General features: G+C 35.3%; 36 protein-coding genes and 1 pseudogene. 11 read left to right on the top strand and 26 right to left on the bottom strand.

Going from position 1 to position 53,316, the window contains the following annotated elements; genetic code table 11:
- Together BMW37_RS09830 and BMW37_RS09835 are read right to left on the bottom strand one after the other, a co-directional pair.
- The coding region (locus tag BMW37_RS09830) for a transposase (protein ID WP_483887621.1) at positions 1-479 on the bottom strand (479 nt) is incomplete at its 3' end.
- A 324-nt stretch (positions 480-803) separates the two neighbouring features.
- Complete coding sequence (locus BMW37_RS09835) at positions 804-1,550, bottom strand: HIRAN domain-containing protein (protein WP_093320393.1); 747 nt, start codon at positions 1,548-1,550, stop codon at positions 804-806.
- Positions 1,551-2,035: 485 nt separating this feature from the next.
- On the opposite strand from BMW37_RS09835, the gene BMW37_RS15765 reads away from it, so the two are divergent.
- The 3 genes from BMW37_RS15765 to BMW37_RS09850 all read left to right on the top strand — a co-directional run bounded on the left by BMW37_RS15765 (position 2,036) and on the right by BMW37_RS09850 (position 3,446).
- Positions 2,036-2,164, top strand: a complete 129-nt coding sequence (locus BMW37_RS15765; RefSeq protein ID WP_281241271.1) for a hypothetical protein — start codon at positions 2,036-2,038, stop codon at positions 2,162-2,164.
- Positions 2,165-2,295: 131 nt separating this feature from the next.
- On the top strand, positions 2,296-2,493 hold the full coding sequence (locus BMW37_RS14945; protein ID WP_143047630.1) for a hypothetical protein: 198 nt from the start codon (positions 2,296-2,298) through the stop codon (positions 2,491-2,493).
- 545 nt (positions 2,494-3,038) lie between these two features.
- The gene (locus BMW37_RS09850; protein WP_093320401.1) at positions 3,039-3,446 is read left to right on the top strand and encodes a tyrosine-type recombinase/integrase; all 408 of its coding nucleotides are present in this window, start codon (positions 3,039-3,041) and stop codon (positions 3,444-3,446) included.
- 150 nt (positions 3,447-3,596) lie between these two features.
- Here the strand turns inward: BMW37_RS09850 and icd are convergent, their stop codons facing one another.
- Together icd and glyA are read right to left on the bottom strand one after the other, a co-directional pair.
- Positions 3,597-4,850: an NADP-dependent isocitrate dehydrogenase gene (gene icd / locus BMW37_RS09855; RefSeq protein ID WP_093320404.1), complete on the bottom strand. Its 1,254-nt coding sequence runs from the start codon at positions 4,848-4,850 to the stop codon at positions 3,597-3,599.
- A 135-nt stretch (positions 4,851-4,985) separates the two neighbouring features.
- Positions 4,986-6,254, bottom strand: coding sequence for a serine hydroxymethyltransferase (glyA, locus tag BMW37_RS09860; protein WP_093320407.1), 1,269 nt, complete (start codon positions 6,252-6,254; stop codon positions 4,986-4,988).
- Positions 6,255-6,701: 447 nt separating this feature from the next.
- Between glyA and cobO the strand changes: the two genes are divergently transcribed.
- Complete coding sequence (gene cobO, locus BMW37_RS09865; protein ID WP_093320409.1) at positions 6,702-7,310, top strand: cob(I)yrinic acid a,c-diamide adenosyltransferase; 609 nt, start codon at positions 6,702-6,704, stop codon at positions 7,308-7,310.
- Between the two features lie 53 nt (positions 7,311-7,363).
- On the opposite strand, the gene BMW37_RS09870 is transcribed toward cobO, so the two are convergent.
- From BMW37_RS09870 to mprA, 3 genes are read right to left on the bottom strand one after another with little or no spacing between them, the layout of a single operon-like run.
- Entirely contained in the window at positions 7,364-8,908 is a 1,545-nt protein-coding gene (locus tag BMW37_RS09870; RefSeq protein ID WP_093320412.1) for a DHA2 family efflux MFS transporter permease subunit, read from the bottom strand.
- A 43-nt stretch (positions 8,909-8,951) separates the two neighbouring features.
- Positions 8,952-10,187, bottom strand: a complete 1,236-nt coding sequence (gene emrA, locus BMW37_RS09875; protein WP_093320414.1) for a multidrug efflux MFS transporter periplasmic adaptor subunit EmrA — start codon at positions 10,185-10,187, stop codon at positions 8,952-8,954.
- 52 nt (positions 10,188-10,239) lie between these two features.
- The gene (mprA, locus tag BMW37_RS09880) at positions 10,240-10,755 is read right to left on the bottom strand and encodes a transcriptional repressor MprA (RefSeq protein ID WP_093320417.1); all 516 of its coding nucleotides are present in this window, start codon (positions 10,753-10,755) and stop codon (positions 10,240-10,242) included.
- Positions 10,756-11,452: 697 nt separating this feature from the next.
- Between mprA and mnmE the strand changes: the two genes are divergently transcribed.
- Positions 11,453-12,850 carry a tRNA uridine-5-carboxymethylaminomethyl(34) synthesis GTPase MnmE gene (gene mnmE / locus BMW37_RS09885; RefSeq protein ID WP_093320420.1) on the top strand — a complete coding sequence of 466 codons (1,398 nt, stop codon included), beginning with the start codon at positions 11,453-11,455 and terminating at the stop codon, positions 12,848-12,850.
- A gap of 179 nt (positions 12,851-13,029) precedes the next feature.
- Here mnmE and BMW37_RS09890 read toward each other — a convergent pair whose 3' ends face one another.
- The 3 genes from BMW37_RS09890 to BMW37_RS09900 are packed head-to-tail and all read right to left on the bottom strand — an operon-like array spanning position 13,030 to position 17,658.
- Positions 13,030-14,205: an HlyD family type I secretion periplasmic adaptor subunit gene (locus BMW37_RS09890; protein ID WP_425441787.1), complete on the bottom strand. Its 1,176-nt coding sequence runs from the start codon at positions 14,203-14,205 to the stop codon at positions 13,030-13,032.
- The gene (locus BMW37_RS09895) at positions 14,196-16,334 is read right to left on the bottom strand and encodes a type I secretion system permease/ATPase (protein WP_093320425.1); all 2,139 of its coding nucleotides are present in this window, start codon (positions 16,332-16,334) and stop codon (positions 14,196-14,198) included. The genes BMW37_RS09890 and BMW37_RS09895 overlap by 10 nt, the downstream gene beginning before the upstream one ends.
- 1 nt (position 16,335) lies before the next feature.
- On the bottom strand, positions 16,336-17,658 hold the full coding sequence (locus BMW37_RS09900; protein ID WP_093320427.1) for a TolC family protein: 1,323 nt from the start codon (positions 17,656-17,658) through the stop codon (positions 16,336-16,338).
- Between the two features lie 351 nt (positions 17,659-18,009).
- Here BMW37_RS09900 and BMW37_RS09905 point away from each other — a divergent pair, with 351 nt between their 5' ends.
- A complete protein-coding gene (locus BMW37_RS09905; protein ID WP_093320430.1) occupies positions 18,010-26,967 on the top strand; it encodes an Ig-like domain-containing protein in 8,958 nt (2,985 codons plus the stop codon).
- Between the two features lie 401 nt (positions 26,968-27,368).
- Here BMW37_RS09905 and hxpB read toward each other — a convergent pair whose 3' ends face one another.
- The 6 genes from hxpB to cmoA form a co-directional block, all read right to left on the bottom strand.
- A complete protein-coding gene (hxpB, locus tag BMW37_RS09910) occupies positions 27,369-28,034 on the bottom strand; it encodes a hexitol phosphatase HxpB (RefSeq protein ID WP_093320432.1) in 666 nt (221 codons plus the stop codon).
- Positions 28,035-28,245: 211 nt separating this feature from the next.
- On the bottom strand, positions 28,246-29,313 hold the full coding sequence (gene lpxK, locus BMW37_RS09915) for a tetraacyldisaccharide 4'-kinase (protein ID WP_093320435.1): 1,068 nt from the start codon (positions 29,311-29,313) through the stop codon (positions 28,246-28,248).
- 39 nt (positions 29,314-29,352) lie between these two features.
- Complete coding sequence (msbA, locus tag BMW37_RS09920; RefSeq protein ID WP_093320437.1) at positions 29,353-31,134, bottom strand: lipid A ABC transporter ATP-binding protein/permease MsbA; 1,782 nt, start codon at positions 31,132-31,134, stop codon at positions 29,353-29,355.
- A 213-nt stretch (positions 31,135-31,347) separates the two neighbouring features.
- Positions 31,348-32,754 carry an asparagine--tRNA ligase gene (gene asnS, locus BMW37_RS09925; protein ID WP_425441786.1) on the bottom strand — a complete coding sequence of 469 codons (1,407 nt, stop codon included), beginning with the start codon at positions 32,752-32,754 and terminating at the stop codon, positions 31,348-31,350.
- Between the two features lie 457 nt (positions 32,755-33,211).
- Positions 33,212-34,222 carry a tRNA 5-methoxyuridine(34)/uridine 5-oxyacetic acid(34) synthase CmoB gene (gene cmoB / locus BMW37_RS09930; RefSeq protein WP_093320440.1) on the bottom strand — a complete coding sequence of 337 codons (1,011 nt, stop codon included), beginning with the start codon at positions 34,220-34,222 and terminating at the stop codon, positions 33,212-33,214.
- Between the two features lie 54 nt (positions 34,223-34,276).
- On the bottom strand, positions 34,277-35,095 hold the full coding sequence (cmoA, locus tag BMW37_RS09935) for a carboxy-S-adenosyl-L-methionine synthase CmoA (protein ID WP_093320443.1): 819 nt from the start codon (positions 35,093-35,095) through the stop codon (positions 34,277-34,279).
- Positions 35,096-35,484: 389 nt separating this feature from the next.
- Between cmoA and BMW37_RS09940 the strand changes: the two genes are divergently transcribed.
- The gene (locus BMW37_RS09940; RefSeq protein WP_093320448.1) at positions 35,485-36,543 is read left to right on the top strand and encodes a hypothetical protein; all 1,059 of its coding nucleotides are present in this window, start codon (positions 35,485-35,487) and stop codon (positions 36,541-36,543) included.
- A 69-nt stretch (positions 36,544-36,612) separates the two neighbouring features.
- Here the strand turns inward: BMW37_RS09940 and BMW37_RS09945 are convergent, their stop codons facing one another.
- Positions 36,613-37,017, bottom strand: a complete 405-nt coding sequence (locus tag BMW37_RS09945; protein ID WP_093320451.1) for an MAPEG family protein — start codon at positions 37,015-37,017, stop codon at positions 36,613-36,615.
- Between the two features lie 77 nt (positions 37,018-37,094).
- On the opposite strand from BMW37_RS09945, the gene ald reads away from it, so the two are divergent.
- Positions 37,095-38,210, top strand: a complete 1,116-nt coding sequence (gene ald, locus BMW37_RS09950; RefSeq protein WP_093320455.1) for an alanine dehydrogenase — start codon at positions 37,095-37,097, stop codon at positions 38,208-38,210.
- Positions 38,211-38,703: 493 nt separating this feature from the next.
- Here the strand turns inward: ald and argG are convergent, their stop codons facing one another.
- The 5 genes from argG to BMW37_RS09975 form a co-directional block, all read right to left on the bottom strand.
- Complete coding sequence (argG, locus tag BMW37_RS09955) at positions 38,704-40,029, bottom strand: argininosuccinate synthase (protein ID WP_093320457.1); 1,326 nt, start codon at positions 40,027-40,029, stop codon at positions 38,704-38,706.
- Between the two features lie 534 nt (positions 40,030-40,563).
- A complete protein-coding gene (locus BMW37_RS09960) occupies positions 40,564-41,532 on the bottom strand; it encodes a chemotaxis protein (protein ID WP_093320460.1) in 969 nt (322 codons plus the stop codon).
- Positions 41,533-42,145: 613 nt separating this feature from the next.
- Positions 42,146-42,736 carry a class I SAM-dependent methyltransferase gene (locus BMW37_RS09965; protein ID WP_218139515.1) on the bottom strand — a complete coding sequence of 197 codons (591 nt, stop codon included), beginning with the start codon at positions 42,734-42,736 and terminating at the stop codon, positions 42,146-42,148.
- Positions 42,733-43,761 carry an HNH endonuclease family protein gene (locus tag BMW37_RS09970; protein ID WP_093320464.1) on the bottom strand — a complete coding sequence of 343 codons (1,029 nt, stop codon included), beginning with the start codon at positions 43,759-43,761 and terminating at the stop codon, positions 42,733-42,735. The genes BMW37_RS09965 and BMW37_RS09970 overlap by 4 nt, the downstream gene beginning before the upstream one ends.
- 414 nt (positions 43,762-44,175) lie before the next feature.
- Entirely contained in the window at positions 44,176-45,717 is a 1,542-nt protein-coding gene (locus BMW37_RS09975) for a methyl-accepting chemotaxis protein (RefSeq protein WP_093320467.1), read from the bottom strand.
- Positions 45,718-46,289: 572 nt separating this feature from the next.
- Here BMW37_RS09975 and BMW37_RS15140 point away from each other — a divergent pair.
- Entirely contained in the window at positions 46,290-46,466 is a 177-nt protein-coding gene (locus BMW37_RS15140; protein ID WP_177168640.1) for a hypothetical protein, read from the top strand.
- A 590-nt stretch (positions 46,467-47,056) separates the two neighbouring features.
- On the opposite strand, the pseudogene BMW37_RS15595 reads toward BMW37_RS15140, so the two are convergent.
- Together BMW37_RS15595 and BMW37_RS09995 are read right to left on the bottom strand one after the other, a co-directional pair.
- A pseudogene (locus BMW37_RS15595) lies at positions 47,057-47,874 on the bottom strand (transposase); the annotation flags it as partial.
- Positions 47,875-48,546: 672 nt separating this feature from the next.
- Positions 48,547-50,058 carry a Fic family protein gene (locus tag BMW37_RS09995; RefSeq protein WP_093320473.1) on the bottom strand — a complete coding sequence of 504 codons (1,512 nt, stop codon included), beginning with the start codon at positions 50,056-50,058 and terminating at the stop codon, positions 48,547-48,549.
- Positions 50,059-50,619: 561 nt separating this feature from the next.
- On the opposite strand from BMW37_RS09995, the gene BMW37_RS10000 reads away from it, so the two are divergent.
- Positions 50,620-50,910 (top strand): hypothetical protein, encoded by a 291-nt coding sequence (locus BMW37_RS10000; RefSeq protein ID WP_093320476.1) that lies wholly within the window; start codon positions 50,620-50,622, stop codon positions 50,908-50,910.
- 711 nt (positions 50,911-51,621) lie between these two features.
- Positions 51,622-52,413, top strand: coding sequence for an AAA family ATPase (locus tag BMW37_RS10005; RefSeq protein ID WP_093320478.1), 792 nt, complete (start codon positions 51,622-51,624; stop codon positions 52,411-52,413).
- Here BMW37_RS10005 and BMW37_RS10010 read toward each other — a convergent pair.
- Both BMW37_RS10010 and BMW37_RS10015 read right to left on the bottom strand, forming a co-directional pair.
- Positions 52,335-52,754, bottom strand: coding sequence for an integrase core domain-containing protein (locus BMW37_RS10010; RefSeq protein ID WP_177168641.1), 420 nt, complete (start codon positions 52,752-52,754; stop codon positions 52,335-52,337). The genes BMW37_RS10005 and BMW37_RS10010 overlap by 79 nt on opposite strands.
- Positions 52,755-52,809: 55 nt before the next feature.
- A partial coding sequence (locus BMW37_RS10015; RefSeq protein WP_177168642.1) for a DDE-type integrase/transposase/recombinase occupies positions 52,810-53,316 on the bottom strand: 507 nt, incomplete at its 5' end.

A 53,316-nucleotide genomic window follows, 5' to 3' on the forward strand; every position in this document is an offset into this window, starting at 1 on the left:
GCTACTAAATCAAGTGTAAGATGCATTTCAATTGCTGCGGGTGCAGTTTTAGTAAATCTACCTTGATAGACATCTTTTAATTTTTCATGGAGTGTCAATGAAGAACCATCATGTAAATGAATATGTTTAAATGGATACTCAGCTGGCAAGCTAGATTGAAAAGGCTGAATTAATAGTTCTTTAGTGGCTTGTTCCGTCAGAGATTGAAGTAAGTTCGTAAACTCAGGCTTTTTAATTTGGTTGTGGTAAGGTTTATAATTTAACAGCTCTTGATAGCGTTCATTCAGTACCCTTAAAATATCGGTTAAATTAGCATGGTCTTGGCAGCTTAATGCATGTATCAATGCTCCTATAAGATTTGCAGGGTGTAGTGTTCTGAGTTTCTGAGTGAATTTTACTTTACGTGATAACTTAAGAATATGGCTAGGATTAAAAACTGCTTTAATTGATTGAGTAAATGTGGTAAATTGACTTTCCAAGAGATGCTCCTTTGTTTTAAAATGTTGATTCGTAACCTATATTTGATCACAAATCGAGCATCTCTTCAAGTTTTTAATTTAATATATACGCCAAAAACTGCATAAAAAGCACACAAAAACCACACATCAAAACAAATAAAACCAAATCAATAACTTATAAGATCCTACGAATGTATCGAAAGTAGAATGAGTTGGACTGTTCAATGATTGAAAGCTTATTGAAGCATGAAAAATAAAAAAATGTTAATCGGCCGCCTAATTATGTAATCAAATAAAAAGTAGTTTTGGAGAGTGAATTACTAATTTATCACAATTCTATTCGAGCTAAGGGCGTATAGTCTCAAAATCTCTATGCTTATTAATTAAGTCAATCACTTCAGAAGATATACCTTTACCTGATAGTTTACAGAGTAACTGATAATTTGTTGGAACATCTTTATTTACACACTCAACATTCAGTTCAATTAAATGGGGTGAATTATCCAATAAATACCTGATATCACGTGCCAAATATCGGGGACAATAGCCAATCAACTGAGCAGGGTTTTCCGCTCTTACTGCAACAGCAAGCTTATCATATTGATTTTGAGAATCTTGTAGTAAAAAAAGTTTATCACCTTTGTCCAGGTCTGAAACCCTCTTTTTAGCGGAAGGGTCTAGATATCCAACCCCATGAACAAAAAAGAAATATTCAAAATTTCCTGATTTATCAAAGTTAATCCTCTTAAACATTTGTAGTTGATCTGTATTGCGCAAGCCACCTGTTCTGGCTATTACTTCAATAGGCGTTGCCTCTTGAGCATTTAGTCCTAACCATTGAATGAAATGTGGATATTCAGGTCTGTGCTTTGATAACACTCTATTTTGAAATAGAGGGAAAAGTTCATGAGAATAGTAAGTTTTATTTAATTCCTCCATACCATTAAATGGAACAAAATTATTTTTTTCTAAGGCCCCTTCAGTATAATTAAATACATAACCTGAATCAGTTTGTTGTAAAAGGCCAACAACAAACCAATCGTGTAATATTGGCTCCTGCCAAGCTACGTAAACTGAATTAGTCGTATTCATAAGCCTAATACCCTCTTTTTATTTTTTAAAGTAATTTCAAGTGCGAACTGTTTGACGTTGTGTAAAATGTATTCATCGGGTAAATAATAGAAAATGAGGTTCATTTTATTTCCATTATAATTGGTATGTTATAATTTGTAGTTATCCATTTATAACCGTTTCCAACACTTAATCCTTTACCAGTACATACCTGCATGATCATAAGTTAGGCATAAAAGTTATTCTCGATTTTCATTATTTAGTATAAAAGAAGCTTAAAATCATAAGTAACCGTTTTTAGCTGCGATTATAACTTCTATCGCCCTTATAAGTTTTTAAGGATTTTGCTTATTATATGCAAGTAGTTGTAATCTTTGAAATACATTAAAGAGATATTTTATCTGAATCGGCTTGTTAGTTGTAAAATTATTTTTATAATTAAATCTAATATTAGCAATAAAAGCCTTTTTTGCTGTACAGCTAATAATGAGTTAGAGACTAATATTATGACACTTTATCTAAATTGTTTACGATCAGTATTTGAAAGACAAATTCTTGATGCTTTGATGGATACACTTGCTAAAGCATTTAGTCCCGAAGCCTCAGTGTCCGAAGCTTTAGTTCCAGAAGTATGAATTATAGATATGAGGTTGATGGACTGATTGAGATCAATACTAAGGATATAAAGTTGTTGGTATTTGTCGAAGTAAAAAGAAAAGTATACCCTAGGGATCTAAGGAATCTGGTTCACAAACTCCGAAGGTTCATGAAAGAACACTCTTGTCATCAAGAAGCTATTAGACTACTAGCAGCAGACGTGCTTAGCCCTGGCGCTAAAGAGGAACTTAGGCAGCAGAATATCGCCTCATTCGATTTGGGAGGCAGTCTTTACCTAAGGCACAGAAGTTTATTCATCAATATTGAGAAACCAGTTGTCTGTACAAAAAAACATTCAGGGGATTGATCTTTTTACGGAGAGTCGTGAAAGTGTAATACAAACGCTGTTGATGGATAATCAAGAGTGGTTAACAGAGTGGTTAACATTTTTAAAAATCCAGCTCTACAACAACGTCAGGCTAATAAATATATAGTTGCTTATTATATCAAATATTTCGGTCTTGATAGCAACCTAAGGTCCTAGAGAATAGCCTAGAGGAATTAGCAATTACTATTGGTGACCATGAATATGTTGAATGCTTATAACTTGTTGGGCTATTGGCTATGTAAGGCTTCATTCAAATTTTAATGAAGATAAAGATGAATTTTTGTAAAGCAACCTTAGGTATTTAGATCAGTTCAGAGTTTATTGATAGATTTTAGAAAAGAAATCTTAGAATGAATAATTAGCGCCAAATCACAGATCCTAATACCACCCTAAAGTGATCGGCATGGATGATATTGAATGATCTAAACCATGTTAGAATTAGTGATCTAAGTGGATGAGAATACGCATCACTGGACAACGTGCTGTCGACATTTTAAAAATGAAATAGGAAGACATATAACAATATTCATCTTTTAGTTGAGCAACAAAAAATTGGTTTTAAAGTAACGATACCACTGCAATTAAATGTAATCGATAAATCATTGTTTCAGTTGCTTGCAGAGATTGATGCTCAAGGCGTAAAAAGTGATTATATAATACATTTTTCTCATTCTACAACTTCAGCAGAGAAAGGAAGTTGCGTTTTAGCATCTACATTAAGCATGAATTTCAAAAAGAATATTGATTTGTTAGGGCTTGATTATGGTGAACAAACCCAACCAACATTTCATGAAATAAGATCTTTATCTGAAAGATTATATAGAGAGCAGGGTGTTGATACGAAAATCTTACTGGGCCATAAATCACAACGACAAACTGATCTATACAATGATAATCGCTCAATAGAGTATCAATATTTAATCGATTTTTGATCTATTTTTATACTTAATTGGTATTTTAATTAACCAGTTTTGGAGAAGAGTTTTGGAGGAATTTTGGAGGGATTTTGGAGAAGAAACAATTAGGTAAAAAAATAGGCGCCAATTGGCGCCTTAATTATGCAATCAAATAACTGGATTGAATTACATGTTAGCAATCATAGCGTCGCCAAACTCACTACAACTCAATAGCTTAGCGCCATCCATAAGACGTTCAAAGTCATAAGTTACCGTTTTAGCAGCAATCGCGCCTTCCATTCCTTTGACGATTAAATCAGCTGCTTCAAACCAGCCCATGTGACGCAACATCATCTCAGCCGATAGGATGATTGAACCTGGGTTAACTTTATCTTGCCCTGCATACTTAGGTGCAGTGCCATGGGTTGCTTCAAATAGCGCACATTCGCTGCCAATATTTGCGCCAGGTGCAATACCTATACCACCAACTTGCGCTGCTAATGCATCTGAAATGTAATCACCATTAAGATTCATACAGGCAATAACATCATACTCAGCAGGACGAAGTAGGATTTGTTGTAAAAAAGCGTCTGCAATAGAATCTTTAACAATAATATCTTTGCCAGTATTAGGATTTTTAATTTTCATCCAAGGGCCGCCATCGATTAATTCAGCACCAAATTCTTTAAGTGCAACTTCATATCCCCAATCTTTAAATGCGCCTTCAGTGAATTTCATAATATTGCCTTTATGAACAATAGTGACAGAATCACGGTTATTGGCAATTGCATATTCTATAGCAGCTCTAACTAATCGTTTTGTACCGGCTTCTGAAGCAGGTTTAATTCCGATACCACAATTATCAGGGAAACGAATTTTAGTTACTCCCATTTCTTCTTGTAAGAATTTAATTACTTTTTCTGCATCAGGTGTACCAGCTTTCCATTCGATACCTGCATAGATATCTTCAGAATTTTCACGGAAAATAACCATATCAGTTAATTCAGGTTGCTTAACAGGGCTTGGAGTACCTGTATAATAACGAACAGGGCGTAAACAAATATAAAGATCTAATTCTTGTCTTAATGCAACATTTAAAGAGCGAATACCACCGCCTACAGGCGTAGTTAATGGGCCTTTAATTGCAACGCGGTAGTCACGAATAAAATCTAAAGTCTCTTTTGGCAACCAAACATCTTTGCCATAAAGTTCAGTTGATTTTTCGCCTGTGTAAATTTCCATCCAAGAGATTTTTTTCTGGCCGTTATAAGCTTTCTGAACAGCAGCATCTACAACTTTAATCATGACAGGTGAAACGTCTACACCAATACCATCACCTTCAATGAAAGGAATGATTGGATTATTGGGAACAACTAATTTACCAGTATTATCTTGAGTGATTTTTTGACCTTCAGCAGGAATAGTGACTTTACTTTGCATGACATCTCCTCATTAATTATTATTATATTAAATCTAGTGCGCAAGGCGCATGACTTAATGCAGAAACAATGTTAAATGACACATTGATAGTACAACATTTAAAAAACGACGCAAATGCGTCGTTTATTGTTACAATTATGGATAAACTGGTAATTTCTTACAAATACTCAGTACTTCTGCTTTTACTTTGGAAATTGTTGATTCTAAATTTTCAGGTGATTGATTCATAGCATCAAGTATGTCACAAATCCAACCCGCTAAAGCTTGTACGTCATTTTCTTTAAACCCACGGCGAGTAACGGCAGGTGAACCAATACGAATACCAGAAGTGACAAAAGGACTTTTAGGATCATTTGGTACTGAGTTCTTATTAACGGTAATATTAGCACGTCCTAATGCAGCATCAGCGTCCTTACCCGTAAGATTTTTATCTACTAAATCTAGTAAAAATAAGTGGTTTTCAGTTCCCCCAGAGACAACTTTGTAGCCGCGATTTTTGATGACATCAACCATTGCTTTTGCATTTTTAGCTACTTGCTGTTGATAGGAAATGAATTCAGGTTCCATTGCTTCTTTAAAAGCAACAGCTTTAGCTGCAATTACATGCATTAAAGGGCCGCCTTGAGCACCAGGGAAAACAGATGAGTTTAGCTTCTTATAAAATTCTTCAGAACCGCCATTAGCAAGAATTAGACCTCCGCGTGGACCTGCTAAAGTCTTATGTGTTGTTGTGGTAACTACGTGAGCATGTGGAACTGGATTTGGATAAACACCTGCAGCTACAAGGCCTGCGACATGAGCCATATCAACAAATAGAAACGCTCCAACACTATCAGCGATTTCACGCATCTTAGCCCAGTCTACTACTCCGGAGTAAGCAGAAAATCCACCAATTATCATTTTAGGCTGATGGGTTTTCGCTAAGTTAGCTAATTCAATATAATCAATCTTGCCAGATTCATCTATACCATAAGGAATAATGTCATAGAATTTACCAGAGAAATTCACAGGAGCACCATGAGTTAAATGCCCACCATGAGCTAAATTCATACCAAGGACTTTATCTCCAGGCTGGAGTAGAGCTGAGTAGACAGCGAAGTTTGCTTGTGAGCCTGAATGTGGTTGTACATTAGCATAATCAGCACCAAATAGTTTTTTAGCTCTCTCAATCGCTAAATCTTCTATTATGTCAACATGTTCACATCCACCGTAATAGCGTTTTGCAGGGTAGCCTTCTGCATATTTATTAGTTAGCTGTGAGCCTTGAGCTTGCATTACACGCATGCTAGTGTAATTTTCTGAGGCAATTAATTCTATATGCTCTTCTTGGCGAACGACTTCATCTTGCATCGCTTGCCAAAGTTCTGGGTCATAATCTGCAATATTCATATTACGATCTAACATTGTTTTGCTCCTGTCTATGGGTTGAGGTAAAAATAGGATTTATCAATTTTATATCTAGAAATTAGTAATCTATATGGATGTCCATTGATTATCAATTTAGGTGCCATTGTGTGCGTGTTAAAAATAGAGTGTTTAAATACTATTTATCCAGTTATAGGATTAAAAAACATGAATCTAAGGTAATATTAGCGGCATGTTTTTATTTTCTAGTTATGCAAAGAACATCCTTAATTATGTCGATTATGAGATAATTGCGATTGTTAATCAAGTGTGATAAATAAGTAATATGGTAATAGATAAAAATAGATACATTGGCTTCGTAAAATTGTGGTAATTGTATCACTTATTCGATAATCAAAGTACTACTCATAACAAAAACAACTTATAGTCATGCTTACGATAAAGTTATAAATTACTATCGAACAAAATAAGCATTCGGGGGAAAAAATGAATAATCTAAGTGAGAATCAAAACTCATCACATCAAAAGCGTCAGCAACGATTAAAAGAGCAGGTTGATGCTAGAATTGAAGCTGCAACTGAAATAAGAGGAATTATTATTGTCTTAACAGGCAATGGTAAAGGAAAAACAACTTCTGCATTTGGAACAGTTACTCGGGCAGTAGGACATAGTAAAAAGGCTGCTGTTGTGCAATTTATAAAAGGGCAGTGGGCGAATGGTGAGAGGAACTTATTAGAACCACTAGGCGTACCTTTTTATGTTATGGCAACAGGATTCACTTGGGATACACAGAATAAAGAAACAGATAGAGCCGCTTGCCAGGTTGTTTGGCAAGATGCAAAAAAATTATTGTCAGATCCTGCAATAGATTTAGTCGTATTAGATGAAATTACTTATATGGTAACCTATGACTATTTAGAACTAGATGAGTTAATTTTAGCTATTAAAAATAGGCCATTGCATCAAACCGTTATTTTAACAGGAAGGGCATGCCACCGATCTTTAATTGAAATGGCAGATACGGTGACTGAAATGCGACCAGTAAAACATGCTTTTGATGCAGGCATTCAAGCTCAAATGGGAATTGATTGGTAGTTTCAATCCTCTTTTTTTGGAAAAAATAGTCATCATTATTAATGGTTTCGTATCTAATGATTAGCATTACTGGTTTGACTGGTGCTATTACCTCCAGGAGTAAATGGTGGTTTTGCAAACCAAACTAATACAATAAGTGCAATAAACGCTGCTGCCGCGATTGTAAAAATATCATTAGCGGCCATAATTAGACTTTGATTAGTGATCTCTTTCGCCCAATAAGCAGCTACTTGCTCATAACTCATCCCTAAAGACATCATTTTTGCAAATATCTCATTTGAAAGTGGGTTATAAGGTGATATCGATTCAACAAGTATTGTGTGATGAGTAGCCTCGTTACTGCTCCACATATTTGCAACAATTGAAGCACCTATCGAACCTGCCATTGTGCGCATAAACCCAGATAAGCTAGAGGCTGCAGCAATTTTATCGGATGATAATCCTGAATACATAATTGTAGTAAGGGGCATGAAAAAGCAAGCAATAGCAAAACCTTGAAAAAATTGTGGCCAAGCAGTTGTTGCAAATCCCATCCCGGTTTCAAAAGTTAATGCTCGCCATAAGAAGGTTGCTGCGTATACGATAAAGCTGAATGTTACTAGAATCCGCATATCAATTTTAGTGCCCAATTTACCGATAATTGGTGCAAGGATAATAGGGATTAAACCAATAGGGGCAGCAGCTAATCCAGCCCATGTCGCATTAAATCCTACGACTGACTGTAATAATTGAGGAATGAGTACCATGCTGCCATAATAAAAAACAAATGCTAAGCAGACACATAATGTTGCTATTGTGAAATTACGTGATTTAAATAGGCTCAAATCTATCACGGGATTATCGTCGGTTAATTCCCAAATCACCAACGCAATTAATGTTATGATAGAACAAATCGTTAATCCAATGATAAGGGGTGAATTAAACCAATCAAGCTCTTTACCTTGATCAAGCATTAATTGTAACGAACCTACCCCTAATACCAATAACATTAAGCCTATAAAATCAATTTTACGAATTTCAATTTTAGTTTCTCGATTATGTAATAGTTTAAATACAGCGAGCACTACTAGTAAACCGATAGGGATATTAATGAAAAAAATCCAGCCCCAATGATAGTTATCAGAAATATAGCCGCCTAATATCGGACCAAAAATAGGGGCAACAATTACGGTCATGGACCAAAGTGCTAGTGCCATATTTCTTTTCAGTGGAGGATAGTTGTTAAGAAGTAAGCTTTGAGCCAGAGGCATCATAGGTCCTGCAACTAACCCTTGGATAATTCTAAAAAATATTAACATGCCAAGACTACTTGATATTCCGCATAACCAAGATGCAAGTACAAATAAAGCAGTTGACCATAAAAATAAGCGGACTTCACCAATTCGTTTTGCAAGCCAGCCTGTAATTGGAATGGAAATTGCATTTGCGACACCAAAAGATGTAATAACCCATGTACCTTGTGTCGTTGATGCCCCTAGATTACCAGCGATTGTAGGGAGGGCTACATTTGCTATCGTCCCATCGAGTACTTGCATAAAAGTTGCTAAAGATAGGGCGATAGTTAGCCAACCGAGTTGCCTGCCTTCTAATGGTTTCATACGATTTTCCTTATCATCTTTTTAAATTGATTATCTGTTTGTGTTATCCATTTTCTTTGATGATTTGATTGATGAGTGCATTAATTGAAGTCATATCAATTTCTCCTTGAGAAACTTTATACAAAGCTCCATCTGGATGTTTACTTGCTAAGATAGGACCTGATTGATCTTTAGTCTCTACAACAACAGTTGAAGAAAGACCTATGCGAAGTGGGTATTGTTTTAGTTCGTTTGCATCAAGCTCAATCCTTACAGGAACGCGTTGAACGATTTTAATCCAATTACCTGATGCATTTTGTGCAGGCAAAAGAGAAAATGCACTTCCAGTGCCCATCTCGATTCCTTTTATCTTGCCATTAAAAACAACTTTATCCCCATAAATATCGGTTGTAATTTTCGCATTTTGTCCAATCCTCATTTGGTTTAGTTGTGTTTCTTTGAAATTTGCATCTATCCAAAGATTATCTGCTGAAATGATTGCCATCAATGGTGTGTTTGGAGCAATTTGAGCTCCTACTTGGACGCTTCTTTTTGAAACATAACCTGTAACAGGACTGGTAATAGTTGTTCTTTGTAAAGCAAGCCAAGCCTCTTTTAATTCTGTTGCTGCTTTGACTACACCTGGCTGTTTTTCAATTGGTGTATCTAAAACGAGAGCTTGGTTGGCATTATATTGTGCTTTTGCTGACTCAAGACTCGCTTCTGCTAAGGTAACTGCATCACGGGCATGCTGTAATTCTTCTTTGCCGATTGCATTCGACTGGCTTAAGGCTTGCCGACGTGCGAGATCACTTTGCGCTTGCTGTAAAGCTATTGTTTTTTCCTCAATATTAGCTTGGTTCTGTTTTAAGCTAATCACTGATTGATGTGCTTGCCTGACTTGAGTTGCTAACAATGCTTGGGCTTTTTCGAATGATTGTTCAGCATCCGTTTTATCTAATTGAACAAGTACATCACCTTCATTAACAAAATCAGTATTATCAACATGAATTGACGAAACCGTACCTGAAATTTCAGACATAATTTGAACTTGATTACCTGATACGTATGCATTATCCGTTTCCACTTCGAATCTGCCAGTGTGATACCAATGAAATAAGTAGAAACCAAGTAATATTATGATGGTTAATATTAATATGCTAAATGCAACTTTTCGCTTAATTTTCTTAGATACCTCGCTAGTTTTAGCTAATTTATCTTTATTAAGGATATTTTCCGCTGAGTTCTCTTTTGTATGTAAGTCTATTTTGTTTGAAGTGCTAGTATGTTCATTACTCATAGGATACTCCTTACTTAATTATTTAAACTAAAAATTACTTTTTTAAGAATACCTAAAGGGTTAATTCTTCAATTTTACTTAAAAGCTTTCTAGATAACTTCTCATATATAATATGTTCCTCAAAACTTAATGCTGACCAAACATGATTTAAATTAGCAAATTGTTTAGGACTGATTTTGGCTAAAAAATTGACACCAGATTCTGTTAATTTTAAAAACAAACAACGTCTATCTTGTTCGGTGCTATATCTTTCAATCCAACCCCTTGCAACTAATTCATCGGCAATTCGAGTAATATGAGTCCTTGATGAGCCAAGAATAGAGCTTAGCTCTGATGGTTGTATTACTCTATCCGGTTTTGAATCGATAATAATTAATGCCATAAATAGTGTTTCATTAATGTCATTCTCTTTTAAAATTGCATTTCTAGCGTCTTGCATTTTGTGGTGAATATGGACATGCATGCGATACATTAACATCGCCTGTAAAGGGTAATCTTCATAGCGAGACGCATACTGTCTGATTTTTTCTTCAATAGATTGAAATGATAGATTTTTATTTTCGTTCATAGCAGGCTCTAATTAGAATATTTATTTAGATAAGTTACGTTTTAAAGTAACTAAAGTTAAAGTGTAATTAGTTATAATAACATTAGTTACTATATGCCTTTTAAGCCTAACTGAAAAGTAAAAAATTTGAAAGTTTACATATTTTTAACTTTTTTCTTATCTATATTTTTAATAATAATTTTTATTGAGTGTATGAAAAGCGTCTGCCTTTAAAGGCATAAATTGAATTAAAAAGAGGTGATTCTTTTGGTAACTCCCTTCGATTAAAAATGGGTTTTAAGATAATTAAAATGATATGATATCCCACTTTGTTAATTGGGGTATGAGTCATGCAATCGAGGATTTTTTACAAAAAGCAGAACGTAATATTAAAATATCACTCTAGTGATCTGTTAGGCTTCAGCAGCATTTGATTCATATTTTGTAACGCAGTTTTCCAAACGATTTAGAATGTGAGCATAATCGATGCTCACCATTAAACTCTTTCAATTTCAACATTTAATTACTATTTAATATTCTTCCGGTCCTTGTAAAAAGGAGTGTGACGCACTGCGTAAGAAAGAGTTAGCATATTATGAACAGAGTGATTGGTACCTAAAATACCCCTTAATGCTTGATGTCTTACCTATAATTGAGGCAAACAAGGTATAATTGATAAAACTGACTTAATTAAATGAATGGTATAAAAGGAATACATATGTCACATAAAGACACGATTGTAGCGCAAGCAACGGCACCTGGCAGAGGGGGAATTGGGGTATTAAGGGTATCGGGTGAAGAGGCTAAAAAAGTTGCCAAAACATTACTAAGAAAAGTACCCACTCCAAGGACAGCTGAATACTTACCCTTTTATGATGATACCGATCAGGTAATCGATCAAGGTATTGTCTTGTTTTTTCCAGGACCTAACTCATTTACAGGAGAGGATGTTATTGAATTTCAAGGGCATGGTGGCCCTGTTGTATTAGACATGCTTCTTGGTGAGATCCTGAAAATTAAAGGTGTTCGAATTGCTAAGCCTGGAGAGTTTACAGAACGTGCATTTTTGAATGATAAATTAGACTTAGCACAAGCTGAAGCAATTGCAGATTTAATTGATGCAACTTCAACTCAAGCTGCGCGCTCAGCTTTAAATGCACTAAAAGGAGAGTTTTCAACTCAAATTGACATTCTTTTAGATGCGCTTATTAATATTCGTATAGAGATTGAAGCAGCAATTGATTTTCCAGAGGAAGAAATTGATTTTATATCAGATGGCCTTTTAGCCAAACAATTAAATGAAATTTTAGAAAAAATTTCATTTGTTAAAAATGCAGTAAAGCAAGGTGTGTTACTACGAGAAGGTATGAAGGTTGTGATTGCTGGTAAGCCAAATGCAGGTAAATCTAGTTTATTGAATGCCTTGGCTGGTGAAGAAAGAGCTATTGTGACTGATATTGCAGGCACGACTAGGGATATTTTAAGAGAGCATATTCATATTGATGGCATGCCTTTGCATGTTATTGACACTGCTGGTCTTCGCCAGGCAAGCGATAAAGTAGAACAAATAGGAATTGAAAGGGCAATAGATGAAATTAAACAAGCTGATCATCTTTTACTGATGGTTGATGCAACAGAATTAGCACTTGATAAATCCCTTAATGAAAATGATATTTGGCCAGATTTTTTAGCTCAGTTACCAAAAGATTTACCTTTTACGGTAATTAGAAACAAGGCTGATTTGACAGGTGAAATGATTGGCATGCAAACAGTTTTGCAAAATGATTCACTTATGTCTCATCCTCAAACAGTGATTTCGTTGAGCGCAAAAAAACACCTAGGCATGGATATACTTAAAACGCATCTAAAATCAACCATTGGATATGCAACAACTAATGAGGGTGGGTTTATAGCAAGAGCTAGACATGTCAATGCAATCGAATCAGCATTAGAGCATGTAACGTTTGCAAAATATCAGTTAGAACAAGCAAGGGCATTAGAATTAGCCGCAGAGGAATTAAGATTAGCTCAGCAATCGCTTAGTGAAATTACAGGTGCATTTACATCAGATGATTTATTAGGAAGGATTTTCTCAAGTTTTTGCATTGGTAAATAAAATTACTCTTGTTTATCAATATCCATTAGGAAGTACCCTCTGTCATCTTTCTCTAAGAAGTATAATTATGTTACCCTATGATAGTTAAAATTGTTATGGGGTCTTTAATTATGTTTTGACATTCTCCCCACTAAAGCAAAGGGATTTCATACTACGCACCTTCAATTACATAAACTGATCTACCTCTCTCGTAGTGCTTCTTTTGCTTTATTAAACGGTTTAATTAAATAGTCAAATATGGTTTTTTCACCTGTTTTAATATCTACTGTTGCTACCATCCCTGGGGTAATTGGTAATTTTTGATTATTAGGAGTCGTTAAAGTATCTAATTCTGTTCTAATATAGACACGATAATAATATTGATCACGCTTTACTTCGTCTTGAATGGTGTCTGGAGATATGGTTTCAACTATTCCTTTTAGTGCACCGTAAATAGAATAGTCGTATGCAGTAATTTTGATAGTAGCTTCTTGTCCTGGGTGAATATAAGCAATATCTCTTGGTGATATTTGAGTTTCTATTAACAGTTTTTCATCAATCGGAATAATCCGCATTACTTCGCCATTTGGTGGAATAACTCCTCCAATAGTATGAATATTAATATTTTTTATAATACCTTTAACTGGAGATATGACACTTGTACGAGTCAATGCATCATTTTTTCCTCTTACAATTTGAGTCTGAATATCGACATCGGCTCTGGCTTTATTAAGTTCTTCTTGGGCTTTTACAATAAACTGGTCATAAGTATCTGATATTTTAGATGTAATTTCACTTAATTGTCTTTTTAAACGAATGACGTCAACATGGCTCGCTGCACCGCGAGCAACAAGAGGTTCAGTTATATTGAGCTCTTGTTCAATGAGAGATTTAGTTTCTTCTAATCCAATTAATGTTTGTTGCCAAGCTTCATTTCTTGAGTTAAATAATGCGGTTTCTGATTCAATCACTGATTGATCAGTGATTGAATCAGGAAATACTAAAGCAGTTTGATTAACTTCGGCTTCAAGCCTCGCAACACTTGCTAATGCGGCATTAAGGCGAACTTTACTTTCCTCTACATTAGAAGAAACGCGCTCAGGGTCAAGTAATGCAAGTACTTGACCGATATCTACAATATCGCCTTCAGCAACATTTAACTCTCGTAATACACCACCTTCAAGGGATTGAATGACTTGTTCTTTTGAAGAAGCGATAACTTTGCCCGTCCCATTAGATACTTCTGATACTTTTGCATGATAAGACCATACTACGATAGCAATAACTAATAAAGCAATGATACGAATTATAGAAGAGGATTTAAGTACTTCATGTTGATCTCTATAAAGTGTTTTACGCATAGGATTTAACCTGATATTTTTTGATTGGCTGAATTTAGTGAATCGAGTCTTGCTAATACAGCACTTTTTTCACCCATTAATATGATTTTTCCTTCATCAATTACAATTAATGTATCTACCCAATCTAGAACTGCTGGCCGATGAGTCGCTACAATTACGGTTTTATCTTTAAACCAGGTTCTCATCGCATTAACAATATGTATTTCGCTTGCTTGATCCATGCTTGCAGTTGGTTCATCTAAAAGTAGTGTGCGGGGATTCATGATCAGCATTCTTGATAATAATAAAGCCTGTTTTTGTCCACCAGATAGTCCATGACCGCCTTCCCTTACCATATAATCAAGTCCGCCTTCTAATTGTTTAAGCATGGACCATGCTCCTGTAAGGGTTAATGCTTCAATCATTTCTTCATTTGAAGCATGTGGTCTGCCCATACAGAGATTTTCTCTTAAGGTACCATGAAAAAGCCTTGAAGTTTGGCTTAAAAATCCGACATCTCTTCTTAGATCGGATACATCAATCATTTTAATTAAATCACCATTTAAATAGATAGCTCCTTCCTCAGGTGTGATCATGCCGGAAAAAAGATGAAGCAAAGTTGACTTGCCCGAACCCATTTTTCCAATGATTCCAACTTTAGACCCAGCCTTAATATGTAGTTTAGGTATATTTAAAGTGAGATGGGTTGCATTAGGATCATATTTAAATCTCACATCTTCAAAAATATACTCGCCTTCAATTACGGGGCGTTGTAACCGATTTTCTTCAATCGGTTGATCAACTGGTTTTTGCATTAATTCATTTAGCCCCTGATAAGCCGATCTCGTGCTTTGTAATCTTGCAAAAACCCCCGTCCATTGTGCTATAGGTCCTAATGTTCTAGAGGAAAGAATGGATGTTGCTACTAAAGCGCCTGTTGTTAATTCACCGGCGATAACTAAATATGCACCTACCAGTAATACACCTACAAATGTCATAGATTGAAGTGTTTGAGTCCAATGGGTCAAAAAATTTGTAATAGCGCGTTGCTTTTTTGAAATATCTGAAGATACATCGTTAATTTGGTTCCATAAGTTTTGAAATCTTTGCTCGGCTCTTAATAATTTGATGTCATCTAATGCTTCAACAGCTTCTACTAACATAGCATTTCTAAGCGCTGATTCGCGCATGCCTTCTTTTGCTAGTCTAGATAGTGGCCACTGTGCAATTAGCCCTGCAATTAAAATCAAGGGAACCACAATTAATGGAACAATCACTAAGTATCCTCCGATCATCCATAAAACAACAAAGAATAACAATATGAATGGGATATCTAATAAAGCACCTAAAGTCGTGGAAGTAACTAATTCTCTTACTTGCTCAAGTTCTCTTATTTGGGCTATAAATGAGCCTGTTGACTGGCTTTTTGCTTGTGTTTTAATTCTAATCGCATGCCCAAATACTTTATCTGTAATCCGAGAATCGGCGCGTTTTCCTATTACATCAGTTAATTTTGAGCGTGCACCTTTTAGTAAAAACTCAAAAATTAATGCAATCATCACACCAGTAAATAAAACCCATAACGTCGAATGAGATTGTGAAGGAACGACCCTATCATAGATTTGCATTGAAAAGAGTGTAGTAGTAAGAGTTAATACATTTGCAATTAAAGATGCAGTGAATAGATCTAAATATCTTCTTTTGTCATGAAAAATGATTTTTCTAAACCAATTAGATTGATATGGCTTGATGTATTCATCTACCCTAGCATCAGGTACTGCATTTAATGGCCTCAAGACCCAGATTTCTTTAGCTTTTTCTTTTAATGACTTTATCGGTAAGACAAGATAGCCTAATTCATCTTGCAAAGAAATACTGACATTATGACGTTTATCTAAGCTTTCTATAACACCAATGGAACCATCATTAAAATAGATAACTAAAGGAAGACGCATTGCATTAATTAACTTTTTACTATAGGTTTTTTTATCAAATGATAGCCCCATTTGTAACGCTAATTGGTTTAAAAACTCTTTTTCTTCTTTCGAGTCAGACCAAGCTGCATCAACTTTAATTCTTTCTTCAGACACATGAATATTGTAATGTTTAGCTATTAAGGAAAAAACATGAATTATTTTGTCTTTTTGGATTTGGCTCAGTGACATATTACTCACTCATTAGAATTGTTAAACCAAATGCATCAGCGGACTGGCCTGACATAAATATATAGTCAGATACGGCAAGCCAATAGTCATGGTCCGTATTTACTTTATCTACAACAGCTTGGTAGACTTCTTGTTCTACATTAAGTACATCTAAAATAGAACGACTTCCCAAAGTATATTGTTCTTTATAGATGTCCCGTGTTTTGCGAAGTACATTGATACGTTCATTGAGCAAAGATTGTTTTGATTCTAATTGGTTAATGGCAATTTTTGCAGTCGATAATCTTTGGTTGAGAGTTTGTTTGAGCTGTTGTAGCTGATATTTTGTTGCTTCTTTATTTGCAGCAGCAGCGCTAACCCGCGATGTTGCGGCTCCGCCTTGATAAATATCATATGACATGGTTAATTGGATCTTATTATCATGTCCGTATTTTTCGTTAGTACTTGGATTAGTTCCCTCGATTGTTTTATTGCTTATCAGTTGAACACCAACATTCGGTAGGCTATCAGATTTAGCAAGTTCAAATTGTGCATCAGATATTTCCAACATTGCTGCTTGATTTCGATACTCTGCAATTTGTTCAAAACGAATCGGCTTGGTTAAGTTAGCTTTATCACTTAAATCGTCAGGCATTGAAATTACCTCGAGCGCATTAGGTACGTTTAAATATATTTTTAAACTTTCTAGTGCTTGTAAGTAATCCCCCTCTATCTGAGATGCCGTTAATTTTGCACTAACCAATCTGGCCTGCGCTTGCGTCGTATCAGATTCATTTCCTGCCCCTGCAGTAGCCCTATCATTTGCAATTTTAACTACCTGTTCTATATCGTTAATATGTTGTTTGGTTTCTTGTATTGCACTTAATGATCTATGCGCTTGGATATAGGCCATAGACGTGTTTGCGATAATGCTCTCAAGCTCCTGATTATTAATTGCCTTGACTTGTTTAGACTCTGCGCCTACTTGCGCTATTTGATTTCTTGTACGACCGAAATCATAAACAGTTTGAGTGACTGTGAGTTCAGGTGTAATAGACGTTTCATCTTTGAATTCACTGTAACTTGGATTAATTGAAATGCCAACTTTTGGTTTGTAACCAGCCTGGCTTACGCTTAATAATGATTTTTGCTGATTATCTCTTGCAATAGCGGTTTGGGTTGTAGGGCTGACATCTGCAGCAATTCGTAGGGCATCATAATAAGATACTTCATTAGCTAAAAGTGAACATGGTATAAACAACACTCCTATGACTGAAAGTGATGTAAAAAGTGATGTAAAAAGCACAGGTTTTGAACTGTCAATAAAATGGCGCATGTTTAGCATGTAAATAATTTTCCTAAGCTGGTTGATAGTAAATTTTTGTTATTTTTTATTCTCGAAATAGAGAAGACGGAAGAATTTATGCCAGTTGACACATTGTTATTTCCAATTGCTCCAGATGATTAATGTTTAAATCGTAATAATATGTATTTTTTTGTTAAATTATTCCACATGTATCTATTAAATGCTATTATTGTAACATAATTCATTACTTTTTTACTTTTGTTATTATTTTTGTTTTATTTTGCAACAAAAACACCTGGGTCAAAATTTGCGTAGAGTATTGCCTTTTTGCTCGCGTCTATTTTGCAAATGGATTTTTATAGATAAGTTTCATGGAGATTACATTTTTTTATGGTACAGCATAATTTGAACACATTTACGTTAACGCTTATTAATACTACTGGTCAAACGCTCGAAACACTTTCCATACCCCTTAATTCAACTAATCCGATTCCAATTCAAATTGGGAAGGGCACAATTATAAGATTACAAGACGATGAAACAGGCCTAGGACCTAAAAGAATTGTTGCAAAAAGGGTTGGCGATGATTTGCATATCTACTTCGAAGATGGAGATGAATTAGTCGATGTTATCGTTGAAGGCTATTACTTAAATCCTGAATTATTTGATATTCAAGGTGAAGTCACTGAAGGTGAATGGGTCTCTTATTTCCCAGAAGAAGGGGATGCGGCGAGTGTTATTGCACAGCTAGAAGATGGCAATCTCAGTGGGCAAATTTTACAAGGGGATTTTGAAAGCGCATTTTCTCCCTTGACCCTTTTAGGATTAGCAGGCTTAGTTGGTGCAGGCGTGATTATTGCAAGTAATAGTGATTCAAATGATTCAAATGGATCTGTATCTACACAGCAAAATCCCACGGGTGTGATATTTAGTGAAAATACCAATGCGAATGATAGAGAAATCTCATTAGGAAAAAGTAATTCACCAATTGATACTAATGATGCAACGCCGATATTAAAAGGTACGACAACACCAGGTGCCACAATTGAAATTGTCATTAAAGATAATGATGGAAACCCAATAAAAGTTGATGATGGTACTGGCACTGAAATTGATCTTGTCTATACCACTAAGGCTGGACCTGATGGGACTTGGGAAATTGAAATAGGGAATCCAAATACTCATGTCACTGGGCCAACCTTAGCATTACCAGGTCTACCGGATGGGGATTATCAATTTGAAATTAAGCAAAAATTTCCTGATGGAAGTACAGACAATAAAACAGTTGATGTGGCCGTTGATACAGTAAATCCAATTTCAACTACTTTTAGCATTACGGATAATGACGTTAGCTCTGATTATTTAATAACGGACACCCCATTGATTCAAGCTTTTGGGCTCTCTGATGAAGGAGGAACATTAATTATTTCTCTTCCAGAAACTCAAACAGCCATACTAAGTGCAAGAACGTCAAACCCGAGTATTGAAATTGAATTCAAAAAAGACGGAAATGGTGTTTGGAGTGTGGATTTCTCTGATCAAGCAACACGAAATTTATTTGAAGAAGCATTCCCTGAGGGATTTTCTGGCGATACCAGCTACAGTTTCACAATTAAAGATAATCAAGCGACAGATCAAGAGATTACTTTTAGAGGCAAGGTAGTTGATGGAAGTAATATCAAGAATATTACTGTAGATTTGAATGCACCGAAAAAGGATCAAGTACAAGGCAATCTGATTATTGATGATACTACTAAACCTGCTTTAACTAACGATGATACACCAAAATTAACTGGTAGCGTTAAGCTCGGTAATGGGGAAGAAATAGGCTATATTAATATCACGGTTACTCCGCTTAATAAAGATGGGGTGGTTATTGGTAAAGATATCACAATCATGGTACCTGGTAGTCAAGTTGACCCTTCCACAGGTAAGTGGGAATACTTCTGGGATGAAAACAATCCATTACCAAATGGAATTTATAATTTCAAAACTGTTGTGGTGGATAAAGCGGGAAATGAAGGTAAAACTGAAGAACATAAAATCGAAATTAAATCAATTCGTCCCCAACCAATTGATATTGATTCTATAAAAGTAGGAGATGATGTTGGTACTCGTCAAGAAGACAATGTACTAGATGATAGATATTTAGGTAATCAAACCGATGACAGCAAACCTACTATTAGTGGTGAAGCTGAGGTTGGAAATGATGTCATTGTTAAAATTAAGAAACCTGATGGAACAGTTGTATTAGAATCCCCTGAAATAAGAGTGAGCGATACTGACGCTGATGATAAGGGTGAATGGAGCTTTACACCTGATATAGAATTGCCTCCTGGTGAATATATCATCGAGGTTTTACAAAAAAATCCATTAGATCCTGAATATAGACCTAGTCCTCCAATTAATATTGAAATTACCGTTGGTGAGGATTCTCCGTTAGCAGGAGTCAATCCTAAAGACGTAAGCGTAAAAGATGATCAAGGTTTGCTACAAGAGGGTAACATTTTAGATAATTCTCATTTAGGGAATGCAACTGATGATAGTAAGCCGACTTTTTCAGGTCAGCTCAAACCAGAAGATACAAATTATCCAGGTACAACAGATCATATCGTCGAAATCACTCTAAAAAAACCAGACGGTACAATTGCTAAAGATGATAAGGGTAATAACTTAATATTCAAAGTACCAGTAGATAGAGAGGGAAATTGGGAGTTTACACCTATTAATCCAATTCCAGATGGGGATTATAAAGTTGAAATGGTTGAAAAAGATGCTGGTGGAAAATCTAGCCCCAAATCTGATTTTCCATTAACTATTGATACTAAAGTTGACGCACCAATCTTTAAAGTCGTTGATGATGTTGAGGGAATAACAGGTACCATTTTAAATAATGGTGTCACTAACGATATATCTCCTACATTGAGTGGCAAAGCAGAACCGAATGCAGACATTACTATCGTTATTAAAGATAAAGATGGAAATGAATCTTCTGTTATTACTAAAGCAGATGCAAATGGTAACTGGAAGGTGGATGCAGAACTTGAAAGTGGTGACGGTAAATATACCTTAAGTGTTACACAAACAGATGCCGCAGGTAATAAGAGTCAGCCTAAAGATCATATCATCAATTTAAATACCGAGGCGCCTGCTAAGGTTACGGATATTAAAGTTAAAGATGATATAGGCGATCGCACGGAAAATAATGTCCTTGACAATACGTACCAAGGCAACGCAACTGATGATAATAAACCAACGATTTCAGGTAAAGGTGAACCAGGCGGTTCTGTTACTATAACCGTTACCGATTTAGCTACGGGTGATATTGTCGCGAATTATCCTAATATTCCAGTAGATAAAGATGGTAATTGGTTATACACACCAGAACAAATGCTCAAAGATGGTAACTTTGAATTTTCCATAAAACAAACCGGTCCAAATGGTGTTGCTAGCGATGATGAGAAATTTCAGTTAAAGATTGATACTGATGGTAATTCTGTTAGTGATATGAAAGTGAGTGATAATGAGAACCCAAGGCTTGAAAATAATATTTTAGATAATGCCTTTATTGGTGAATCAACAGATGACAAAACGCCAACAATATCAGGCTCAGGCAAACCGGGTAATATTATTGAGCTCATTATTCAACCAAAAACACCAGGTCAACTTGAAATTAAAGTTTCAGTTCCTGTGGATACTGATGGTAAATGGACATATACACCACCTGAACCAGGTTTAAGTGATGGTGAGTATACCATCATCGCTAAAGAACGCGATCAAGCTACAGGTGCAACAGGTCCAGCTACAGAAGTTGATATCTCTATTGATACAAGTGTTCCGCCTGCGTTAATGAAACCGAAAGTAGAAGATAATCAGCTCAGTATTACTGAAGATAATATTTTGGATAATACCTTACCAGGCGAGGTCACTGATGATACAACGCCAACTTTAAAAGGCCAAAGTGGTGTGCCAAATGGTGAAGTTAATATTACCTTTAAAAATACTGACACAGACGAGACTTTTACTGGTAAAGCCAATATTGATAATAATGGAAATTGGCAATTTACACCATCCCCAGAATTACCTGATGGTGATTATGAAGTAACAATTAATCAATCAGGACAAAACGGTAAACCAGGACCTGATACTCAGTTTGGATTTAAAATTGATACTAATTCACCTACTGATCCTGTTACAGATATTAAAATAGGTGATGATATCGGACCTAGGACTGAAGATAATATTCTCACCGATGAGTCATCGGGCGGATATCTTGGCAATATAACAGATGATACAAATCCAACATTTTCAGGAAAAACTGATCCTGAAAACGGCGTGTTGATTGTCATTAAACCGACGGATCCTACAAAACCACCAGTTATCTATAATGTTCCTAAAACTGACATAGGTGAAGATGGAAACTGGGCATTTACTCCGCCAGTAGCGTTACCTGATGGCGATTATAAAGTGGAGATCTTCCCAACAAAACCTGAAACAGGTGCTAAAGGACCTGTCACTGAAGTTGATTTAACGATTGATACGACTATACCTCCTAAATTAGAAGGTTTTAAGGTTGGTGATGATGTTGGCTCTCGTGAAGAGGATGATGTATTGAGTAATCCGCCAACAGAAGGATCATTTATTGGTAATGCAACAGATGATAATCAGCCTACTATTTCTGGCGATGACGCTGTTGCTGGCGGAGAAGTAGAAGTTACTCTTAAACGTGATGGGCAGCCTGATATTGTTGTTACAGTTCCGGTGGATTCAGACGGTAAATGGAGTTACACACCAGAAAGTCCACTAGATGATGGTGACTACACTATTGAGCTAAAACAGATAGGTCCGAATGGTAAACCTAGCGAACCTGAATCATTCCCACTAGTGATTGATACTGCTAAACCCGGTGATGTAACGGATTTAACATTGGTAGATAATGTTGATGCGAGAGTTGAGGGTAACGTTTTTGACGATACATATGCTGGTAATTCAACTAATGATATAACCCCTACATTGAGAGGAAAGGGAACACCGGGTGATTTAGTTGAGATAACCGTTGTGAAAATCGATCCTGAAACTGGGACTGAAACCGTACTTGAAACAAAAGAAGTCACTATAGATGAGAATGGAAATTGGCAGTTTGAGAATACGACACCATTTGTTGATGGTGATTATCAGTACCAAATAACGCCAATTAATCCTAATACTGGCGTTAAAGGCAATACAATAGAAAAAGACTTCACCATAGATACATCAAATGGGGGGTTAACTGATATTAAGCTTGAAGATGATGTTAATTGGATTGGCAAAGATGGCGTTCCAAAGGAATCTGAAACTATTCCAAGTGGAAACGCTCCATTACTTGAAGGTAAAGGTAAGCCAAATGAAACGATCACGATTGAAGTTACGGATGATGAAGGTAATACACAACATTTGGAAACTAAAGTTGACCCAGATGGTAACTGGAAGTTAGATCTAGCTACTAATCCACCAGTCAAAGAAGGGGGGACATTTACGCCTCCGACAGGTGGAGATTACACTGTTAATGTGGTCCCGACACCGCCTTCTGCAATTTATCCAACCATTATTGATGGTTTTACCAATGATAATAATCCGACTATTTCGGGCAAATCAGATCCAGATGCCGATATTGAGATAAAAGTATTAGATAAAAACGGTAACGTAGTTTTGGATGATACTGGAAATGATGTTGTCGTAATGGGTAAAGCTGATGAGAATGGTGATTTTAGTATCAATCCAGGGCAATTGCCTGATGGTGAATACAAATTTGAAATTACCTCAAAAGATCCAGCAGGTAATCAGTCACCACCAGTGACAACAGCACCTATCATTATTGATACAATTAAGCCTGGTAATGTGACATTTACGGTGAATGATGATAAGACAGATGAAATAAAACTTAATGACAGTGATCCAAATACAGATGGCACAGGATTGATTATTAAAGGTGATAGAACTAATGATAAGCGCCCTGAAATCAAAGGTTCTGGAGCTGAGCCTGGTAATACCATTAATGTACTTGTAATGGATAAAGATGGGAATCTACTCGAACCTGATTTATCAGGTAAAGCGATTGTCGATGCTGAGGGTAACTGGAGTTATCTCATCCCAGTGATGCGTGATGGTGACTATCAGATAGTTACCACCCAAACAGATAAAGCAGGTAATACGAGTGATGTTGATGAAGATGCTAAAATTAACTTTAGCGTGAATGCTGATCTGTTTTATCCAAGTAACATTGAATATTCTGATAGTGTGTTTGGTGATATTAGTTCAAGTACAACACCAACTATTTCGGGACTTGGAAAACCAGGTGATGTAATTACCGTTGCAGTGAATAACCCAGATGGTACAGTTGCATTTACACAAGAAACAACTGTAGGTGAAGATGGAAAATGGTCTGTCACATCACCATCTACTTTGTCACCAACGACTGATTTTGATAAACCATATCAAGTTTATGTTACAGGTAAAAATGAGTGGGGCGATGAGTTAGTCGTACCACCATTAGATTTAATCATCGATAATTCTCCACCTGCCATAGGTATTACAGTTAACAATATCAGCAATGCTCAATTTGATGATGCAACAAATATATTTGGTACTAACGATAAAACATTGATATTTTATGGCACGATTGACAGGCCGCTTGATAAGCATGAAACCATGGAAGTATTCTTACAAGGTGGTTGGCGTAAAATTAATCCAGAGGATATTATTTTAGGAGAGGATGGGAAATATCACTGGAGTTATGACAATAGTAATCAGCCGTTTGCTTTAGCGACTTATAATTTACGAGTTAGAGTGATAGATGCTTTTGGTAGAGTTTCAGAAATGCCTAACCCACCAAAATTTGCTATTTCTGCACCTGCATATGCTCAAAAACCAACGTTTGATTTGGTGATTGAGGAAGATATTGAGCAAGATTCTACACCTATAAAAGGGGTTAATAAAGAATCAATGACATCTGATAGTACCCCAATACTCTCAGGAACAGGAGTGCCTGGCGATACAATTAAAATTTATGTGGATGGTAAATTTACTGGGGAGACTACAACTGTTGGGTCTGATGGCAAATGGAAACATGAATTATCTCAAGCTTTGGGTGATGGCAAACATACATTGTCAGTTAGTGCTGTTAACAATGGAAGTGAATCAGCTCCGACTGATAATTACGAGATTGTGGTAGATACGACAGCGCCAACAGCAACGGTGACGCTTGATAACATTAGTGCTAACACAGGTGAAGATGCCTCAGTTACAGATGATAATACGCTTTATTTCTTCTTGAATGTCGAAGGTGAATTGGCCAGAGGCGAAAAAGTTCAAATTAAGATTGGCGATAACGACTGGGTGGATGCTTCGCAGTTACCAGATGGGCGCTGGGTATATGATAACACAGCTGTTGAACTTCCTGATGGTGAATATGATATAAAAACCCGTGTTATAGATAAGTTTGGCAGAGTAAATGAATCTGACAATACTACTATTGGCGGAGCAGATGAAGGTTATACATTTAAGATTGATACGACACAAGCAAACCAGATCGATCCGAATTTAAAAATAACCTCGGTAGACGCTGATGCGCCTGATAGAGAGAGCATTATTAATGATAATTTGTATCTTAATGATAATACTCCTACTATCATAGGTGAAGGCACGCCTGGCGACATTATTGTTATTTACTCTAATGGAATTGAAATTGGTACAACAACCGTCTATGAAGATGGCATGTGGGAATTTAATATGCCTTATCAGACTGATGGCGCCTATGTGGTTTCAGTGGCAAGTGGTAAAGCTAATGAATTAGGAGAGTTAGATAAATCAACGCTTTCTAGACCAACAAATTCCGAACAATATGTAGTGGATACGACGCCACCTAATGTCATGGTTAATATGACAGGGATCAGTGTGGACTCAGGTGATGCGGGGAATCGTAGAACAAGTGATGAATCACTGATCTTATACGGTCAAATAAGCCAAGCCTTAAAAGAGGGTGAAAGTTTACAAATCCGGTTATGGCAAAATAGTGCGAGTATTTTTAATGGGTCTGCTTATGTGGTTGATCCTAATTTGAAAATTGCATTAGATACAGGCTGGATTACAGTGAAAGCTGAAGATGTTGATAATGGCACGCTTAAATGGGTATTCGATTTTGCTAATTCAGATTACGCAAAATCCCAGGCCGCGATTGATCAAGGTATCATTGATGGTAAATTACCACTTGCTGATGGTGATAAGAATTTAGGTACAGGTGCATCTAATGGTAAGCCTCAAATCAATATTGAATTTAGGGTTGTAGATGAATTTAACCGTGCGCAAGTTTCTCCTCCTGATTACGCTAAGATTGTTGCAATCAATACAGCTCCGTATAAGGACGGATATTTTGGAGAATTTAAGCTTAATTCTGACCAAGGCGAGGTTCTAGCTGATGCAGAAGTAAAAGATAATACTCTAACATTAAGTGGAAACCTTGATATGAGTAAAATCAGTCTTCCGGCTGGAACTGATGGTTATACTATAGCTGGTATTACTGTGATAATTCATCTTAATGGACAACCATTCTTAGTTGGCGCACCAGTAGATTTGGTAACAGGCGCATGGTCTTTTGATATACCAGCACTTAAAGCAGGTAACTATGAAGTTTCCATGAGCTTAAATTTATTATCAACAAATCCAGCAATTAATCCTGTTACAGGTGCACAATTTCCTAATGTCAGTTATGAAGCAAAGGTTACTGAACCATTCTATTTCAAAGTTGTGAATCCAGATGTGGAAAATTTAGCAACAACCACTTCTGAAATATTGATTGATCTAGTGCCAGATGACTTAGAAAACCTAAACATTATCGGAACTAAACAAAGTGAAGTTTTAAGCTTAGCTCATCTCAATTTTGATAAGATAAGTGGAGATGCTGGTCTTGATACGTTAAAGGTGGAAAATAAGCTAAGCATCGATCTGTCTTTATTTAACGATGCTATTGATAATATTGAAATCTTTGATTTAAATAATACAGGTAGTGAGCTTAAAGTAACCTATGCTGATATTTTGAAAATAGGAACTCAGAATAATGAATTGCTAAGTCAATTTGATTTTGCAGATTTTGGGGTTGAGCAAGATGCATCTATCATGTTAATTCAAGGTAGTGAACATGATCTAGTTTCTTTAGATTCAATATTAGGCCATGAGCAAGTGAAATCGATTGGTAAGGTTGAAAATATAGTTAATCATGAATTTTATGACGTGTATCAGGTTACTAATGGTGGAACATCACAGCAATTTGCTTATTTAATTCTAGATGAACAAATACAGTTTAATCATTTTTAAATTGGCCAGGTAAATAAAATTACGTAACAATTTTGAAATGTTGTACGAAAAATAGTTAAGCTCTTCTTGATAGTTTTCTTAAAGCGTAGTTTTAAATATTATTACCGCGCTTTTTGAAAACACAGGGAGTATTTTCGTTCTATGTTTTTTTAGCGTATTATGTAATTCTAATTTATTAGGTAGTTTGGTTTATTAGCAAATTTATCTAATATGACAAAATATGATTTAATGTTTGTTTTGAAGATAATGTAAGGTGTGTTTGAATTCGAATAAGAATAGAACAATTAAGGTGCTTAAGAAGGTTAACCGATAGTAAAAATGGTAATCGAAGATACTAAGCTTGCATAATTTTAGCAAATAGCAACTGCAGTAATGAGCAATTGCTATGGCTAGGTATCTTATTAAGATATATGCTTTAATTTAAGATCAAGTAATGAACTTAAGTGATAATCAGCAAGCCCAAATCTAGGGTCATTAAAGTCATCTTCATTTGATACAACTATTGAACGCATTCTTGCTGCTTTTGCAGCTATCATACCATTAATAGAGTCTTCAAGAGAGACACAAGCAAGAGGCGAGACCTCAAGTTGATTGGCTGTTTCTAAATACACTTCAGGATGAGGCTTGCTATAAACCATATTTTCAGCTGAGACCACAACATCGAATAAACTGCTTATGCCAAGTGAATCTAATACACTTTCGATTAGTTTAGTAGGGGAGGCAGAGGCTAAACCAACTAGTAAGCCGTTTTCTTTACAAAGGCTAAGTGCGTATTCTACACCTGGTAAAACAGGTTTATGATCATGGATGAGTTTACTTGCCGTATCATTGATTTCATCAACCATATTAACTAAGTCTAGACCTGTTTTTGACGCAGCATTAATCCAGAGTCTTACAACTTCATCTACTCTTAGTCCACGTGTATCAAGCAGGCGAGCTTGAGTTTCAGGATCTAAACCATAGTTCATGAGTACTTGTCTTTCAGCTTGTTTCCAAAGTGGTTCTGAATCTATTATCAAGCCATCCATATCAAAAATAACGGCATCAATTTTCATTTTATGTGGCATGTTAACTCCCCTCAGATGTATTATTAATTTGCAATATTTAAGTCTTGTATTGTTTATTTACATTTTTACATTATACGCTAAAAAAAAATTTATAGTTTGATAATAACTTCAAATACAGATTTTTAGTATTAAATTTATGAAAAAACTTATAAAAATGCATTTTTTTACGCTATATTGCTTAATATTGTAGTTATGGCAATCGCAACCTAGACTATTTATGTATTTGTGAGCAGACTTGACTTAATAATGCTTCGGTAGTTTCTTGTGTGATAATGGCATTAATAGGAACATACCACCATGAATCATGAGCGAAATCAAGACACTTCATCGCATCCTTTTCAGTCATTAAAATAGGTAGGGAATTAGATTTTATTTGATGATAGGTTAAATCGGTTTCTTTAAATTGATGATGATCTGGAAAGGGAACACACTTATGCAGGTCTACACGATAGTGTTTCAATAAATCAAAAAAACGATCAGGGAAGCCTATTCCAGCAATTGCAATTACCTCTGTAAAATGAGTAATAGGTATTTGTTCGTTAGTGACTAGATTCACTGCATTTAAAGGCGATAAATATAAAGCAGCACACATTATCGGGTTTGAAAGGTGTTTTATTTCAACAGAGTTAATTCTTTGTACATCATGGTAAGGTTTAAGGTCGTTTTTTGATGTGCCATAATTAAATAATAGCGCGTCAACTTGCTTAAGACGATTTGCACGTTCTCTCATTGGGCCTGCAGGAAGCCACCAGCCATTACCAAATTGTTTATAGGCATCGATTACTACCCATTCAATATCACGTTCAAAGGCGTAGTGTTGTAGGCCATCATCACTTATAATTAATTGTATATTCGGATGGGTATTTAGCAATAATTCAATCGCTTCTTTTCTATTCGGCGAAATAGCAATCGCAGCTTTCGTTCTCCTATAAATTAAAAATGGTTCATCTCCTGTTTCTATTGCATTATTTGTTTCAGTTACTAATAAAGGATAGGAGGGGGCTTTTGAACCATAGCCTCTTGTTATGACACCAACTTCAATCCCTTTTTGCTGAAGTTGTTCAAGTAACCAGATAACTGTTGGCGTTTTTCCGTTACCACCAACAGTTAAATTGCCTATTACAATAATAGGGACAGGCGAACGATATGTTTTAAAGATTCCGATACGATAAAAACAACGCCTAATAAGTACTACAAATCCATACACAAGGCTCAAAGGCCAAAGTAGCCAGAATAAATATCTATTTTCAAACCAAATGTAATGAGCTAATTTTTGCATGTTATTCATCTATACAAAGCAACTGTGTCATGATTCATTTTATGCATCCCCAAATTGCATACGATGTAACTGAGCATATGCACCTTGATGAGTAATGAGTTCATTATGTTTACCTTGTTCAATTATCTGCCCATCTTGCATAACTACGATTAAATCTGCCTTTTCGATAGTTGATAAACGATGGGCTATAACAAGGCTAGTTCTATTTTTTTGCAGGGCATCAAGTGCACTTTGTATTGCTCTTTCAGATTCTGTATCGAGTGCCGAAGTTGCTTCATCTAAAATAAGAATAGGGCAATCGCGTAAAAGTGCTCTTGCGATTGCTATCCTTTGACGTTGGCCTCCGGATAATAAGACGCCATTTTCACCTATCATGGTATCTAATCCTTCTGGAAACGTATTGATAAATTCCATTGCACTTGCTAGCGTCGCAGCTTTCTCAATTTCTTCTCTAGTGTATTTATCGGATGTAGCGTAAGCAATATTATTCGCTATCGTATCATTAAATAGATGGACATGCTGTGAAACAAGTGCAACTTGGTTGCGTAAAGATTTTAATGTAAGGGATGTAATGTCAGCCTCATCTAAGGTAATACTGCCAATTTCATAATCATAAAAGCGGGTTAATAAACTGACTAAAGTCGACTTTCCAGAACCGGAACGGCCAACTAATGCTACCGTTTGCCCTGCTTTTATTGAAAAATTAATATTTTCAAGCGCAGGTTTGTCTTTTCCTTGATAGGTAAAGGTAATATCTTTGAAAGTAATATTTCCTTCTGCACGCACTAATTCAGTTGTGCCAGTATCTTTTTCTGTTTGATTGTCTAATAAGGAAAATAATGTCTGGCAGGCCGCCATACCTTTTTGAAATTGGGCGTTTACGTTACTGAGTGATTTAAGAGGTCTCATCAATCCAAACATAGAAGAAAATACGACTGTAAAAGAACCTGGGCTCACACTTTCCATTACGCTAGGGAAGCTTGCGGCAAAAAGTACAAATGCAAGTGCAAACGATGCAATCAGTTGAATGATAGGATCGGCAATAGCAGTAGCAGCAACCAGTTTAATACTCTGCTGGCGCATATGGTTGCTTACATTATCAAAGCGGATTTTTTCATTTTCTTGTCCACCGAAAATGAGGACTTCTTTATGTCCTTTTAGCATTTGTTCTGCGCTAGTGGTAACTGAACCCATAGCATTTTGCATATTCTTGCTGATTTGTCTGAATCTTTTTGAAACAAATCTGATTATGAATGAGACGAAAGGGGCAATTACTATAAGAATGAGGGAAAGTTGCCAACTAAAATAAAACATCATTGAAAATAGCACAATAATAGAAGCACCTTCTCTTACTATTGTTACCAACGCTCCTGAAGAGGAAGATGCAACTTGTTCAGAGTCATAGGTTATTCTTGATAAAAGTGAACCTGTTGATTGCTGATCAAAAAAAGATACGGGCATTTTCATTAAGTGAGCAAATAAATTGCGCCTCATATTCATAACTACATGACCAGATACCCAGGCTAAACAATAACTAGAAATAAAACCACTTGCACCTCTGATAATCATAATACCAATGATTAATAGAGGTAGCCAGACAAATAGGCTAGGATCTTTACCAGTAAAACCATTATCAAGTAGAGGTTGTAGCATGGAAATCATCAGCGCATCACCAGCAGCATTAATAACTAGCGCTATTGCTGCAATAATAATGCCTATTTTAAAAGGAGCAATTGTTGGCCATAGGCGTTTGAAAGTCTGCCAAGTCGTTAAGTCAGAATCAATTGATGTTTGTGTATTGTCAGTATTAAGTTTGCTCATGCAATCATCTATGTAAAAGTCAAATAAAGGCATTAAACAATAAAATAGCAAAAGATTTTAGCTAGGCTACTGTACTGCTTAATGCACCGAATAATATACAATAATATCAGCTGAAATTCATTTTTTGACATTATGCTTACATTAATCGATGGAAGAAGCTACATTTCTAGATTTTAATCGTCTAGAAATGTAGAATAAATTACCTTATTGAGGTTAGAAAGAGGCATTGCGTGGTGTACGTGGGAATGGGATCACGTCACGAATATTTTGCACTCCCGTTACGTAGGCGACTAAACGTTCGAATCCTAAACCGAATCCAGCATGAGGTACTGTACCATAACGGCGTAAATCTCTATACCACCAATAATCTTCTTTATTTAATCCCATTTCAAGAAGGCGTTCATCTAGTTTATCTAAACGCTCTTCACGTTGAGAACCACCTATGATTTCTCCTATGCCAGGTGCTAAAACATCCATCGCAGCAACGGTTTTTCCATCTTCATTTAAACGCATATAAAATGCTTTGATATCTTTAGGATAATTTTTAACGACTACAGGAGCACAAAAGTGCTTTTCTGCTAAATACCGTTCGTGTTCAGAAGCTAAATCAATTCCCCATTCTACCGGATTTTCAAAAGGGTGATTGCAATTTTTCAAAATTTCAATTGCATCGGTATAATCAACTTGCGCAAAATCAGAAGTAACAAATTTTTCTAATCTAGTGATAGCCTCTTTATCTATTCTATCTGCAAAAAAAGCCATGTCATCCGCTCTTTCCTCTAGCACGGCTTTGAAAACATATTTCAGCATGTGTTCAGCAAGTTCAGCAACATCGTCTAAGTTTGCATAAGCAACCTCAGGTTCAACCATCCAAAATTCGGCCAAGTGTCTAGTTGTATTCGAGTTTTCAGCTCTAAAGGTAGGTCCAAAGGTGTAGATTTTTGAAAGGGCACATGCATAAGTCTCACCATTAAGCTGACCAGAAACGGTCAAAAATGCTTCTTTAGCAAAGAAATCTTTATCAAAATCCACTTTACCATCAGGCGTGCGAGGAAGATTTTCTAAATCTAGGGTGGAGACTCTAAACATTTCCCCAGCGCCTTCTGTATCAGCTGCCGTAATGAGAGGTGTAGAAACCCAAATATACCCATTTTCATGATAAAAACGATGAATTGCTTGCGATAAACAGTTTCTGACACGCGCAACAGCTCCTATCAAATTAGTACGTGGGCGTAGATGAGCAAATTCACGCAGATATTCAACTGAGTGTCTTTTAGCCGCCATAGGATAAGTATCTGGATCTTCAACCCAACCTACAACTGAGACATCGGTAGCTGATAATTCAATATTTTGGCCTTCAGCTGGTGAATCAACTACAGTACCTATGACTTCAACTGAACAGCCAGTTGTCAGGCGAAGTATATCGTTGTCATAATTACTTAAGCTATTAGCTGCGATGACTTGTATCGCATCAAAGCAAGAGCCGTCATAGATATTAACAAATGATAGCCCAGCTTTAGAATCGCGACGGGTACGAACCCAGCCACGTACCTTAATTTTACTGCCAATTTCGGCTTTCCCTTTTAATACATCTACTACAGAATATACTGGTATAGTCATAAATTCATTCTCTCTTGTCTGACAACGTTCAAAAAATTAGGGATCCTACATTCATTTAATATAGCAATACTCAATAATGCTTTTTTGATTACTTGAACATCAAAAAAGCAAGATACAAAAAACTGCACGTTTTATTATTTGTTAGATCGTGCATTTAATTCATTATTTAAAATATTAGCTAGAAATGGTACAAAAAATTATCGAGTCTAGAGTGACGATTTATACCTAAACTTGATATATTTAATGCCTAAGCATTTAGCTATAGTGAGTGCTATATTTATTACACATACAGTCAATCTTAACAATTTAAAGCCTATCAGTAAAGTATTTACAAACGATGGCTGTGTGTATGATAGTACCATTTAAACAATTTAGTGGTAATTTATCCTAAATTTTTATGCTATGACTAAGCAATTTTTTCCTGAAAAAATTCGTACTGACTATGAATATTTATTTACTAGGGTTTTTTAGCAATAAACACGGCTCTTAAAGGCGCTGGGTACCCTTCAATTGTTAGGCTTGAATTGTTTGGGTCTAAGAAATCTTGTAAAGATTCATTTTGCATCCAATCAGTTTTTCTCTGTTCTTCAAAAGTTGTAATCGTTTTATCAACTAGTTGAATTTCTGTGAATCCCATTTTTTCCAGCCATAGAATAAGCGCATCACATGATGGAATAAAATAGACATTGCTCATTTGAGCATACCTATTATGCGGTACAAGTATTTTTGTAGCATCACCTTCAATAACAAGTGTTTCTAGCACTAATTCGCCACCTGAACGTAGTTGATTTTTTAGTTGTAGTAAATGGTCAAGTGCAGAGCGTCTATGATATAAAACCCCCATGGAAAATACGGTATCGAAAGCATTTAATTCAGGAAGCATCTCAATGCCAATTGGCAGGTGAAAAGCATTAAAAGGGTGGTTTAGTAGTTTTCTTACTGCCATGAATTGACATAAAAATAATTCAGTAGGGTCGATGCCAATTGCGGTATGCGCACCTTCACCGAGCATTCTCCAAAGGTGATATCCACTTCCACACCCCACATCAAGTACCCATCTATCTTTAAGAGGGGAAATGTGCTGAATTAACCTGTTCCATTTAAAATCAGAACGCCATTCAGTATCGATATCGATCCCATGTAAAGAAAATGGTCCTTTTCTCCATGGCATCAATGTTTTCAGTTGATGCATTAACCCTTTGATTTGCCCTTCAGAAAGTGGGGTTGTTCCTTTTACACTAACACTATCTTTGAATTCGATTTCGTTAGGTTCAATGAGAGGCATATTTTCAATCGCCTTATGCCATTTATAATTTGGTGAATTAAGTAAGGTAGCTGGATTATTTTGAATCCAAAGTGCTAACTGTGCTGGAAGCGTTTCAAGCCAGTGTGATAAGTGGCTTGAAGCTAAGTGTTGATATAAAGTTTTGTATTGTTGCTCGATTAGTTGCGTTGTTGTAATGGACATGCATTATCCCAAAGAGAAATTAATAATCTAAGATTTAAGAGATTAAATTATGATTTATTGCTTAATAGCTACCATAGAACCAAAATTAAAACATTGATACCAAACAGTGCTATGTTCAAAACCAGCCTGTTTTAATCTTGTAAGATGTGTTTCTATATTATCAGGAATCATAACATTTTCGAGCATACTACGCTTCTGGCTAATTTCTAGTTCACTATAGCCGTTTGCTCGTTTGAAATCATGGTGCATATCGAATAAAAGGGAATCAATAAGCATATCTTGGAAACTCAGTTTATCAGAAATAATTAAAGCCCCTTTTGGATTCAAGCCATGATAGATTTTTTTCAATAAAGCGAGGCGTTTTTCTGGTTTGATAAACTGTAAAGTAAAATTTAAGACCACTAAACTCGCTTGTTTTATCTCTACTTCATTAATATCGGCATCTATTACATCAATCTCTATAGGAGAGATAAACCCTGAAATGCGTTGCTTGCATTTTTCAACCATTGCTTCAGAGTTATCAACGGCAATAATTTTACAACCATGTTCTGAGGTTGATAGTTGAGCTGAGAGGGCTTTTCTAATAGAAAGACTAGCCTCGCCTAAAGAGCATCCTAAATCATATATTTGACTATTAGGTGTGACGACTCGTTGTGCTAACATACCTATCATAGTAATTATATTTGAGTAACCTGGTACTGAACGTTTTATCATATCAGGAAAAACATCCGCAACTTTATCATCAAATGTCCAATCGCCGAGCTCTGAGATTGGAACTGAAAAAAGTGTGTCTTTAGCGCTATGGATTAAAATATCGTTTTTTTTAGGCGTTAAAGAGGAGTTTAAGTTAGTGTCTAGGTCTAAAGTTGACATGGTTATCTGGATTTCCCAAAAATGATTAATGGCATCAAAAAAAATTGCTTTACTGAAGTAAAAATTAATATAAATAGAAATATGGGTGGTATGGTTAAAGCTTGTAAAGCTTTATTTAGCTTTTCTGAACTATTTTATTGAACTAATTGCTTGGCTGTTTAGAGTGATTGATTAGTTTTGAAACAATTCTATTGCGTTTTTTGAGCGCTTATCCCATATAATTCGCATTAATGATCTATTTTATCAAATTTTATAAGTTATGTTAAAGCTTTAATCTATTTTTCATCACAAAGTCGCCAGTAAAGTCCATTTCTAGGCTACAATAGCGTGTAAAACAGATAAAATGCACATTTAAGTGTATTAATTTTAGTTATTAATTGGAGGTAAGTGTGGAAGGTACATTAATTTTCTGCCAAGATGGCGTATTAAGATTGCAAGCTGATTTTGATGATAAGGAGGCCATCCCACTCGCATTTATCCAAAAATTTGCTCATGCAGAGAATGATGACCTTTTCATGTTCGATTATCTTAATCACATTGTACGATGTGAGGAAGGGGTGACCCTTGCAAATATTATGTTTGCAATTGAACCATGGAAGAAATTTTTATCTAAAATGTTGGGTATTGATCTGGAATCGTATTTAACTGAAATTAGAAAGCCAACTGAAATCGAAAATGATCTTGATTGGATTAGTGTTTCGACTATTACGATACTTGCAAAACCAGATAATGTCGTTAACCCAAGCATAGTGGAAAGTGTTGGTGCTATGCTATCGAATTTAGAAGGTCTAGCAAAAGGTTTTTTTATGGATAGTAGCACAAGGGCACATGGGTATATTAAAGACGATCCGAATGCATATGCAATTGATTGTAATATTCAGTCACTTAAAAATTTACCAGTTTATATTGATGATTTTCATTACTTACTTGATTATCAAAATGAAGAAAGTAAATCACATTTATTCAATCAGCGTTACAGTGGTGTAAAAAAACATGCAATAAATGGTAACTATATTGAAATTGTTCAATCGTGTAAGCTAAAAACATTTTTGGAAGGGTTATTCAAAAAAGGTCTATATTATCCTACACCTGAAATTTCAGCTTTAGAAAATGCTAAACTAGATGCGATAAGTGAATCGTTGAATGATATAGACTATGAGCAAAATTTACCGGCTAAAAATAACCTGACTGTAGTAGGGGACAATAATAAACCGGAAACTGAAGTAGTGAATATGACTGACAGAATGATTGAGAATTTAATGCAGCAAGATGAATTAAGTGATGTGCTCGAGAGCTTTCTTGAATATTTTGATGAAAGACAAAATGAGTGGGATTCATTAACTGAAGCGTGTCATCAAGATGATGATTACCAAATTCGTATTGGGCAGATAAAGTTTGCAAAAGCACCACAAAGAATCTTATTAGACGCTATTTTACCTGAAGAGTAATTTGAATTATTTGAAATTTTTAGTTGAATCGACTTTAAGAGCATTTACTAGCTCTTACTCAGTTTAGTGTTAATTGGTATATTCACTTGGGTAAAGCATATCCCAAGGAAGATAGTACAAATTAAATATAATCATGATGAGTAATGAGCTGAATGTGAGCGTCATGCCAAGTTTTCTAAAGTAAAAATCATGTTGCTTTAAACCATAAGCATGCATTAATCTGCCAGCTATAAGTGAAATGCCTGAAACGTGCAACATCCAATTGACAGCGCCATTCATTTCCATCATTAGCATCAATAAGCATGCAATTGGCATATATTCAACAGCATAACGATAAATTCGAAGTGCAATTTGCAATTCGTAAAATCCACCGTCTCCATGCCAGACACCATATTGCGTACGCAGTTTAATCACGTCATACGCAAGTTTAAGTATCAGTAAAGCAGTTATTGCAACATAAAGGGCACTTAGCATTTTAACGCTCCTAATTTTTTGGTAGAGTATATTCTATCAGATTTCCGTATTTAATTAGAAAAACTTTGGAGAAATTTATGATTATTGGGGTACCTAAAGAAATTAAAAACCATGAGTATAGAGTCGGACTAATACCTAGTGGAGTAAAAGAACTCGTTAAATTAGGTCATCAAGTTATAATACAATCAAACGCGGGTGCCGAAATTGGAATTTTTGATGAAGATTACGTTGAAGCGGGTGCAATAATTGCTATAAATGCACAGGAAGTCTATTCTAAAGCATCGCTAATTGTTAAGGTGAAAGAGCCATTGGCAAGCGAAAGAGCTTTTATTCATTCAGGCCATACTTTATTTACTTATTTGCATCTGGCAGCAGATGAATTACAAACTCAAGATCTTATAAATAGTAATGCAATTTGTATTGCTTATGAAACAGTTACTGATCAATATGGTATGTTACCTCTTTTATCTCCAATGTCGGAAATTGCAGGCAGAATGGCTGTCCAAGCAGGCGCAACAACCCTCCATAAATCAAATGGAGGAAGTGGTGTTTTATTATCTGGTGTACCAGGTGTTGCTGCTGGTAATGTAGTTATTTTAGGTGGTGGAAGTGTAGGCAGTAATGCTGCCCGTATGGCTGTTGGTATGGGGGCTAATGTTACTTTATTTGATAAAAATATTGCTGTACTACGCCGTTTAGATAATGAATATCAAGGTCGTATTGATCTTGTATATGCAACTGAACAATGCATCGCTGATGCATTAAAGCATGCAGATCTAGTGATTGGAGCTGTTTTAGTGCCAGGTGGAGCTGCCCCTAAGGTTGTGACAAAAAATATGTTAAAACACATGAAACCTGGTTCAGTAATGGTGGATGTAGCAATCGATCAAGGAGGGTGTTTTGAGACATCAGTGCCGACAACTCATGATGAACCTACTTACAGTGTCGAGGGTGTTGTACACTATTGTGTTGGTAATATGCCGAGTGCTGTAGCTAGAACTGCTGCTTTTGCACTTTGTAATGCTACACTTCCTTTTGTTCAGCAGCTAGCTCAATTAGGAACCAATGAAGCATTAAAACGATCTATTCATTTGCAACATGGTGTGAATATTTATAAAGGTAAAATTACTCATGAGGGTGTATCTCAAACATTTAATATGCCACTACATGACTTAATCACTTTATTAAACTAAGCTAATTTAGTAGGCTTTTTGTTATTTCATGTGGGATTGATGAGATTTTTTAGTTTATCCTACATCATTTATTATTCGATATAATTGCATAAAAATCCAATAAGATAATTTATTTATGCAGTTAAGGGCCTCAGCCCAGACAAGAGTGACACTCTCGACTCGTGAGAGCTTGGTACCGTTTGATTGCACTTTATTTTCCAAAATAATCCTTTAATGTGCATTATCTTACAATATTAGTCGAGGGTAATTAAACTGGAAGAATTAATTAAGTTACTTCAATGTGTGCGTAAAACTTTGTCTTGTAGGGCTGAATCTAAGCAGGGGATATGAAGTAGTTTTATTGAATTGAGGGTGATTAATAATCATCTGCTTTGTTAAACTTAACCAGTTCAAGCTGAAAATAGCTTGGTCCATCTATTACATAGCTTAAAGTGATCCTGCAAATAATTATAAATAATCGCTCAATCATCAAATTGAGCGATTAAGTTATCAGCTAGTCCTTAATAAAAGGTAAGCTCTTATCTTGACTTAAGCTCAATACCCCAGCATTAACATAAACTGAAAGTTTATCTCTTGTATCAGCAATATCTAAATTTCTCATTGTCAATTGACCAATCCTATCTAAAGGTGAGAATGTAGATTCGCCTTTTTCCATAGTAAGACGGTCTGCATGATAGGTTAAATTCACAGATTCAGTATTTAAAATTGAGTAGTCATTTCCGCGTCTTAATTCTAGTGTCACTTCACCTGTTATTGCTTTAGCAACAAATCTTTGTGCTGCATCACGTAACATAAGCGTTTGAGAATCAAACCATCTACCTTGGTATAATAAACGACCAATTTTACGCCCATTTTCACGGTATAGCTCAATGGTATCTTCGTTATGTATACCTGTAACAAGTCTTTCATAAGCAATAAATAGTAATGCCATACCAGGAGCTTCATAAATTCCCCGGCTTTTAGCTTCAATAATACGGTTTTCAATTTGATCACTCATGCCTAATCCGTGACGACCACCAATTCGATTTGCTTCCATAATTAATTCAACAGGATCACGAAATTCAACACCATTTAAAGCTACAGGAAAACCCTCTTCAAACCGTATGGATACCGTTTCAGGTTTAATTATTACGTCTTCTTTCCAAAACGCGACCCCCATTATTGGATCAACAATTTTTATGCCACTATTCAAGAACTCTAAATCTTTGGCTTCATGCGTTGCACCGAGCATATTAGAGTCTGTAGAGTAAGCCTTTTCAGCAGACATTTTATAATTAAAACCATTTTCTGTCATAAATGCAGACATTTCTGCTCTTCCGCCTAATTCATCAATGAACAGTTGATCTAACCATGGTTTATAGACTTTTAGCTCTGGATTAACTAATAGGCCGTAACGATAAAACCGCTCAATGTCATTGCCTTTATAAGTACTTCCATCCCCCCAAATATTAACGCCATCCTCTTTCATGGCGGCAACTAGCATTGTGCCTGTTACTGCACGGCCTAGTGGGGTTGTATTAAAATAGGTTATTCCAGCGGTTGAAATATGAAATGCACCACTTTGAATGGCGGCAATGCCCTCTGCTGCTAGTTGTGAACGACAATCAATTAATCTTGCTTTTTCTGCTCCGTATTCGATTGCTTTTCGTGGGATAGCATCATAATCACTTTCATCAGGTTGACCTAAGTTTGCCGTGTAGGCATACGGAAGAGCATTTTTTTTACGCATCCAGTGCAAAGCTGCACTAGTATCTAATCCACCTGAGAAGGCAATGCCAACTTTTTCATTAACTGGTACAGATTGAAGAATAACAGACATATCGTTCCTTATTATTTTAGTAGTAGAGTGTTATAAAGTGACTCATGATCTCTCCATTCACTGAGGTAAGTCATGATGTTTTAATTATTTGTTTAATAAGTTCTAGTAAACCTTAAAATCGAGATAAAATCAATAGTCCATGTAATATAAGTGAATATCTATTCATTTTTATGATTCTTAATAGATGTTTCATATCAAATTAATTAGCTATTCGATAAAATTTATTTATTTGTACTGGTTAACTATTTTAAGAAAATGAATAAGCATGGATTTTGAAGTAATTCTGATAGTGTTAGAGAGTAATCCTTAATAAAGTTTTAATATTCATTATCTTGGTGGTTTTAACTTTGTTTTTTTATTTTTATCAAAAAAATGTTGTGTGATGCTGGTAAAGATATAACTAGCCTAGTGATTCGTTTGTGTAAAAAATGCGAAGTAATTATTTTGCTCTACACGAAGAATAAGTCTTTTAATCTTAAACATAAAAAAAGCACAACATAGTTGTGCTTTTTAGTTTATCTAGTTTTAGATGACTTATTGTGATTTAGGCTTAAAGTTTTTTAATACATCTTGTATTACATCAGCAAGTTCATTTGCTACGAATTTAGCAACATAAGCATCCGCACCAACTTTTTGTACATGATCTTCACTTGCATTTCCAGATAAAGAAGAATGAATAATAACTGGAATATTTTGCATGTCTTTATGTGCTTTAACTTTACGGGTAAGTGTAAATCCATCCATTTCAGGCATTTCTAAATCTGTTAATACTAGTGCAATTTCATCAGTAATGTTTTTACCATTTTTCTCAGCATTTGCAGCAAGTGATAATAGAGTATTCCAAGCATCTAATCCGTTGTTTTCAATTATGTAAGGTAGATCCAGTGATTTTAAGCTGCCTTCAATAAGTGCCCTTGCGAAACCAGAGTCATCTGCTGCAAGGATTTTACTACCAGGTTTAATTTTAACATGGTGTGGTTGAAGTTTATCTGCTGAATCTTCGTTTTGACGCCCAGGCATAACTTCTCTTAAAATTTGTTCAACGTCTAATACTTGTACTAAGTGGTGTCCTTTTTCTGTTTCAAATCTTGCTATGCTTGTAACGAAGCCACCTTCAGTATTTTGTTCTGCCGAGACAACTTGGCTCCATTCTAAACGGACTATTTCCTCAACAGCTTCTACAGCAAAAGCCTGAGTTGAACGCGAATATTCAGTTACAAGCAAAATATTAGGTTTTTGCTCACTTTCACCATTAATCATTTTAGGAAGATCGATTACAGGCAGAACTTGTCCACGTATTTCAGCCATACCTAACAACATTTCAGGGCCTCTCGCAATTTTAGTTATGTGAGGCATTACCATAATTTCGCGAACTTTAAAAACATTGATACCGTAAAGTTCATCTGTATTATCAAGCCTGAAGAGAAGAAGTTCAAATTTGTTGGTATTTGTTAGATTGGCGCGTTCGTCAATCTCTTGCATTGTATTATATGATTTGGACATATTTTACCTTCGTATCTTCTTAGTTAAAAGTTCTTAATGAGCCGTTTTTTAGCTCTGTTTCAGCAATAAATCAAAGCAATTGACATCAATGTAAGAGTTAGTTTCTCAATGTAATTGAATTTGTCTTGTAGTGTGTCTTACATGGTTATTGCATTATAAATCAAAAAATACTGTTTTCTAAATCATTTTATCACAACTTAGCCATAGTATAAAAGTCTTATCGGTATTAAATCTTGACTCTTTATGATATTTGTTACAGATTGTAGCAATCTTATGCGCTGATTAAAACCACTAAGCAAAAATATTCTCAGTAACTTGCTGATGTTACGTATTGAACTGCTTATAATGTTTGTACTATTGAGAATGTCTTTTTGATTATGAAATTGTAAGCTAATGTTCAATTTTATAAGGGGCGTCAGAAGAATGAGGCAGAAATAGGAGTGTAAGCCCCCTTATAAAAGTAGTCAAGAAAAAAACTATTCCTCATTTATCAGTTTTTTTGTGTATTTATTTTAAGAATCTACGAATATTAATCTTGGCATGTTTTCTATTTTGACAAATTGAATTTGAGATGGATAATGATTAAGTCTGATTCAGGATTTGATTGATTAAATTAGAATTTTTTACAAATTAGTGCATTTAACCAAAGTTCATTAGCGCGATCAGCCCTTTTGTCTGAAGTAATCCAGGTCTTGATAATTTCAAGGCGCTCACTTTTACTCACAAACACTTCAAGTGCGTTTTCATTTAAATCATTAAAGTAACGCCCGTGATTATCGAATCTTTCAGATGTGCCATATTTAAACGATAGGTATAAAATTCCCGTATCCTTAAGTGCATCAGCCAATTTTATAAAAATTTCATTTAATTTTATTCTTGGTACATGCAATAAACTAGCACAGGCCCAGATACCATCAAATTTGATATCGTAATCCATATTTTCAAATGTATGACATAAGACCTTTTGACCAATATTTTCAGATGCAATGCTCGCAATGGAAGGAGAGGCGTCAAAAGCTGTAACCATGAATCCATTTTGTATAAAAGCTAGAGCATCCCGACCAGAACCACAACCGGCATCAAGAATATGTCCTTTGGGTAAAATATAAGTTAAAAACTCTGACCTGAGATCTGATACATCGACATTAAATGTTGCGTTAGTAAATATACTTGCATGTTTTTCATAATATTCATTTGTATTCAAAATATAGCCGTTCCTTTTGTATTTGTTGTCCAGTTCTGAATGAGTCTTAATTTTGCTTCATTGTAGTTGTTTTGTAAAAAAAATTTTCTTTTATCCGGTGTTGTACCAGTTTGTTTAATTAGAGTTTCTTTTAGTGGGTGATGACTTGTAATAAGGTATTCATTACGTTTATATAAGCGTTTTAAATAACATATATCAGGTATCTTATCAAATTTTCCATTAACCCCTCTATTGCAATCGCGGCACGCAAGTACTAAATTCCATATACCATTTAAGTTATTAATCTGTGATTTTTGTTGTAAAGTATAGGGGAGGAAATGATCTACATCAGCATATTCTTGAGAAGCTTGAATTAAATTAATGTTTCCATAGCAATAAAAACATACCCCCTTTTGATAACCATTTAATGCATCTCTACAAGATGCTAAGTTAACTCGTTTTTTAATATCCGTTCCAAATAATGAACCATCTAAATTATCGTAAGTGATTATTGAATTAGATATTTTATTATGCCAAGCGAATTCAACTAATTGCCATCTTGCTTCTATTTCACGTTCTAAATCAAAATAATTAGACATTTCATGGAGTTTGTAAAGGTTTTCTGTGATTCTAATTCCTTTATTCGTTTTACGCTCATCCAAAAAAAATAATTTTTTAATTGGCTCTTTAGCAACAATATGGAAGGCATCTAAAACATCTTTAAATCCATATTGTACTGTTTTATCAATTAATTGAGTTTGAGATATTGCATTTTGGTTATAAAGTCTACAGATATCTAAAAATTTACTTGAATTTGACGTGGTTTGCCTATCATAATAACTTAGATGTTTACAAATCTCATAACTGTATACTTTAGCAAGTTCATTAATGTTTATAATATCATTATTTGAGTTTGCATACTTGAATAGTGCTTTTGCTAGCGCAAATTTATAGCACGCTGTATTTTTGCCAAATAAAATAATAGCGCGCCAATAATTTTGAAGTGTTGGAGTTAGTTCATAAAATTCTTCTTGCAAATAGAACATTCTTATATTTCCAAAATTGGATAAGCATTGTCCATATGCTAAGTATAATTATTTAAGTGTGTGGATTATCTCTAAAGATTACTAGACTCAGTCTATTTTGGCAAGTTTATAATTTGTATTGCAGGCTTATTTAATATCTGAATGATTGTATGGTTATATATTAAAAATATTTTTAAATATGTTTAGTATATTTGGATGTCTATATTTTGAAAGTTATTTGCTTGCTTAAACCAATGTGATAAAAATTATTAAATTATTTGCTGTTATATGATTCTTGCATAATTTTGATAGATAATTATTCATCATTAAAAATTAAAGTCTTTCTTGTTATGTATTTTATCATCTACTATAGGAGATAGCCGCCTATTAGGCGGCTAGGATTGAAATGATTTTTAAAAAAAGCTTACTTGTAAGTTATGGTAGGTGAAATACCGAAACAGCTTGAGCTAAGTTATTAGCTTGCTGTTCTAGTGTTCTAGTTGAGGACGCAACTGTATGGACTATTGTGCCATTTTGTTGAGTCACTTGATCCATTTGGTGAACAGCTTCTGAAATTTGCTCAATTCCTTTACTTTGCTCATCAGATGCGTTTGATATTTCAGCGATTATAGCGTTAACTTTAACAGCAGAATTGACTATTACTTCCATGGTCTCGCCAGAATTTTTCACGAGTGAAGCGCCTGTGCTCACGCGTTGTAATGCATCTTCAATTAGTTCTTTAATTTCTTTAGCAGCTTGTGCACTTCGTTGAGCTAAATTTCTAACTTCACTCGCTACTACAGCAAAACCTCTTCCTTGTTCTCCTGCTCTAGCAGCTTCTACCGCAGCATTTAAAGCAAGAATATTTGTTTGGAATGCAATGCTATCAATTACATTAGTAATGAGTCCAATCTTTTGTGAGCTTTCAGATATTTCATTCATTGTTGAAATAACAGTGGATGTGATTTCACCGCCTTTTTTAGCTGTTCCTGAAGTATCTTCAGCTAGAACAGATGCTGAGCGTGCGTTATCAGCATTTAACTTAACTGTTTGAGTGATTTCTTCCATGCTTGCGGCGGTTTGTTCAAGTGATGCAGCTTGTTGTTCAGTTTTAGTTGATAAATCTTCTCCGACTAATGCTAAATTTTGTACACCTTTCACTATGATATCTGAAGCTTCCCTTACTGTATGCACTGTATTAATCAAAGAGTTTTGCATTTTGTCAAAAAATTGAAATAATTTTGAAATTTCATTTTTTCCACTTACATGGATATGGTTTGATAAATCGCCATTAGTAATGTATTCAAATTGCTCTAGTAGGGTATCGAGTGGATTTATAATTACTTTTTTAAGCCAAATGATTGCAGATATAACTATAAAAAGGACAATTATACTTCCAAGTATAATTTGTAAAAGCGCAATGCGATAATCTGCTATTTTTTCATTTTGCTTTTTTTCTAGTTGGGCGTTAATATTATCAATATACTCTTTAAATGCCTGTTCGTAAGCAATTTGGTAAGGTTGTGGGTTAAATTCCATAAACCCATCAGCTCCTCTAGACTTTAACGCAGCCATTTGTTGATCTAATACGTCTAAAAATGCCAGGCCAGCTTTTTCTACTGACGCTTTTAGAATTCTTCCATTCTCTGAAATTGTTGGTAAATTCAAAAATGCATTAAAGTTATCACGGGCATGTTTTAACTCTTTTTCGGAGCTTTCCATTAATCCAGGGAGTTTGTCGTCGAATTTGTACCAAATATGAAGCATCGTTCTATGAGTTTCAATTCTAGCACGTAAAAGTGCTTCTTCACTTGATGCTAGATATTCACGTTGCTGGTTTAATACAACAACTTCATCAAAATCAACTAGTGAGCGATTTGCACTACTAAAACTAAGCCCGCTATTTATTAGCTGTAGTATTGCAAATATAATAAAGATACTAATAAGGCTGGTTGATATCTTGATGTTTTTAAACATAGAAATGCATCCTTCAAAAGTGTTTAAAGCGATTGATTTAGTTTAATGCTAATGGCTAAATTAGTTACGAATTTCATTATACAGAACGATAATTCATTTAATAACTCTATTACATTTTCAAATGAAAGTAAACGTAACAAAATATTTTTATCTTTGCTTTGTTATTATGCTTTTGATTCAAAATAATTAGTAGTTAAGTAATGTTAGTAAGTATTTTTTATCGACAACCAGCATCCAGTAATTATCCTTTTCTAATTATAAACCAATAGTAGGCTTATAATTAGGATTATAGATTCAAGCAACTGTTTTTTTATAAATTGATTATAAGTCATGAAGTTATACTAGGAAAATAAGTATTCAGCACTATTCTTGTGAATGTTAAATCGCCAATTTATGTATAACCGACTTAATTATATACTGCTTTATAATTTTCCCGAAAATTAAGGAATATAGTTGTTCAAAATGGAAAAATTAGCCATCGTGAAATGATTAACTGTAGGAGCTTGGGATAGCGTAGTCGAAGTTTCGGTTGGCATCTTAAATTAGGAGATATACCAAATTAAGGAAGCAATATGCTAGATATGATAATTAAAGGTGATAATGGTAACTTATTTAGTTTACATGACATTTCAATTGAGAAGGGTGGTTTCTCTACTTATGTAAGTATAAAATCTTCATGGTATCAGGCTAAAATTAACTTTAGTTCATCGCATGAACGGATTAAAGCATTCATCGTACCATTAGAATAATTAATACTAAGAAAAAAATTAAATATTAATTTCATTAATGAGAATGGTAATTATGAACTAAATATCTTAATTGATGTATTAGGTAGAGTAATATTAAGTGGTTGTTTGTTGAATGATATGCTAGGTAGTTCATCCTTAACATATAAATTTGAATCAGACCTACAAGGATTATCACTATTTTATTCTCAATTGAGACTAATATACACGTAAAAAACTAATTAGAATTATCTGTTGGTGCACTGGAATACTGAATGCTTATTAAGATTTTTCTCTATTAAGATATGAAAGTTGGACTAGCTAGTGGAATAGAGTAGTAGTTAGCGCGCACTGCCTAGCTGGATTTGCCCAACTTAGCCAATATACGGAGCTAGGGGGGTACTGGCTCATCGTAATGCAGTGATGCTAACACCGTTTACTGAACAACAATGTCACTAACTTCAACAAGGATAACATTCTCAACTGATCAGCACGGAAGTTACACACAGTTGACACTGCAATCTGCTACATCAACTGATTGACAACACTCGAACGATGGTAACTTGCACCATCAAGTATGATATGAATGTGTTTATTTTTAGGGATGATTACAGCCCATTATCACACCTTAATGTCTGGGGTTTGCCTCTCCATTCTATAATTCGTTGCAATGAATCAATTACTCGGGAGCTAGAGAATGATAAATCAATATCCAGACATAGCCCTTCACGATTAAAATCATCAATCACATTAAATGCTCTTATTGCTTTTCTCCTCGATAATGCATTGGACATAAAATCCATTGACCAAACGATATTTGGCTGTTCTGGAGACTTAAGCTCTTTTGGAGTATCACGTTTAAGTCTCTTTCTAGGTTTTATTCTAAGATCCAGTTTAAGTTCACAGTAAATACGATAAACACATTTATGATTCCATTTTTTACCTTTAACGTTGCGCAAATAATCGAAACAAAGTTTGAATCCCCATTGCTTATAATTTTCAATGAGCTCAACTAATTCATCAGCAATTTGAGCATTTTCATCAGATAATTTAGTCGTATAGCTATAACACGTTTGACTAATTCCGAAAATTTCACACGCTAATCGTATACTAATTCCTAATTGTTTCACGGTCTCGAGCCATCATCTTTCTATCTGATGGCTTTATCACTTTCCCTCGAGCGCTTCTTGCTTAATTTTAGATTTTAAGCGCTCTTCAGCTTACATTTTTTTAAGTCTACTATTTTCTTTCTCAAGCTCCTTAAGTCTTTTCATCATTGGCATGTCCGTACCAGCAAATTTTGAACGCCATTTATAAAAAGTAGCTGAGCTAATACCCCATGCTCACGGCAGACATTTTGAACTGAGATACCTGCTTCATTTTGTTTTAATATCGATATTATTTGGCTGTCAGTAAATTTTGATGTTTTTATTTAGAATCTCCTTTGCTTTATTTTAAGAGAAAATTCTACTTTTCGGTCTTGTTATTTTAGGGATGATTACAATTTGTTTTTATATGCCTGTCAAAAAAATCGGTATGATATTATTTATCATTTTCTCAATCCTGTAGATGGAAATACGTAATAACCATTATGTACAATTTGGTATAGGTGTTCTCCTTGTTGTGTTTATTGATAGCAAGTTTATCGCCTCCGAGTTTTAAAATATCTCCTCTATATTATTATTCATCGGCTAAATCAAGGCAGTGAAGACGAGTAGGGTTCCTGAATAAGCACCCAAAAGAATAATAGGGCTAGTTTTTTACTCAACTTCCTCCTCCTGATATTGTTTTCAAATTTATTGGTAAGGATATCTGTAGATGTCATGCAGCTTTTTCAATATCTACCAATCCAAGTGGCTATTCATTAATGTTCATAATATTTAATTTTTGAGCATGAAGCGTTAATAGTCCTTAAAAAGGTGAAAAATTTTTTGGCAATTATTGACATTGTGGTTATAAAGATATCCGTATGACAAGGATATTCGTAAAAGCTATATCCAAGAAAGGTTGGGAAGTGTACCAAGAATCCTGTTAAGTAACGTCCCGACAAACCAAAGGGAGGGTGAGTAAAACTTGTAAATCCAGCTTTTATACCCAGAAATTATCATTCCGTCTTATTGTAACCGTCCCTTACTGCCTGTTCCATTGTTGATAATTCTTCATCGGTCAGGAAGTCAAAGTGAGAGGATCTCTTTCTTGTGGAAAGGCTACCGTTGTTATGCAGGCATAACTGGATAAATAAATCAATCAGGCGGTCAGGCATATCAATGATGTCCTGTATCGCCTTCTTAGTATTGTCGTAGTTAGCCAGAAAGCTAAGCTCTTCCACGAGTTCCTCTTCGATCGTTTTAGTTACAAACTCATACAAGGCTTCTGACTGAGCTGTCATATCCATATATTGATACCAGCATGCGGTTGCATTCTCGACGGTCATTTGTCCCATTTCATCCAGCCGATAATCGATGAGTTGCAATAATGGTCTGGAGAACGCTTCCAGCGATGCATCATAGTCAGCCGGATTTTTGAGCATAACAGCTGAAACCGGAAACATGAGCCCACGTGGCACCAGCTCCTGCAGCGACATAATGTTATGTATCAGAAATCTATGGATTCGACCGTTCCCATCCTCAAACGGATGCAGAAACACAAATCCATACGCGATAGCCGCCGCATGAATGATCGGGGATACATTTCTCGCTTTCATCCGCTTATGAGATTCGATCAATCCCTCCATTAGGCTTTGCAGATCATCAGGTTTTGGACAAATGAAATGTATGACTTCCTTTTGATAGGCAACAGTCTGGCCGACATAATTCTGGCTCACCCGATAGTCACTGTCTTTGAAACGCGGATCGACTATCCGGTTCTGAAGCTCTATCAGTCTTTCCTTTTCACAGAAGTCTTCCTTTTCGGCAAGCTCCAGTGATGTGATAAATTTTTCAGTTCGAGAAGCATTGGGCTTGATGTGCTCAATTTCAAAGGATGACTTTGTTTCTTTGTTGTAGAGGTAGCTCAGTGCTCGGCGAAGCAGTTCCGGTGGATATGCAGTGACGATATCCTCGCACCTTTTACGCAGGTCAGATGAATCCAGCTTGGCAAGCTTTTCGGTCCTTCTTACGACAGGACAAAACGATTTGGGACCAAGAAGGTTGTTTACAATGCGGTGACGTGAAGATTTCTCACCATCCTGAACGGTGTAATAATCTTTAGCTTCCAATGCATCAACATAATTGCCGCAAGTTAGGTCATCGATAGGCAGTTGTTTGCCGGTCAAAAACTCATAAAAGAACCAGATTCTCCTAGCATACTTCCCAGTAGGTTTGGATTTGATGAACTCGGTGAGCTCATCCTGAGAAACCTTTTCGAAGATTCGAACTAGTAAGCCCAGATTGACTCCGTCATATTTCAGCACAAATTCAAGATGGTCTCCGACTTTTTCCCCAGGCCAGTACCTTATAGGGTAGATGTCTTCTATTGTTCCATTCTGAACCTTCGATTTATGAGTTCCTGATGAGGACACAAACGAGGTATGCCAATGGGGCATGCCTGTCAGATCCATCATATCAAGCAGATACGCGTAGCCTGCTGGGCGAGATTCCAAAACATTTATATCCATGCGGTCTCCTCGTAAAACTGTTATTCTGCTGGTAATATAGTTAAAAATAGGCTATTTGTAAATAAAATAATTATAAATAGGCTTTTGTCTAGTAAAATAATTATAAATAGGCTTTTATCTAGTAAAATAATTATGAATGAGTGGCTGACATCTATAAATTAGTATTTGGCTGGCGAAACTGTTATTGCTGCTGGCAAAACGATTATAAATAACCACTTGTCTGGTAAAATAGTTAAAAAGGCTACCATTGTAGAAAGACATTTCTACAATGTAGAATGTCTGGAGAGTACTTTTCTGCATCGCAATAATATGATAATTATATGTTTATTTTGGCCAGTATCGTTAGAATGTTTTTTAACTCGTGCTAGCATTAGACTATCTAAATTTCTAAGGTATTGATTAAATAACGGACAATTGCCCAACAGCTTTTGTGTTTTTAAAAACTTCGTGTTAGCCAACTAACAATAAACATTTTTTGCATCATATCCTAATTACAAGAGACAAGGTTGAGTTTAAATGGCTAAAGACTTGACCACATGATTATTTGACCGCCAGAATATAATGAGTAACCATTATGCTTTTGAGCAAGCAGAAAGTCATTTAGAATTAGGGAGTGTACAATTTGAAGGCACAATCGTATTTACCAAGGGACAAATCACTAATTTATTTGATGTAAGTGAAGGTACTATTAAGAAGTATTTGGTTAAATATGCAGATGAATTAAAAAGTAATTGCTACGCTTTGCTTACAGGCGAGCAACTCAGAAAGTTTAAGGATTTGTTTTTTGGTATCGTAATTCATTACGGTACCAAAACAGCTATATCAGTTTATAATTACTTGATATTGTATTAGATGTTTTTGCTGAGAGAACGGGCATACATAAAAAATTTATTAATCAGCGCGATGAGAGCTATCTTGTTTCTGCCACTCAAGAAATGAGCTATCATCGTCAATTTTTTGATCCTTAAAAATAGGTTTTTGAAGTAATAAGTGGACCCTGTAAATAATTCTGTGTATTTGCCAATTTTATTGATAGGTGTTCTAAAAGCGAACACCACATATTAGGATAAAATTTTTCAATACAAATCCCTACACATTAAAGCGCAATTCTCATTTTAACTTATTGTATTGTAATTATATTTAATTTCTCATTTCAAATTATACTCACCTTTATACTCACTTTGGTAATTGCTGGGATAATAGCCCTATGTGTTTTTGTAGCGCTTATAAGCCTAAGTAACAAAATTTAGTTCTACTAGTTTAACCTGTACATGATAACAAATCGATGAAATCATAGATTTTTGATACTCCTAAAAAACTATCAAAATCAGTCGGATAATTAATTATATCTAATTTTGCAATGAGGTATGCTGTAGGCATAGAGCAATGAGCTTGATAGTTATGTTTCTTTGTTGATAAAAACATTGATAGCAGTGAAACAGCTTGATTAAAAAAAGTACCACGATTGAAATGGAAAATTATGTTACAGTTAAAAACTTGCCGTAATTTTCTTACGGTCTAGAATGAAGGATATATTGTATATTTAATAGAAGAAAAGTTATTATGATCACTAAATTTTCGGTTAAGAATTTCAGAAATTTTAAAGAACGTATTGAATTTGATCTTGCAACGCAAAAACAATATGAATTTAATACCGATGTGGTAAAAGATGGGTGCGTTAAGCATGGCATGTTATACGGAAAAAATGGAGAGGGAAAAAGTAATTTAGGTTTAGCTTTAGTTGAATTAACTTCACATTTGCACCTTGAGGATACTAAATACGCTGAATTGGGCAATACATTTCTTAATGCCGCAAGTGAAGATCTATTGGCGGAGTTTTCATTTGATTTTTACCTAAATAAACATAATGTTACCTATAGTTATGGTAAAAATGAATCTAGAATTATTCAATATGAAAGACTAGAAATTGATAACCAAACAGTTGTTGAATGGGATAAAAATCAAGGTGGTAGACTAAAAACATCATTGCTTGGCACAGAGACGTTGAACAGCGATTTATCAGATTATAATGGCTCAGCAATTAATTATATTAAAAATAACGCGATTCTTCTGCAGGATTCTACTAATCATTTATTTTTTGATTTCTTGCGCTTCTCTAAGGGTATGGTGTGCTTTAAAACAATGGCTAAAGCAAGTGAATTTCATGGTTTAAAACCTCACTCTTATTCCACTATACAAGAACAAATAATTAATGGTAGTGGTGTTGATAAATTTCAAGATTTTCTCAACAGTCTAGACATAAAATGCGATAGATGTCAAGCAACCTGTCCGTTTTTTTCACTGCTATTTGCCTTATTTTCTTTAACTGGGTTAAATACTATTTCATCTTCATAATCCCAGTCTCTTGTATCTCGAGTATTCCAACGCTCTGGAAAGGTTAATTTAGCGACCCTATAGACTTCTTTTCGTTTAGCCAGTATGTCACCATCAATACCTTGATGGCGCTGAGCAGGCGTCACGTATTTAATGCCACTGTGTCTATGTTCATTGTTGTACCAATAAACAAAACTGAGCACCCATTCTCTTGCTTCCTCTATGTCCCTAAATCCTTGTCTTGGGTATTGCTTACGTGTTTTCATACTACCGAATAAACTTTCAGAAAATGCATTGTCATTACTGACAGCAGAACGGCTATAGGAAGCGATGATCCCAAGCTGTTCTAATTTAGCTTTCATCGTGTACCCTTTCATTGGGCTGCCATTATCAGAGTGTAGTGTTAATTCATCCCTGTTAATATTCTCTTTTTTTCGCAATCTTTTCAATTAATTGTGAGGCTAATTCAGCTGACTCAGTTTCATAGATCTCCCAGCCTGTAATATACCGACTGTAAATATCTAACACTAAATAAAGTTTAAAATATTCACCTTTGATGAGTGTGGGTAAGTAAGTAATATCCCATGACCACAACTGATTGGGTTTGGTTACCACATAGGTACGAATAGGTTTCGGTGAATTCTTTTTAATTGTTGACATTGATTTTTTAACAAGCAAATTCTCAGCTCTCATTATCCTATAAAATGATGATTCTGAAGCAATATAAACACCCCTATCTGCCAAGATTGGAACGATTTGTGCAGGTGGCAGCATGACAAACTCATCCGAAAGGCAGGTATCAATAATAACCTGTCTGACTTCAGGTGTAATTGCATGCTTATATTCACGCGCTTTGGCTGCTTGAGGTCTTGCATCACCAGTGCGGCCTGACTCCCTTAATTCAGCTATCCAGCGTCTATACGT

It is taken from the genome of Thorsellia anophelis DSM 18579, assembly GCF_900111395.1.
Classification (GTDB): domain Bacteria; phylum Pseudomonadota; class Gammaproteobacteria; order Enterobacterales; family Thorselliaceae; genus Thorsellia; species Thorsellia anophelis.

Coding starts and splice junctions, on each gene's coding strand:
- BMW37_RS09945 (WP_093320451.1), bottom strand. CDS start 37,017: ATGCTAAGTGCCCTTTATGTTGCAATAACTGCTTTACTGATACTTAAA.
- lpxK (WP_093320435.1), bottom strand. CDS start 29,313: ATGCAAAAATTAGCTCATTACATTTGGTTTGAAAATAGATATTTATTC.
- cmoB (WP_093320440.1), bottom strand. CDS start 34,222: ATGTCCATTACAACAACGCAACTAATCGAGCAACAATACAAAACTTTA.
- BMW37_RS09905 (WP_093320430.1), top strand. CDS start 18,010: ATGGTACAGCATAATTTGAACACATTTACGTTAACGCTTATTAATACT.
- glyA (WP_093320407.1), bottom strand. CDS start 6,254: ATGTTAGATCGTAATATGAATATTGCAGATTATGACCCAGAACTTTGG.
- BMW37_RS09960 (WP_093320460.1), bottom strand. CDS start 41,532: ATGTCCAAATCATATAATACAATGCAAGAGATTGACGAACGCGCCAAT.
- BMW37_RS10000 (WP_093320476.1), top strand. CDS start 50,620: ATGAGTAACCATTATGCTTTTGAGCAAGCAGAAAGTCATTTAGAATTA.
- cmoA (WP_093320443.1), bottom strand. CDS start 35,095: ATGTCAACTTTAGACCTAGACACTAACTTAAACTCCTCTTTAACGCCT.
- BMW37_RS09995 (WP_093320473.1), bottom strand. CDS start 50,058: ATGGATATAAATGTTTTGGAATCTCGCCCAGCAGGCTACGCGTATCTG.
- BMW37_RS09900 (WP_093320427.1), bottom strand. CDS start 17,658: ATGCTAAACATGCGCCATTTTATTGACAGTTCAAAACCTGTGCTTTTT.
- cobO (WP_093320409.1), top strand. CDS start 6,702: ATGAATAATCTAAGTGAGAATCAAAACTCATCACATCAAAAGCGTCAG.
- mprA (WP_093320417.1), bottom strand. CDS start 10,755: ATGAACGAAAATAAAAATCTATCATTTCAATCTATTGAAGAAAAAATC.
- hxpB (WP_093320432.1), bottom strand. CDS start 28,034: ATGCCACATAAAATGAAAATTGATGCCGTTATTTTTGATATGGATGGC.
- BMW37_RS09975 (WP_093320467.1), bottom strand. CDS start 45,717: ATGTTTAAAAACATCAAGATATCAACCAGCCTTATTAGTATCTTTATT.
- mnmE (WP_093320420.1), top strand. CDS start 11,453: ATGTCACATAAAGACACGATTGTAGCGCAAGCAACGGCACCTGGCAGA.
- BMW37_RS10005 (WP_093320478.1), top strand. CDS start 51,622: ATGATCACTAAATTTTCGGTTAAGAATTTCAGAAATTTTAAAGAACGT.
- BMW37_RS09870 (WP_093320412.1), bottom strand. CDS start 8,908: ATGAAACCATTAGAAGGCAGGCAACTCGGTTGGCTAACTATCGCCCTA.
- BMW37_RS10010 (WP_177168641.1), bottom strand. CDS start 52,754: ATGAAAGCTAAATTAGAACAGCTTGGGATCATCGCTTCCTATAGCCGT.
- ald (WP_093320455.1), top strand. CDS start 37,095: ATGATTATTGGGGTACCTAAAGAAATTAAAAACCATGAGTATAGAGTC.
- BMW37_RS15765 (WP_281241271.1), top strand. CDS start 2,036: ATGACACTTTATCTAAATTGTTTACGATCAGTATTTGAAAGACAAATT.
- BMW37_RS09895 (WP_093320425.1), bottom strand. CDS start 16,334: ATGTCACTGAGCCAAATCCAAAAAGACAAAATAATTCATGTTTTTTCC.
- BMW37_RS14945 (WP_143047630.1), top strand. CDS start 2,296: ATGAAAGAACACTCTTGTCATCAAGAAGCTATTAGACTACTAGCAGCA.
- asnS (WP_425441786.1), bottom strand. CDS start 32,754: ATGACTATACCAGTATATTCTGTAGTAGATGTATTAAAAGGGAAAGCC.
- BMW37_RS09970 (WP_093320464.1), bottom strand. CDS start 43,761: ATGTTCTATTTGCAAGAAGAATTTTATGAACTAACTCCAACACTTCAA.
- icd (WP_093320404.1), bottom strand. CDS start 4,850: ATGCAAAGTAAAGTCACTATTCCTGCTGAAGGTCAAAAAATCACTCAA.
- msbA (WP_093320437.1), bottom strand. CDS start 31,134: ATGAGCAAACTTAATACTGACAATACACAAACATCAATTGATTCTGAC.
- argG (WP_093320457.1), bottom strand. CDS start 40,029: ATGTCTGTTATTCTTCAATCTGTACCAGTTAATGAAAAAGTTGGCATT.
- BMW37_RS09835 (WP_093320393.1), bottom strand. CDS start 1,550: ATGAATACGACTAATTCAGTTTACGTAGCTTGGCAGGAGCCAATATTA.
- BMW37_RS15140 (WP_177168640.1), top strand. CDS start 46,290: ATGCTAGATATGATAATTAAAGGTGATAATGGTAACTTATTTAGTTTA.
- emrA (WP_093320414.1), bottom strand. CDS start 10,187: ATGAGTAATGAACATACTAGCACTTCAAACAAAATAGACTTACATACA.